This window comes from Mesorhizobium sp. CA13 (genome assembly GCF_020165235.1).
Classification (GTDB): domain Bacteria; phylum Pseudomonadota; class Alphaproteobacteria; order Rhizobiales; family Rhizobiaceae; genus Mesorhizobium.
In genome coordinates, this window is record NZ_JAIUHS010000008.1 from 170,327 (window position 1) to 226,010 (window position 55,684).

The 55,684-nt window shown below is 62.1% G+C and carries 61 protein-coding genes and 1 pseudogene (1 of these 62 only partly in view); 42 read left to right on the forward strand and 20 right to left on the reverse strand.

The features are described from left to right. Together LB566_RS19460 and LB566_RS19465 are read left to right on the forward strand one after the other, a co-directional pair. Positions 1-332, forward strand: the 3' portion of a protein-coding gene (locus LB566_RS19460) for an SDR family NAD(P)-dependent oxidoreductase (protein ID WP_140553395.1). The gene continues 454 nt to the left of window position 1, outside the view; only the last 332 of its 786 coding nucleotides appear in the window; the start codon falls outside the window, past its left edge; its stop codon occupies positions 330-332. A gap of 1 nt (position 333) precedes the next feature. Further along, positions 334-1,443 (forward strand): mannonate dehydratase, encoded by a 1,110-nt coding sequence (locus tag LB566_RS19465; RefSeq protein ID WP_224625562.1) that lies wholly within the window; start codon positions 334-336, stop codon positions 1,441-1,443. A gap of 93 nt (positions 1,444-1,536) precedes the next feature. Here LB566_RS19465 and LB566_RS19470 read toward each other — a convergent pair whose 3' ends face one another. After that, a complete protein-coding gene (locus LB566_RS19470; RefSeq protein ID WP_224625573.1) occupies positions 1,537-2,442 on the reverse strand; it encodes a DUF1236 domain-containing protein in 906 nt (301 codons plus the stop codon). Between the two features lie 182 nt (positions 2,443-2,624). Here LB566_RS19470 and LB566_RS19475 point away from each other — a divergent pair, with 182 nt between their 5' ends. Then, on the forward strand, positions 2,625-2,936 hold the full coding sequence (locus LB566_RS19475) for a DUF1236 domain-containing protein (RefSeq protein WP_181172634.1): 312 nt from the start codon (positions 2,625-2,627) through the stop codon (positions 2,934-2,936). A 136-nt stretch (positions 2,937-3,072) separates the two neighbouring features. Here the strand turns inward: LB566_RS19475 and LB566_RS19480 are convergent, their stop codons facing one another. Then, a complete protein-coding gene (locus LB566_RS19480; protein ID WP_140553400.1) occupies positions 3,073-3,294 on the reverse strand; it encodes a hypothetical protein in 222 nt (73 codons plus the stop codon). Positions 3,295-3,533: 239 nt separating this feature from the next. Here LB566_RS19480 and LB566_RS19485 point away from each other — a divergent pair, with 239 nt between their 5' ends. The 5 genes from LB566_RS19485 to LB566_RS19505 all read left to right on the forward strand — a co-directional run bounded on the left by LB566_RS19485 (position 3,534) and on the right by LB566_RS19505 (position 6,583). Then, positions 3,534-3,923: a response regulator gene (locus LB566_RS19485; RefSeq protein WP_224625585.1), complete on the forward strand. Its 390-nt coding sequence runs from the start codon at positions 3,534-3,536 to the stop codon at positions 3,921-3,923. Continuing rightward, positions 3,920-4,693, forward strand: coding sequence for a Crp/Fnr family transcriptional regulator (locus tag LB566_RS19490; RefSeq protein WP_224625597.1), 774 nt, complete (start codon positions 3,920-3,922; stop codon positions 4,691-4,693). The genes LB566_RS19485 and LB566_RS19490 overlap by 4 nt, the downstream gene beginning before the upstream one ends. Before the next feature lie 97 nt (positions 4,694-4,790). After that, complete coding sequence (locus tag LB566_RS19495) at positions 4,791-5,063, forward strand: hypothetical protein (protein ID WP_224625598.1); 273 nt, start codon at positions 4,791-4,793, stop codon at positions 5,061-5,063. An 11-nt stretch (positions 5,064-5,074) separates the two neighbouring features. Beyond that, positions 5,075-5,905 (forward strand): sensor histidine kinase, encoded by an 831-nt coding sequence (locus LB566_RS19500; protein ID WP_224625600.1) that lies wholly within the window; start codon positions 5,075-5,077, stop codon positions 5,903-5,905. Between the two features lie 249 nt (positions 5,906-6,154). Continuing rightward, positions 6,155-6,583 (forward strand): hypothetical protein, encoded by a 429-nt coding sequence (locus tag LB566_RS19505; protein WP_140515225.1) that lies wholly within the window; start codon positions 6,155-6,157, stop codon positions 6,581-6,583. Between the two features lie 81 nt (positions 6,584-6,664). On the opposite strand, the gene LB566_RS19510 is transcribed toward LB566_RS19505, so the two are convergent. Then, positions 6,665-6,856 (reverse strand): DUF2934 domain-containing protein, encoded by a 192-nt coding sequence (locus LB566_RS19510; RefSeq protein WP_224625612.1) that lies wholly within the window; start codon positions 6,854-6,856, stop codon positions 6,665-6,667. Between the two features lie 307 nt (positions 6,857-7,163). Between LB566_RS19510 and LB566_RS19515 the strand changes: the two genes are divergently transcribed. The 7 genes from LB566_RS19515 to LB566_RS19545 all read left to right on the forward strand — a co-directional run bounded on the left by LB566_RS19515 (position 7,164) and on the right by LB566_RS19545 (position 12,528). After that, positions 7,164-9,155: an erythromycin esterase family protein gene (locus LB566_RS19515; protein WP_224625614.1), complete on the forward strand. Its 1,992-nt coding sequence runs from the start codon at positions 7,164-7,166 to the stop codon at positions 9,153-9,155. A gap of 29 nt (positions 9,156-9,184) precedes the next feature. Continuing rightward, positions 9,185-9,850, forward strand: a complete 666-nt coding sequence (locus LB566_RS19520) for a dienelactone hydrolase family protein (RefSeq protein ID WP_224625617.1) — start codon at positions 9,185-9,187, stop codon at positions 9,848-9,850. A gap of 86 nt (positions 9,851-9,936) precedes the next feature. Beyond that, the gene (locus LB566_RS19525) at positions 9,937-10,395 is read left to right on the forward strand and encodes a DUF1772 domain-containing protein (protein ID WP_224625618.1); all 459 of its coding nucleotides are present in this window, start codon (positions 9,937-9,939) and stop codon (positions 10,393-10,395) included. A gap of 467 nt (positions 10,396-10,862) precedes the next feature. Continuing rightward, positions 10,863-11,381, forward strand: a complete 519-nt coding sequence (locus LB566_RS19530; protein ID WP_140553414.1) for a ferritin-like domain-containing protein — start codon at positions 10,863-10,865, stop codon at positions 11,379-11,381. 158 nt (positions 11,382-11,539) lie between these two features. Continuing rightward, positions 11,540-11,677 carry a hypothetical protein gene (locus LB566_RS19535; RefSeq protein ID WP_224625620.1) on the forward strand — a complete coding sequence of 46 codons (138 nt, stop codon included), beginning with the start codon at positions 11,540-11,542 and terminating at the stop codon, positions 11,675-11,677. A gap of 132 nt (positions 11,678-11,809) precedes the next feature. After that, positions 11,810-12,280, forward strand: coding sequence for a YbhB/YbcL family Raf kinase inhibitor-like protein (locus LB566_RS19540; protein WP_224625622.1), 471 nt, complete (start codon positions 11,810-11,812; stop codon positions 12,278-12,280). An 86-nt stretch (positions 12,281-12,366) separates the two neighbouring features. Continuing rightward, complete coding sequence (locus LB566_RS19545; protein ID WP_224625624.1) at positions 12,367-12,528, forward strand: hypothetical protein; 162 nt, start codon at positions 12,367-12,369, stop codon at positions 12,526-12,528. Positions 12,529-12,660: 132 nt separating this feature from the next. On the opposite strand, the gene LB566_RS19550 is transcribed toward LB566_RS19545, so the two are convergent. Continuing rightward, positions 12,661-13,254, reverse strand: coding sequence for a hypothetical protein (locus LB566_RS19550; protein WP_224625626.1), 594 nt, complete (start codon positions 13,252-13,254; stop codon positions 12,661-12,663). A 21-nt stretch (positions 13,255-13,275) separates the two neighbouring features. After that, positions 13,276-14,019, reverse strand: coding sequence for a DUF4142 domain-containing protein (locus tag LB566_RS19555; RefSeq protein WP_224625628.1), 744 nt, complete (start codon positions 14,017-14,019; stop codon positions 13,276-13,278). A gap of 198 nt (positions 14,020-14,217) precedes the next feature. Here LB566_RS19555 and LB566_RS19560 point away from each other — a divergent pair, with 198 nt between their 5' ends. After that, positions 14,218-14,547: a hypothetical protein gene (locus tag LB566_RS19560; protein ID WP_224625630.1), complete on the forward strand. Its 330-nt coding sequence runs from the start codon at positions 14,218-14,220 to the stop codon at positions 14,545-14,547. An 83-nt stretch (positions 14,548-14,630) separates the two neighbouring features. Here LB566_RS19560 and LB566_RS19565 read toward each other — a convergent pair whose 3' ends face one another. The 7 genes from LB566_RS19565 to LB566_RS19595 all read right to left on the reverse strand — a co-directional run bounded on the left by LB566_RS19565 (position 14,631) and on the right by LB566_RS19595 (position 18,742). Next, positions 14,631-14,981 (reverse strand): hypothetical protein, encoded by a 351-nt coding sequence (locus tag LB566_RS19565; RefSeq protein ID WP_224625632.1) that lies wholly within the window; start codon positions 14,979-14,981, stop codon positions 14,631-14,633. Positions 14,982-14,983: 2 nt separating this feature from the next. After that, a complete protein-coding gene (locus tag LB566_RS19570; RefSeq protein ID WP_224625643.1) occupies positions 14,984-15,343 on the reverse strand; it encodes a hypothetical protein in 360 nt (119 codons plus the stop codon). After that, entirely contained in the window at positions 15,343-16,563 is a 1,221-nt protein-coding gene (locus LB566_RS19575; RefSeq protein ID WP_140553427.1) for an Nramp family divalent metal transporter, read from the reverse strand. Before LB566_RS19575 ends, LB566_RS19570 begins: the two co-directional genes overlap by 1 nt. Beyond that, on the reverse strand, positions 16,560-17,093 hold the full coding sequence (locus LB566_RS19580; protein WP_224625645.1) for a hypothetical protein: 534 nt from the start codon (positions 17,091-17,093) through the stop codon (positions 16,560-16,562). The genes LB566_RS19575 and LB566_RS19580 overlap by 4 nt, the downstream gene beginning before the upstream one ends. Before the next feature lie 329 nt (positions 17,094-17,422). After that, positions 17,423-17,653 (reverse strand): hypothetical protein, encoded by a 231-nt coding sequence (locus tag LB566_RS19585; protein ID WP_224625648.1) that lies wholly within the window; start codon positions 17,651-17,653, stop codon positions 17,423-17,425. A gap of 137 nt (positions 17,654-17,790) precedes the next feature. After that, entirely contained in the window at positions 17,791-18,393 is a 603-nt protein-coding gene (locus tag LB566_RS19590) for a diguanylate cyclase (protein WP_224625650.1), read from the reverse strand. 34 nt (positions 18,394-18,427) lie between these two features. After that, positions 18,428-18,742 carry a hypothetical protein gene (locus LB566_RS19595; RefSeq protein WP_224625661.1) on the reverse strand — a complete coding sequence of 105 codons (315 nt, stop codon included), beginning with the start codon at positions 18,740-18,742 and terminating at the stop codon, positions 18,428-18,430. An 83-nt stretch (positions 18,743-18,825) separates the two neighbouring features. Here LB566_RS19595 and LB566_RS19600 point away from each other — a divergent pair, with 83 nt between their 5' ends. The 3 genes from LB566_RS19600 to LB566_RS19610 all read left to right on the forward strand — a co-directional run bounded on the left by LB566_RS19600 (position 18,826) and on the right by LB566_RS19610 (position 23,757). Beyond that, positions 18,826-20,664, forward strand: a complete 1,839-nt coding sequence (locus LB566_RS19600; RefSeq protein ID WP_411910492.1) for a molybdopterin-dependent oxidoreductase — start codon at positions 18,826-18,828, stop codon at positions 20,662-20,664. Positions 20,665-21,712: 1,048 nt separating this feature from the next. Next, positions 21,713-22,498: an SDR family NAD(P)-dependent oxidoreductase gene (locus tag LB566_RS19605; protein ID WP_140553435.1), complete on the forward strand. Its 786-nt coding sequence runs from the start codon at positions 21,713-21,715 to the stop codon at positions 22,496-22,498. Between the two features lie 80 nt (positions 22,499-22,578). Next, positions 22,579-23,757 (forward strand): zinc-dependent alcohol dehydrogenase, encoded by a 1,179-nt coding sequence (locus tag LB566_RS19610; protein ID WP_224625663.1) that lies wholly within the window; start codon positions 22,579-22,581, stop codon positions 23,755-23,757. A gap of 404 nt (positions 23,758-24,161) precedes the next feature. On the opposite strand, the gene LB566_RS19615 is transcribed toward LB566_RS19610, so the two are convergent. Together LB566_RS19615 and LB566_RS19620 are read right to left on the reverse strand one after the other, a co-directional pair. Continuing rightward, positions 24,162-24,533 carry a response regulator gene (locus LB566_RS19615; protein WP_140553438.1) on the reverse strand — a complete coding sequence of 124 codons (372 nt, stop codon included), beginning with the start codon at positions 24,531-24,533 and terminating at the stop codon, positions 24,162-24,164. Beyond that, complete coding sequence (locus tag LB566_RS19620) at positions 24,530-27,637, reverse strand: CheR family methyltransferase (protein WP_224625666.1); 3,108 nt, start codon at positions 27,635-27,637, stop codon at positions 24,530-24,532. Before LB566_RS19620 ends, LB566_RS19615 begins: the two co-directional genes overlap by 4 nt. A 185-nt stretch (positions 27,638-27,822) precedes the next feature. On the opposite strand from LB566_RS19620, the gene LB566_RS19625 reads away from it, so the two are divergent. Further along, positions 27,823-28,521: a response regulator gene (locus tag LB566_RS19625; RefSeq protein ID WP_224625668.1), complete on the forward strand. Its 699-nt coding sequence runs from the start codon at positions 27,823-27,825 to the stop codon at positions 28,519-28,521. A 40-nt stretch (positions 28,522-28,561) separates the two neighbouring features. Here LB566_RS19625 and LB566_RS19630 read toward each other — a convergent pair whose 3' ends face one another. Next, entirely contained in the window at positions 28,562-28,834 is a 273-nt protein-coding gene (locus LB566_RS19630) for a hypothetical protein (RefSeq protein WP_224625679.1), read from the reverse strand. 216 nt (positions 28,835-29,050) lie between these two features. On the opposite strand from LB566_RS19630, the gene LB566_RS19635 reads away from it, so the two are divergent. From LB566_RS19635 to LB566_RS19675, 9 genes are all read left to right on the forward strand, one after another. Further along, positions 29,051-30,157 (forward strand): NAD-dependent epimerase/dehydratase family protein, encoded by a 1,107-nt coding sequence (locus LB566_RS19635; RefSeq protein WP_224625692.1) that lies wholly within the window; start codon positions 29,051-29,053, stop codon positions 30,155-30,157. Then, positions 30,154-31,233 carry an NAD-dependent epimerase/dehydratase family protein gene (locus LB566_RS19640; RefSeq protein WP_224625694.1) on the forward strand — a complete coding sequence of 360 codons (1,080 nt, stop codon included), beginning with the start codon at positions 30,154-30,156 and terminating at the stop codon, positions 31,231-31,233. Before LB566_RS19635 ends, LB566_RS19640 begins: the two co-directional genes overlap by 4 nt. Further along, positions 31,230-32,522, forward strand: coding sequence for a TIGR04295 family B12-binding domain-containing radical SAM protein (locus LB566_RS19645; protein ID WP_224625696.1), 1,293 nt, complete (start codon positions 31,230-31,232; stop codon positions 32,520-32,522). Before LB566_RS19640 ends, LB566_RS19645 begins: the two co-directional genes overlap by 4 nt. 23 nt (positions 32,523-32,545) lie before the next feature. After that, positions 32,546-33,607, forward strand: coding sequence for a glycosyltransferase family 4 protein (locus LB566_RS19650; protein ID WP_224625699.1), 1,062 nt, complete (start codon positions 32,546-32,548; stop codon positions 33,605-33,607). A 2-nt stretch (positions 33,608-33,609) separates the two neighbouring features. Beyond that, positions 33,610-34,740, forward strand: coding sequence for a glycosyltransferase (locus tag LB566_RS19655; RefSeq protein ID WP_224625701.1), 1,131 nt, complete (start codon positions 33,610-33,612; stop codon positions 34,738-34,740). Beyond that, positions 34,737-35,828: a glycosyltransferase gene (locus tag LB566_RS19660; protein ID WP_224625704.1), complete on the forward strand. Its 1,092-nt coding sequence runs from the start codon at positions 34,737-34,739 to the stop codon at positions 35,826-35,828. The genes LB566_RS19655 and LB566_RS19660 overlap by 4 nt, the downstream gene beginning before the upstream one ends. Then, positions 35,828-36,931 (forward strand): glycosyltransferase, encoded by a 1,104-nt coding sequence (locus tag LB566_RS19665; RefSeq protein ID WP_224625706.1) that lies wholly within the window; start codon positions 35,828-35,830, stop codon positions 36,929-36,931. Before LB566_RS19660 ends, LB566_RS19665 begins: the two co-directional genes overlap by 1 nt. Positions 36,932-36,954: 23 nt before the next feature. Beyond that, complete coding sequence (locus LB566_RS19670; protein WP_224625708.1) at positions 36,955-37,995, forward strand: UDP-glucuronic acid decarboxylase family protein; 1,041 nt, start codon at positions 36,955-36,957, stop codon at positions 37,993-37,995. 140 nt (positions 37,996-38,135) lie between these two features. Then, on the forward strand, positions 38,136-38,321 hold the full coding sequence (locus tag LB566_RS19675; RefSeq protein ID WP_140497402.1) for a hypothetical protein: 186 nt from the start codon (positions 38,136-38,138) through the stop codon (positions 38,319-38,321). Positions 38,322-38,324: 3 nt separating this feature from the next. On the opposite strand, the gene LB566_RS19680 is transcribed toward LB566_RS19675, so the two are convergent. After that, positions 38,325-40,079, reverse strand: coding sequence for a hypothetical protein (locus LB566_RS19680; RefSeq protein WP_224625721.1), 1,755 nt, complete (start codon positions 40,077-40,079; stop codon positions 38,325-38,327). A gap of 152 nt (positions 40,080-40,231) precedes the next feature. Here LB566_RS19680 and LB566_RS19685 point away from each other — a divergent pair, with 152 nt between their 5' ends. From LB566_RS19685 to LB566_RS19740, 12 genes and pseudogenes are all read left to right on the forward strand, one after another. After that, positions 40,232-41,335, forward strand: a complete 1,104-nt coding sequence (locus tag LB566_RS19685; RefSeq protein ID WP_224625723.1) for an inositol-3-phosphate synthase — start codon at positions 40,232-40,234, stop codon at positions 41,333-41,335. Continuing rightward, positions 41,332-41,928 (forward strand): histidine phosphatase family protein, encoded by a 597-nt coding sequence (locus tag LB566_RS19690; RefSeq protein ID WP_224625725.1) that lies wholly within the window; start codon positions 41,332-41,334, stop codon positions 41,926-41,928. The genes LB566_RS19685 and LB566_RS19690 overlap by 4 nt, the downstream gene beginning before the upstream one ends. Positions 41,929-41,942: 14 nt before the next feature. After that, positions 41,943-43,043 (forward strand): glycosyltransferase, encoded by a 1,101-nt coding sequence (locus LB566_RS19695; protein WP_224625728.1) that lies wholly within the window; start codon positions 41,943-41,945, stop codon positions 43,041-43,043. Beyond that, complete coding sequence (locus LB566_RS19700) at positions 43,043-43,846, forward strand: sugar phosphate nucleotidyltransferase (RefSeq protein WP_224625729.1); 804 nt, start codon at positions 43,043-43,045, stop codon at positions 43,844-43,846. The genes LB566_RS19695 and LB566_RS19700 overlap by 1 nt, the downstream gene beginning before the upstream one ends. 2 nt (positions 43,847-43,848) lie before the next feature. Continuing rightward, positions 43,849-44,610, forward strand: coding sequence for a TIGR04290 family methyltransferase (locus LB566_RS19705; protein WP_224625731.1), 762 nt, complete (start codon positions 43,849-43,851; stop codon positions 44,608-44,610). Beyond that, positions 44,603-45,529, forward strand: a complete 927-nt coding sequence (locus LB566_RS19710) for a beta-xylosidase (RefSeq protein WP_224625750.1) — start codon at positions 44,603-44,605, stop codon at positions 45,527-45,529. Before LB566_RS19705 ends, LB566_RS19710 begins: the two co-directional genes overlap by 8 nt. 7 nt (positions 45,530-45,536) lie before the next feature. Next, positions 45,537-46,373 carry a PIG-L deacetylase family protein gene (locus LB566_RS19715; RefSeq protein WP_224625752.1) on the forward strand — a complete coding sequence of 279 codons (837 nt, stop codon included), beginning with the start codon at positions 45,537-45,539 and terminating at the stop codon, positions 46,371-46,373. Then, positions 46,370-47,434, forward strand: a complete 1,065-nt coding sequence (locus LB566_RS19720; RefSeq protein WP_224625755.1) for a glycosyltransferase family 4 protein — start codon at positions 46,370-46,372, stop codon at positions 47,432-47,434. The genes LB566_RS19715 and LB566_RS19720 overlap by 4 nt, the downstream gene beginning before the upstream one ends. An 8-nt stretch (positions 47,435-47,442) precedes the next feature. Beyond that, on the forward strand, positions 47,443-48,423 hold the full coding sequence (locus LB566_RS19725; RefSeq protein ID WP_224625757.1) for a GNAT family N-acetyltransferase: 981 nt from the start codon (positions 47,443-47,445) through the stop codon (positions 48,421-48,423). Positions 48,424-48,493: 70 nt separating this feature from the next. Further along, positions 48,494-49,222: pseudogene (locus LB566_RS19730) on the forward strand (class I SAM-dependent methyltransferase); the annotation flags it as partial. A gap of 201 nt (positions 49,223-49,423) precedes the next feature. Beyond that, on the forward strand, positions 49,424-49,642 hold the full coding sequence (locus LB566_RS19735; protein ID WP_140553530.1) for a hypothetical protein: 219 nt from the start codon (positions 49,424-49,426) through the stop codon (positions 49,640-49,642). A gap of 161 nt (positions 49,643-49,803) precedes the next feature. Continuing rightward, the gene (locus LB566_RS19740; RefSeq protein ID WP_140553474.1) at positions 49,804-49,980 is read left to right on the forward strand and encodes a hypothetical protein; all 177 of its coding nucleotides are present in this window, start codon (positions 49,804-49,806) and stop codon (positions 49,978-49,980) included. On the opposite strand, the gene LB566_RS19745 is transcribed toward LB566_RS19740, so the two are convergent. Continuing rightward, complete coding sequence (locus LB566_RS19745; RefSeq protein WP_140553532.1) at positions 49,981-50,544, reverse strand: sigma-70 family RNA polymerase sigma factor; 564 nt, start codon at positions 50,542-50,544, stop codon at positions 49,981-49,983. Positions 50,545-50,848: 304 nt separating this feature from the next. Here LB566_RS19745 and LB566_RS19750 point away from each other — a divergent pair, with 304 nt between their 5' ends. After that, a complete protein-coding gene (locus LB566_RS19750; RefSeq protein WP_224625758.1) occupies positions 50,849-52,960 on the forward strand; it encodes a catalase in 2,112 nt (703 codons plus the stop codon). A gap of 63 nt (positions 52,961-53,023) precedes the next feature. Here the strand turns inward: LB566_RS19750 and LB566_RS19755 are convergent, their stop codons facing one another. From LB566_RS19755 to LB566_RS19770, 3 genes are all read right to left on the reverse strand, one after another. After that, a complete protein-coding gene (locus tag LB566_RS19755) occupies positions 53,024-53,515 on the reverse strand; it encodes a hypothetical protein (RefSeq protein WP_224625760.1) in 492 nt (163 codons plus the stop codon). Between the two features lie 87 nt (positions 53,516-53,602). Continuing rightward, positions 53,603-54,898 (reverse strand): Nramp family divalent metal transporter, encoded by a 1,296-nt coding sequence (locus LB566_RS19760; protein ID WP_224625762.1) that lies wholly within the window; start codon positions 54,896-54,898, stop codon positions 53,603-53,605. A 461-nt stretch (positions 54,899-55,359) separates the two neighbouring features. Next, a complete protein-coding gene (locus LB566_RS19770; RefSeq protein ID WP_224625910.1) occupies positions 55,360-55,674 on the reverse strand; it encodes a hypothetical protein in 315 nt (104 codons plus the stop codon). Positions 55,675-55,684 lie beyond the last annotated feature (10 nt).

Consider the following 55,684-nt stretch of genomic DNA (forward strand, 5'->3'; position numbering starts at 1 on the left):
CCGCCTATGCCACGACCAAGGGCGCCATTCACACGCTGACGCGCTCGCTGGCGCTCGACTACGCCGCGGCCGGTATCCGGGTGAATTCGGTCAGCCCGGGCTCGATCCGCACGCCAATCCTCGAGAAGGCGGCGCGTGGCGACAATGGCAGCGACGCCGATGTCGAAGAAGCCTACAGGCGCTTCGGCGCCGCCCATCCACTCGGCCGTATCGGCGAGCCGGAGGAAGTGGCGGAGCTCATTGCTTTCCTGTGTTCATCGAAAGCCGGCTTCTGCACCGGCGCTGACTACAAGATCGATGGCGGCCTCACCGCCGGCATCGGCGTCAAGTAGGATGAAGATCGGACTTGGCCTCTATCGCGATTCGCTGACGCCGGAGAACTTCCGCTTTGCCCGGCAGGCCGGCGCGACGCATGTCGTTGCGCATCTGACCAACTATTTTCGCGGCCGCGATCCCTCGCTGTCAGCCGGCACCGACACGGATGGCTGGGGCGATTGTTCGACGGATCGATTGTGGAGCTACGAGGATTTCACCGGGCTGGTGAAGACCGTACGCGACAATGGCCTGGAGATCGCCGGCATTGAAAACCTGTCGCCGCGCTTCTGGTCCGACGTACTGCTCGGCGGCCCCGACAGGGGGAAGCAGCTCGAAGGCCTCAAGCGCCTGGTGCGTGACGCCGGCCGGGCGGGCATTCCCTGCATCGGCTACAACTTCTCGATCGCGGGCGTGTGGGGCTGGCAGCGCGGGCCATTCGCGCGCGGCGACGCTATATCCGTGGGGCTCGATTTGTCCAACATCAATCCCGACCTGCCGCTGCCCGACGGCGTGGTCTGGAATATGCGCTACCGGCCGGGCCGGGCTGGCGCCGCTCCCATCAGGGTCTCGCAAGAAGAACTGTGGGAGCGGCTTGGCGTCTTCCTGCGCGAAATCGTACCGGTGGCCGAAGAGGCCGGCGTCGTGATGGCTGCGCATCCGGACGATCCACCCGCCGAGGCGCTGCGCGGCACGGCGCGCCTCGTCAACCGGCCGCAGAAATATGATCGGCTGATGGATATCGTCGACTCGCCCGCCAACGGGCTGGAGCTCTGCCTCGGCTCGCTGCAGGAGATGCCGCAGACCGAGCAGATCTACAGCCATGTGCGCCGTTTCGCGCGGCGTGGCCGCATCGGTTATATCCATTTCCGCAATGTGCGGGGCAAAGTGCCGAAATATCACGAGACCTTCGTCGACGACGGAGACATCGACATGGCCGAGATCGTGCGCATTCTGCGCGACGAGAATTATCAAGGCGTCATGATACCCGACCACACGCCTGAGATGGCCTGCGACGCTCCATGGCACGCCGGTAAGGCTTTCGCATTGGGCTACATGCGCGCACTGGTGCAGAACGCCGACGCGCTAGGCCCGGTACGAAGCCGGGCACCCGACATGGCAGCGGAATGAGTTAGGGGACGCACGACTGACATTTCGCGCCCGAAGGCGCCACAAAAGCCCACTTTCGATCGAGAGCGGGCTTTTGTTAGTCGGCTTCAGCTCCTAGCTCAGGATAGCGACGATCTCATATGAGTTCGGATCGACAATAACAATCCTGCCATCGGCCAGAAGGAAATATTCATAGCTCTCATAGGCAGGAACGATTTCGACGATCCGGTGCGGAAGCCGATGCAGCCGCACCTTCTGCTTCGGCACTTTCACGCCGACCGAAATGTCCACGTCGAGGTTCGAGACCGGTTCCACCTTCGTCTCCCGGATGACGTTGGTGATTTCGGTCTTCTGCTCGACGGATATATTGTTGATTGAAGCGGTTGAACTCTGGTCGGTCGTCGTACCGGCCTTGCCTTGCGCCTGCTGGTCGGTCGTCGCGCCAGCCTTGCCCTGCGCTTGCTGATCAGTAGTCGTACCGGCCTTGCCTTGGGCTTGCTGATCGGTAGTCGCGCCGGTTTTGCCCTGCGCCTGCTCGTCGGTCTTCATACCGGGCTTGCCTTGCGCCTGCTCATCGGTCTTCACACCCGCCTTGCCCTGGGCTTGCTGATCGGTCTTCACGCCCGCCTTGCCCTGGGCTTGCTGATCGGTCTTCACGCCCGCCTTGCCTTGCGCCTGCTCATCGGTCTTCGCTCCGGCTTTGCCTTGCGCCTGCTCGTCGGTCTTCATGCCGGCCTTGCCTTGCGCCTGCTGATCGGTCTTCACACCCGCCTTGCCTTGCGCCTGCTCATCGGTCTTCACTCCGGCTTTGCCTTGCGCCTGCTCGTCGGTCTTCATGCCGGCCTTGCCTTGCGTCTGCTGCTCGGTGCTGCCGCCCTTCTGGCAATCGGCCGAGCCGGCTGCGCAAGTGTCTGCCCCACCCGATTGGGTCGCCTCGCCCGACTGCTGCTGGGTCTGCGCGATTGCCGCCCCACATCCGAGGGTAAGCGCTAACATGCTGGTGATCAAAGTGGTTCTCATGGGAGGTCTCCTAGGATGGCAGTCCCTTCGCGGCAAAACTTTGCCACCCCGCGATTGTTCCACCGAAGGCTAATATATTCCGGAGCGGATGGAACTGCCGGCATTTTGCGAAGTTCGGCGCATGGGGCGTACCTGCCGAAATGCCGGTGGCGTCGTCGGCTCGGCGCCCTGCGCAACATCTGATGGAGACAGAAGTGGAAAAATATCTACTGGGAACGGCAGTGGGCATCCTGTTTCTTGCGGGGGCCGGAGTGGCCGCGGCGCAAGATGTGGTCATCCAGCCGGAGCAAGAAACCGTTATCAAGGAATATGTGAAGAAGCAGCCGCTGGCCTCGGTCAAGCTGCCCGGCGTGGAGCTCAATATCGGATCCACCGTGCCCGACACGGTCGAACTTCATGAGGTTCCGGATGTGAAATACCGCTACGTCGTGGTCGACAATCGAACAGTTCTGGTCGACCCGGAAACCCGGAAAATCGTTCAGGTCCTTCAATGACCGCATCTTCCAAAGCGCCCGCCCCGGCATGCGTCGAGGCGGGCGACGTGCGTCAGGATTCTGTTTTCATGCTCTGTTTTTCATGCATGTCTTTGTTCCAAAACCAAGGCGTTTTGGACGACATGTATGGGCATGGCTACGACAGCAGGTCAAATGCGATGTTGCGGTGCTTTTGAATTGCTGAGCTGGCAACAATGTCCGCCAGTTCTTTGTCAGAGAGAGTGCATTCTGGCAGTTCGTAACGGATGGCTGACACCGCCTGCGCCGTGGAAATCGGCCATTCGAGATTTCTGCGGGAATTGATGTAGTGATCGACAGCCCGGATCAGTTCCTTCGAGGTCATATCGATCACAGGCATCGGTTCCTCCTCCTCGTTTTTTCCCCCGGTTTTCTCACTGTGTTAACGGACGCCGAAGGCCGCCATCACAATTGTTAAGATGGCGGGCGAAAAGCTGTCGACTCCGAAAAAATAATATACGGCAGGCGGTGGCCCGGGGTTCGCCTCCGGTTGCATCGGTGGAAATAGAACTGGGAGTGCAGCGGGTTGCGGTGTAGTGTCCCAAGTGACGGCCGCTGCAAAGGGAGAGTGCCTGCACCATGGACGGGGAAGCGGCGAAATCAGCCTTTCTGGGCGGGATTCGCGTTTTGATCGTGGAAGACGAATATTTTCTCGCCGATGACCTGCGTAAGGCTCTCGTCACACAAGGGGCGATAGTGCTCGGCCCGGTCGCCACGGCCGAGCCCGCAATCGAATTGCTGAACAGCGGTCAATGCGACTTTGCGATTCTCGATATCAACTTGCGCGGCGAGCAGACATTCGAGATTGCCCGAGAATCGTTGGCGAAAGGCGTTCCGATCGCCTTCGCCACCGGCTATGATCAGACGGCCATTCCAGCAGAGCTCGGCGGTATCAGGCGATTTGAAAAGCCCCTCGAATTCGGTAGCATTGTCGAGTTCGTTGCCGCGACGGCACACGATACGCGATGAACGAGAGAAGCGAGCCGGCGGTTGGCCTGAAAGCGAAGACCTTACGGCACCCGCTTATCCGCAAACTGTCCAATTTCACGGTCCTGTCCCTAGAAGAATGCGACGCCATAGAAAGCGCGACGACAAAGATCGCTGAATTCGCCGCCGGCGATGACGTCATCCAAAGGGGTGACAGGACAGGCGGGGTCAACCTGCTGCTCGAAGGATTTGCCTGCCGCTACAAGATCCTCGAGGACGGTCGACGACAGATCCTTGCCTATTTGGTGCCGGGCGACCTTTGCGATCTTCACGTGTTCCTGCTGCGGCGCATGGACCACTCGATCGGTGCTCTCAGCCGCTCCAAGGTTGCGACGATCCCGCAGAGCGCCATCCTCGGCTTCACCAACAGCTATCCCAATCTTACGCGTGCGCTCTGGTGGACCACGCTGCTCGACGAGGCGATCACCCGCGAATGGGTCGTCAACATCGGCCAGCGGACTGCTTATGAGCGGATGGCTCACCTTTTTTGCGAGCTGTTCCACAGGCTTCACGCAATTGGTGAAACGGCCGGCAAGAGCTATCCCCTACCGGTGACCCAGGCGACCCTGGGCGATACGCTCGGTCTTTCGAACGTGCACATCAACCGTACGCTTCAGGATCTCAGGCGCGACGGCCTCATTTCGTTCAACAACGGCACCGTAACGATCAAGAACTTGGCGAAACTGGAGGCGGCGGCCTTTTTCAGTCCCGATTACCTTCATCTTTTAGACGTCACGGAGCCTTTTGCATGACCAGGCACGGGCTCATCGAGTGGAGCGCAAAATGAAGCATCATAGGGAACCTGGCCGGCTTCTGCCGGTTCGGCGTGACCGGAAGCGGTATTGAGCGATGGCCAAGCGCGATTTGATCGGCGGTTCGGTAGGTACGATCGATCCGCTGGGGGCGATCCTCGATGACATCGCTGGGGAGTTGGCCGCTGCGACCGTCATCCATATTTCCGCCGACGCGGCGATGTTAATGCTGCTACCGGCTCGATGGTATCATTCCCGCCGGCTGAAAACCGCGCGCGACGGCACGAAAGCCAATCCTGGGCGCGTGAGCGCGAGCCAAAGGCCGATGAGACGATGCGCTTGGCACCGCGCATCATCGAGGAACGGTTGAAAGACTGACAGGTGGCTGGAAAAAGACCTCGCAAGAAAGACGTCACGGGTAAATTCTCCCGTCCGCACGGCCTGCCGGCCGAAGAACGCGATGCTTCCGGGTCGATGCGGCTCAGCCATGTCGATGAACAGATGGACGGACGTGACTATCATATCGCCCGGCTCGAAGCCGAACTCCAGGTCACACGCGACGATCTCCAGAAGACGAAGGCATTAGCCGCCGAATTGCAGCACCGCGTTCGCAACACGTTGAGCATCGTCCGTTCGATCGCCCGCCGGTCGGTTGAAAACAGCGACGATGTCGAGGACTATGCCTTTCACCTCGAGGGCCGCATCAATGCGCTTGCACGCACGCACAATGTGCTGATGCGATCGGCCTCGGCCACCGTGCAGCTTGACATGCTCGTCCTTGACGAGCTTGCGTCCCAAGGCGGCCGGACGGAAGATCAGTTCACTATAGATGGCCCGGATATTTCCTTGTCCGGAAAGGCGGCGGAGACCTTGGGCCTGGCGTTCCACGAACTCGCTACCAACTCGATGAAATATGGCGCGCTGTCGGCAGCCGACAAATCAATCAGCGTAAGCTGGAAAGTGGATGGCACGCCCGCCAGACAGGAGCTGAAGATCCGCTGGATCGAGGACCTGCATGGTCCGGCAGCAATACCTGCGCGACGCGGCTTCGGATCCGAGCTGATCGAAAAGGTGGTGCCCTACGAGATCGGCGGAGCTGGCTCGCTGCGCTTCACCGATGCCGAGGTGATCTGCACGATGGATATCCCCCTGTCTAACGAAATTCACCCCAGCAGGAGCCTGGAGGAGCCGCCCGACGATCTCCAGCATTGAAGACCGGCACTCCTGCGCCGAAAGGCGGCCGGGGCCAGGAGCGTGGAGTTGGAAGGGGCTGACCCAACACCGACCGAGGTGGCGCAACGGCCCCGGGTTGCCGAGCTGCCCCCGCACCGGGCTTCAAATTATCAAAATGATGGAACTTCAGCGACAACAAAGAGTTCGGAGCGCGGCGACGGCGAGCGCGCTGTCGTGATCTCGCGACTCACCTTGAAGCGGGAGGAACCTGGATCACAGGAGCTGACCATGAAGTCCCATACACTCGAACAACTACACGCAATCGCGGAAGTTGATACGGTGTGCCCGACAATGACGCGGAACCAACGCCTGGAGCGCTGGGCAAGTCTTCTCGAGCGTCATCCTGAACGGCGCCTCGGAGCGCTTCCGGGCACCGAATATATGAGCCCCGACATGCGCGAAAACGCCTACTGCGTGCAATCCCCCATCAGCGTCGCGTTCGAAGATCCGATACTGCGGGCGCAGGGGCTGGAAGGCGACACCTATGGCGAGGCAAAGCGCTTTTTCGAACTGTCCAACTGGCAGTTGCACAACATCGTCTGTGATTGCCACGTCGGTGCGACCATGAAAGCCGGGTGGGTCGCCGTTCGCGTGCGCGCCGCCATGGGCGAAGGTTTCAATATATTCGCCAGGCTCAGGGCGCTGCTCGGACGTTGACCGAGACGCTATCTCGAATGCGTCGACGGAATGAACAGTCGGTCGACGCATTTTTCCTCCTTGGCGGCAATTGACGTCGCTTCAGGAGCTTCGAGGCTCCGACCCGCTGCCGATGGTCGGATCGGGCGCTACCGGACCGCGCTCGGCTTCCGCTCCTTCCGCCTCTATTTCCTGCACGGCCTGATCCCAATGCTCCTGCTCTCGGCCCTGCGGGCGACCTTCGCGCTCCCAGATCTCGTAGGCTCGTCGCTTTATGAGTTCTTCCTTGTCCATTGGAAACTCCTCCTGCGTGCCCCAATCTCCGGCAGACCGCTTTGTTCCCTCCGGGAACAAGGCAACGCTTTGGAGCGCTCCGGACCAGCCGCCCCGGAGCGACACGGAACCCTTGGGGGATTAGGTCGTTTCCGAGCATCGGCGCGGTGGTGGATGACTTGGAAATGCCCGCCGCCCGAACTCTTGGCGACGAACACGCCAATGATGTGCCTGCGCCACGCATTGCCGCCCTGTGTGGCCTCGGCCAACCAAAGCCGTGCAGCGGGACCCCAAAAGGCGGAAGCGGCGCCAATATGGGCTTGAGATCATGACTATTGTCTTTGCGGATCGTCGCGAGGCCGGACGCGTTCTTGCTGGTAAGCTCGGCCACTTCGCAGCGCGCGATGATGTCACCGTGCTGGCGCTGCCACGCGGCGGCGTGCCTGTCGCCTACGAAGTCGCACAGGCATTGAAGGCACCGCTCGACGTTTTCGTCGTGCGCAAACTCGGCGTTCCCGGTTACGAAGAGTTGGCCATGGGCGCAATCGCGACCTCCGGTGTACGCGTCCTGAACGACGAGATCGTGGAAGGCCTCGCTGTGCCGGCCCACGTCATCGACGCGGTCACTGCCAGCGAGGAGAGGGAGCTTTTACGCCGCGAGCACCTCTATCGCGGCGAGCGGGTGCCGCTCCTTGTTGAGGATCGAATCGCCATTCTCGTGGACGATGGGCTCGCCACTGGGTCGACCATGCGCGCGGCGGTCAGGGCGCTGCGGGAAAAGCGGCCTGCCCGTATCGTTGCGGCCGTTCCGGTCGGCAGTCCCGACACCTGCGAGGCGATGGAGAGCGAGGCCGACGAGGTCGTCTGTGCGACGACGCCGCAGCCGCTCATCGGCGTCGGGCGCTGGTATGAAGACTTCTCCCAAACGAGCGACGACGAGGTCCGCGCCCTTCTCGCCAAGGCGGGGCGAGCAGCCGCACCGTCCAGCCATGATGCGCCGCGGAACACGGCAAGCCGATTGCACAAGCACGTCGTTCGGCTCTCCGGAGACGCGCGAGACTACGACGAGCTTTTGGCAGCGATCGGCGAGGCGCGCTTTGTACTGCTCGGTGAAGCTTCGCATGGCACGCACGAATTCTACGAGGAGCGCGCGCGCATCACGCGGCGGCTGATCGAGGAGAAGGGTTTTGCCGCCGTCGCGATTGAAGCCGACTGGCCCGACACATACCGGGTCAACCGCTATGTCCAGGGAGCAGGCGAGGATGTCGACGCCGAAGAGGCGCTCGCCGATTTCCGGCGCTTCCCAACATGGATGTGGCGGAACAGGGTCGTCGTCGATTTCGTCGAATGGCTGCGCCGGTACAACGAAGCGCCCGGCAGGGCCAATCCGAAAGCCGGGTTCTACGGGCTCGACCTCTATGCCCTGCATAGCGCGATGAAGGCGGTGCTGCGCTATCTCGAAAAGGCCGACCCGGCCGCGGCGGAGATCGCGCGTCGCCGCTATGCCTGTTTCGACCATTTCGGCCCTGACCCGCAGGCTTATGGCTTCATAGCCGGCAATGACGTCGACAAATCTTGCCAGGAGGCTGTGGTCGCACAGTTGGTCGAGATGCTGAAGCAGCGCCCGGCGAAAGCCGAGCCGCGCGAAGGCGCCATCGCGGACGAACTCTTCGCGGCGCAGCAAAACGCCCGCCTGGTGAAGAATGCGGAGGCCTATTATCGCGCCATGTTCCTGGCGCCCGAATCGACCTGGAACCTGCGCGACCGGCACATGGCCGAGACGTTCGAAGCTCTCACCGCTCATCTCGGTCGGCTCGGGCGATCGCCAAAGATCGTGGTTTGGGCGCATAACTCCCATCTCGGCGACGCCAGGGCAACGGACAGGAGCCTGCATGGCGAAATCAACCTAGGACAGCTCATTCGCGAAAAGCATCAGCGCGAGGCCTTCCTCGTCGGCTTCACCACGTATCAAGGAACGGTGACGGCGGCATCGAACTGGGACGGCCCGGCGGAGCGCAAGGCTGTCCGGCCTGCCTTGGCGCGCAGCTATGAGGCGCTGCTGCATGCGGTCCCGGCTGATCGCTTCCAGCTCGATCTGCGCGGCGACGGCGAAGCCCTGCCGCGACGGCTCCTGGAGCGCGCGATCGGCGTCATCTACCGGCCTGAGACCGAACGGGCCAGCCACTACCTCCATGCCGACCTTGCCGCGCAATTCGACATGCTGCTGCATTTCGACGAGACACGGGCGGTCGAGCCGCTGGAGCGCAGCTCCCAATGGGACGCCGGCGAGCTCGCGGAGACCTATCCGTTCGGGGTTTAGGGACCGATCCAATCGAGTTGGAGATCGCCATGGTCTCAGTCCTGAAGACAAACGAGAAGGCCGTGCAGGTCCCCGCCGGCGGCGCAATGCTCGCAGGCAACCTGTCGCTGCCGCGGGAAGCCCGTGGGCTCGTCCTCTTCGCTCACGGCAGCGGCAGTAGCCGGCACAGCCCGCGCAACCGCTATGTGGCCGGACGGTTGAACGAGGCGGAACTCGCCACGTTGCTCGTCGACCTGTTAACGATCGAAGAGGAGCGTATCGACCAGATTACCGCCGAGTTGCGGTTCGACATCCGCTTGCTCGCCGATCGACTGGTTCAGGTTACCGACTGGCTGCACATGTCCGAGGAAACGTCGGCGCTGCGCGTCGGTTATTTCGGCGCGAGCACAGGGGCTGCCGCTGCCCTGATGGCCGCGGCAGAGCGCCCGAAACGAGCGGCCGCCGTCGTCTCGCGCGGCGGGCGTCCGGATCTTGCGGCGCCTGCCCTGCCCCGCGTCCGGGCACCAACGCTGCTCGTGGTCGGTGGCGCAGACACGCAGGTGATCGCGCTCAACCGTTCCGCGTTCGCGGTGCTGCGGTGTGAAAAGGAGCTGGCCATCGTTCCGGCTGCGACGCATCTGTTCGAGGAGCCCGGCGCGCTGGAAGAAGTCGCGGACCTCGCGATCCAATGGTTCCTGCGCCAACTGCCCGCGTGACGCCGGCGCCAACGCCATCGCCTCATCAGAGAGCCAGATCGATTGGGGCGTCGGCGCGTTAAAAATCATTCCGCGGAGAAGGTTCCATGACAGTCAGGGTTCTGCAATTTCTCGCCATTGTCATTTCGGCCCTCGCTCTCATCCCGGCAGGGGCTCATCTCGCCGCTCTTCCCAACAAGATATCTCTGCCGCAACCGGAATATTTCACCGTCCAAGGCATCTATTACGGATGGGCGGTCCTCGGGTTGCTCTGGCCTTCCGCGCTGATCGTGAACGCATTGCTGGCGATCTCCGTGCGCTCACAGGCTTGGCCGTTTTGGCTCGCGCTGCTTGCGGCGCTCTGTTTCGCGATCATGCTTGCGATCTTCGGTGTCTGGACGCTCCCTGCCAACCAGGCGACGCAGAACTGGACGACAGTTCCTGCAAACTGGGAAGCGCTCAGGCGGCAATGGGAATATTCTCATGCGGCAAACACCGCGATTGTATTCGCAGCGCTCTGTCTCACGACGATGTCGGCGCTCTCGTGGCGTCCGGCCGGTCCGTAGACCCTTGCCGGAGCAAGTCTCTTTTCCTCCGGATCATTTGTGCCATCGAGACAGACCAAACAGGCGGGCGTCGCGCCGGACGGCCGAGGAGCGCTCGGCCGCAGCCAAGAAAGCCTCGGAGACGAAAGGCGCTGCCGGCCGGTCCGCCGCCGCACGGAAGGGGGTCCGCACCAAGGGTGCTGCCGGAAGAAGGAAAGCAGCGCAGAAGGCCGCCAGCACGCGTGCCGGCCGAAGCTAGAAGGTCGAAGACCCGCCACGCACTCTCTCCAGCCGGCTGGTGACAGGTAGTTGGACCGCAGCCAGCCTCCAGCGATGCGCACTATGGCGGCTGGGCACAATGCGATCGTGTGAGATACGGCCGTCCTTGTCTTTGTCTCGATCCGGCGGGAACAACGGCCCGTGTTCAAGGTTATGGAAAAGCTGCACCGGTGGTGGAGCTTTCACGACAACCTTAGGGAGACGAAAACATGGCGACTGCGAAGAAGGCGGCGACGAAAGGGCTGGAGGCCCTGTTCCTCGACGGGCTGAAGGACATCTATTACGCCGAAAAGAAAATACTCAAGGCGCTGCCCAAAATGGCCAAGGGCGCCGAGTCCGAGGAGGTCGCGGCGGCTTTCGAGAAACATCGCGTGGAAACCGAAGGCCAGGTCGACCGCCTCGAACAGGTGTTCGAGCTGATGGACAAGCCGGCCCGCGGCAAGACCTGTCCGGCGATCGACGGCATTCTCGAAGAGGGGTCGGAGATTCTCGACGACTATAAGGGCGACCCAGCATTGGATGCAGGACTGGTCGGAGCGGCACAGGCGGTCGAGCACTATGAAATCGCGCGCTACGGCACGTTGATCGCGTGGGCTGAACAGCTTGGCAAGAGCGATGCGGTCAAACTCCTCAACGAGACGCTCAAAGAGGAAATGGCAACCGATGAAGCGCTTACAGGCTTGGGCGAAGGCGGGGTCAATGAGCGCGCCCTTGAGAAAGCCGCTTAACCGCCGGGCAGCCCGGCGCTAAGCGCCTGGCAGCCTTCCTGTCCAGAGCGGGATGCGTTCGAGTTGAATTGCGCGTCTCGCTCTGGATTTGGCTGCCGGGAACCCGCCTCGACAAGACACGTTGCTAAATCATCGAACTTTACAGGAGGATCCGCGCAATGCCGGAAGACCTGTCTCGCGAGGAAGAGCAACGCGGTACCGGAAAGCTCGTCACCTGGGGCGTCGTGATCGCCGCCGTGATTTTTGTTGGCCTGTTGGCCATATTCGTCCTCAAGCCGCTTATGACGGGATCTTAGGATCCTTTCGGCCGCAGCGCTTGAGCCGCGCCGGAACGTGCTCGCTAGCAATTCGATGGTCACAAGCGATTCCGGCACGCTTTGCGGTGCGGGAGTGATGCGATCGAATGTGTCCCTAAAGGAGTGCGAACCATGCCCCTGACGCTCAGCAGTCCCGCCTTTGCCGACGGCGGAGAGATCCCCGAAACCTACACTCGTGGCGGAAAGAACGTATCTCCGCCGCTAAAGTGGTCCGGGGTACCGGACGGCACAAAGAGCCTCGTCCTTGTCGTCCAGGATCCCGACGCGCCGAACGGCACGTTCAGCCATTGGGGGGTGTTCAACGTTTCGCCGGAGGTTCAGGAGTTGCCCGAGGCGGAAAGCGGCAGACCGGGTCCACAGGCCCTCAGGCAAGCGCGGAACGATTTCGGCAACGCCTATTACGACGGCCCTGACCCGCCTGTCGGACACGGTATCCATCACTACCACTTCCGGCTGGCCGCGCTCGACACGCCGAACCTTGCCATCCCCGCGAGCACGGGCGTGGAGCGTATCTGGCAGGAGGCGCAGAAACATTTGATCGAGCAGGCAGAGCTCGTCGGAACCTACGAACGCGCCCGGTGATTGAAGGCAGACTGGTCCAGGTACCGTAGTCGACAAGCGGAACGGTTCTTCTCTCCACCGGTTTGTGACGGGAAAGGAGACGTCCCATGTTTGAAAGTGTCATGTGGCTGATCGTCGTCGCCGGCGGGCCATTGTTATTGGTCGCATTGCTAGCGTATGTCGTCGTCACTCGACGTCGCCGTGGCCCCGCAGAACGCAGAGAAAGCGACCGCGCCACCGATCGGCTTTATCGTCAGGACAAGAACTGACCGCGGCTACCATGGCCCGAAGCAAACTCCGTCAGCAGACCGAATACCCTTGCACATGTCACGGAGATTCGGGCAAGCCACCCGAAGCCAGATAGGACGGCAAGTGCCCCGCTGCCCTGGCGGGTTTGTCCTTCAGGGCCGGTTTGTTGCCCTGCCGCCATCGCGTTCAGGGACGTATTCACCCGCGGTGACGTCAAAACCGGTCCAGCCATCTGCCTCATAGGCTCTGCGGCGTTCCATCAGGTCGACGGCGCTTGACTGACCCAGAATGTCCTCGGCTTCCGGAACAAGCTCATCATCCACCTTGGCCGTCACCAGCGTACCGCCGCGGCGTACGCCCTCTGCATAGACATTTGCATCGTTTTCGGAAACGCCCGAGTCCGTCAGACCGCCAATTATGCCCCCGGCCGCGCCACCTGCTACTGCGCCGGCAACCGCGCCGGCGGCGGTAGCGGCAAGCCATCCGGCCGCGACCACTGGTCCAACGCCCGGAACGGCCATGACACCCAATCCTGTCAGCAAACCGCCGGCGCCGCCGACCACGGCTCCTATACCTGCGCCGCTCGCGGCGTCTTCAGCGGCTTCGGAAGGATTTTGCTCGTACCAGCCATCCGAGTTGTTGGCCATGATGCTGATATTGGAACGTGGCACTCCCGTCGCTTCCAGTTCGCCGACCGCGTCGGCTGCGTCGTCATAGTTGTCGAACAGTGCAGTTACGGTTTTCATTTCGATATCTCCTGATCGTGCTCACTTGCTGTCGGCGACGACGTTGCCCTGGTAGTCGAGCCCGACGGCGACACTTTGGCCCGACTTTGTCGCCTGGCCGCGCCAGATGCCTTGGTCGTCCTTGGCAAGCTTCGACACATTGGAATAGCCGGCATCCTCGATGCGGCTCTTTGCCTGGGTCTCGGTGAAACTATTTGCGCCGGGCACGAGGGCGGCGGCATTGGGTGCATTGGTGGTTTTCACCGCGGGTGTGGTCGCCCCCGTGATGGAGTCCTGGGCGGCGGCGATCTTCTCGATCATCTGCCGATGCATCTTCAAGGTACCGACCGTTTGTTGGGCGAAGGTCTTGAGGGCCGCGTTGTCGCCGTCGCGCGCGTAGCTTTCAAACAGCTTCACGGCATCGGCGTGCGCTTTGCGCTGCATGTCCACGTAGGCCGGATCGATTGGCGGCTGTGCGTTCTGGAGCTTGTCCAGGTCACCTTGATGCTGCGCATCGAGCGCCGTCGGCACTTTCAACTTCTGGTCGCCGGCAATGGTTTCCAGCTTGGCGTTGGCCGCGCCGTGGTCCCGGATCATTGTCTGCGCGAAATTCTTGATGCTTTGGTCCTGGGCTTTGTCCTGGGCGATCTTGCTCGAATCGACTTCGAACTTGCCGCCAATAGCGGCCTTGTCGACGAAATCCTGGGCGCTGTCGGCAGCCAAAGCAGGCATTGCGATAAGCATGGAAGCAGCGGCGAGCAAGGCAAGAAGGTGTCGCGGTTTCATAGGCTTTGTCCTTGTCGATGCGCGATATTACGATGCGTCCTAACAAGCCAAGATGTGCTTTGTTCCGGCGCCGGGCGATGCGCTGCCACCCCCGAGCGAAGGCCCCCACACGCACCCGGACCAACAAACTTTCAACATCAGCACCCACGGCGCGGAACAACAGCGAGCCTGCCGGATTTGATTTCGAGGAGAGAGATCATGGCCAAGATTTCAAATTCCACGCCTGCCGCAGCCAGGGGCGAAGTTCAGGCCGGAGTCACACGGGACAAAACGCCCGGATTCGATCCAGCCATTGCCCCATTCGAGACCGACGCCGAGGCGGCGGACACGCAGAACCCGGTCACTGAGGCAGGTCCGCAACGTTCTTCCCGGCCAAAATTCGAAAACGATGCCAGCTTCGCCAACGCGATGCGGCCGGTGGAGAACGAGCCCGAGTTGCAGCCCCGCAGCAACTGGCCGCTAATGGTGATTGCGGCCGTCGTGCTGATAGCGGCCGCGGTGTTCCTGGCAGCCAGCCTGCTGCGGTAAGGCGCATCATCCTGAGTGCAGACAGCGTCAGACAACCCATAGGCTGAGATCGACCACTTTTTGCGTGGCCGTCGGCCGGGTCATCATCGATCCTGCTTTCCGCGCCGATGAGGTTCGGGTGCGCCCTTCATGCCGGAAAGCTCGGTTGTCGAACATAGCAGCCGCGGCCGTGCGGGATCGGAGATGTCGAGCTTGTCCCAGGGAATACGGTACAGGCCGTCGCGACGGCGCAGCCGGAAGAGGTCCAGCACTGCCGCACCGATGGTCGAGGCCGAGAGACGCTCGAAAGCGGCGTAGATACCGACATGGAATTCGGTAACGACGAAGTCGTCGCCGGCCGGTTCGGCACGTATCTCCTCGATATAGCCGATACTTTTGCCCTGCTGCGAGAGAACGCGTCGGCCGGCCAGATGTTCGAGGTTGACGGTGGACATCATCAAGCTCCCGGAATGCGCCCGATGATATGGTCGCGCAGCCAGTCCTGCCAGGCGAAGATCGACGTCTCGCGCACATCGATATCGAACTGGATGTCGACGCCTATGTCCTGAACCTTGGTCCAGGCGATCCGGTGCGGCTTGCCACGGCGTTTACCGCCCCACGCTGCCGCAAGCTGCGTCATCCAACGCCCGGGCCGCTCCCCGAGGCGGCGCGCAAGGGTGACGGAGCCGAGCTCGACCGCGACGATCCTCGGCGGGTTGCCCCGCCGCAACTCGGCCACCAGCCCGTCGATCTTGCCGATCTTGACCTGCTCGCGGTCGACGATCTGCTTGTCCAGGATGTCGCGCAGCAAATCCATCACGTGCCTCCGAATATCTGCAGGGGAATGGTCACCACGGCGAGCACGAAACCGAGCGCGATGATAAAGATCACCGCGGCATTCGAGACGATACCGTTGCGGTGCTCGCCGACATAGCGTTTGTCGTTCAGCAGAAAAAGGAAAGGAACGACCGTCAACGGCAGGCTGGCCGCGGTCAGCGCCATGGAAAAAATAGTGAGCTTCAGCGGATCGAGGCCAAGCATGATAGGGATGGCGGCCAGAAACAGTGACACCGTGTAGACGGCGCTGAAGCCGGGATCGTCGCGCGGCTTGAGGTCTTCACCCCAATTCCATCCGAAAACTTGCGCCACCAGATAAGCCTGTTGCAGCCCAACCTCGAGAGCGGCACCGAAGCAGGCAATGCCGAGTGAGGCAACGAACAGGACGAACCCCCAGAAGCCGAATATCGGAATCAACATCAACGGCAATTGATGATAGTCGTCGACCTGATCGATGCCGTGCGTTGCAAGCACGAGCGCGGCCACTATCAACACGCCGATCGAAATGGCGCCGCCGAAGGTCATGCCCAGTCCGGCGATGGCCCGATTGGTTCCGAGATAGCTTCTGTCCCACTGGTCCTCGATCGCCCCCGAGGAATAGAACATGAACAGGTAAGGCGATATCGAAGCGCCGAGAATGCTCACCGCCATGAACCAGTAGTTCGCCGCGTCGTGGGCCGGCAGCGTGGGCACCGCACCGGACGCGACAGCTGTCCAATCGGGCTTCAGCATCACCGCTGCGACCACGAAGCACAGCGTCACAAGGCCGAGCATCGACACGCCTTTCTCGATCAGTCCGAACGTGCCTTTCCACAGCAACAACCATGCCATCAAAGCCACCGGTAAAGCCCACCATTGAAAGCCGATTCCGGTGGCGAGCTCGAGCGCGATGGCAACACCACCGATCTCGGCGGACAGCACCATGAAATTGACCAACAGGGCGGCAAGCAAAGGCCAGAGCGAAACGTTGAAGCCAAATCTTTCCCGGATCCCGTCGGAGATCGTGTGATGGCTCACGGCGGCAAACCGGCCGGCCATCTCGACCAGAAAGATGATGCAGATGGTGCCGAGAACGACCGCCCAGATCAACTGAAACCCGAAGGCCGCACCTGCCTGGGCCGCCGTCGCCATTGATCCGACTTCCAGGAAGCCGCCAACACTGGTGACGATGCCCAGCGATATTTCCAAGAGCTTCTTCATGGCTTCGGCGCGAAATATCGGGTGTACGCGTCGGCCAGAACGCGCGTGGCCGTCCGAATATCCTCTTGAGCCTCCTGCACCTGCGGGCGGCGGTCCGCTTGCAGTCCCGCACGGGCGCGGTCAACCGCAATCGACAAATCCTTGACCGCCGCCGCCAACGCAGCTTGCTCGGCAGGCTCAGCCGTTGTGGTCGATCGGATCTTGGCGTCGATGTCGGCCAGCGTGGTGCCGGCCGATTGCAGCGTGCCAGAAGCGTATGCGGTGGGGGCCGCTCCCGCAGACCAGGCATCAAGCGTCATCGATACGGTCCGCGCTGTGGAGGCGGCAGTTCGTGATTGCTGCTCGATCTGGTCGGACGACGAGCATGCGGTCGACATGGCCATGAGCAACAGCAGACACGCGCTGTCGCGGCCAAGGCGATAGCCGCTAAGGATTAGAGCCGGCGTTGGATCCGCCACACGAATGACCTCCCCCACCGACGAAACCATGTTCGGCGTAATTTGATCTAGCGCGCCCGCCCGGCCCGTCAACCGAGGCCACCGAACGAGCAACGGAGTGCAAGCCATGTCGGCCCTGACAGGTGCCAAGCGGCCGCGGCAGAACCGGCTCGAGCGGAACAAAGCCTCGATAGCCGGATTAACGAGGAGGCGGCTGGGCGGTTCGACTTCCGCCCTGATCGTTCGTGCCGCGAGAATGGTCAACTGGCAGGGAAAGGACCCCTCAATGCCCCGTCTCATTGCCTGGATAGCCATCGTGGTGATTGTGCTTGTTGCGGCTTGGATATGGTTCGGGCGCGATACATCGGGCAGCGGGGGCGGCAGCCAACCCGCGCCTCATGCGATAGACCAGAACGGGTAGTTCAGTCTGGATGATCCTGCTCGGCCCCGCTCCGCTCGACCTTGTACTCGTGAATCAGGCCTAGGATCTGAGCCTTGACCGTCTCGCGCGCCTCAGGTTGGACGAAAGGCATCAGCCGTTCGACAAGTTCGCCGACCGTCTGCGGGAGATCTGCGGCGGAATCGGTAAGCTGGCTGCCATGTTCATAGACATTGTCCGTCAATTTCTTGTCGAGGTCGGATAGAAATCCCATCGTCGCACTCCCCATAGCTGCTGCCCGCTTCCTCGTGCTCAATGGCCGGCCCGGCAGAAATGTTCCGCACAGGACGCTGGCGTTACGGACCGGCCGGATATTTGATGCCGGCGGGAAGGGGGTTGCCGGCAATCGCATCAACGCAATGTCGTCTGGCCCGGATCCCCTCGCTTGGCTTTGGACGGGATCAGCCTGCCGGCATTGGCCCGCAATCCCCTGACGAACTCCTCCAGATAGGGAAGCAGTTCGAAAAGCAGGATCACGGCCATCACACAGGCAATGTAGGTCACCGGCAGTTGCTGCGATTTCCAGACAAGTTCGAAGCGCGCGGTTTCCGTCCCTGCCCCGAACAGAGCAAGGAACTGTTCCCAGTGGAGGGAAATGACGCTGACCAGTCCCATCAGCGGGATCATCTCCAGGAAGCTGTGAACGTGCTGCTCGATCGGCGTGACGGTGCGGGCCGTGGTGGCGTAGCTGACGTCCCACATCGCCGTCGCCTCGTGGATGAGGAAAGTGACGATCATGATGAGGATGATCAGGGCATTAACGTCAAGAAACATGGCGGCCAGCAAAGGTATTCCGACCTCGGCGAACATCAGAAGGTGGATCAAGGATTCCTTGGCGCCCGTCGTCGATTCGATGTGAGAGGCGCGATGGCAGAGCCAATCGGCAAATCCGGCGGCCAACCAGACCGGCAGCAGGAAATACATCAAAATCAGCACGGTGGGGTCTGACAGCATGACATCCTTTCGCGAGTGGCCCCGTTCGAGGTGGCTATTGCTGCCCCGGCATTTCGGTGTTTTCCTGGGGATTTTTCCGGACGCCCGCGGCTGGGGAAGTATCCGTCGGCGCGTTACCGCCCTGGTTCTGTTCAGGCGCCCGCGTCAGCGGCGAAGTATTCCAGCCCATATCGGCGTAGAGAAAGCCTATGAGAAAGCCGATGATGATGATGGCGGCTATCACGAGCGAAAGCACTGCATTGCGTCGCACCATTGCCAGGCTCCCTTCCCAAGCCGAACAGCCGATCACGAAAATAGTTCCCAAAACCAGCCGCGATCGCACCTCGGTCGCGTCGGCTTCGACACGCAAGATTCGACGCCAACACTGCACGGAGCCGCGGGAACAATCGGTGACGGGCGAGGTTCGGTATTGGTTCTTCAAGGACGATCTCGATGAAACCTGCCGTAACCGACCGTATCGAAACAAAAAAATACAATCATCCCACGGGCGGATGGGGATCCCTGAGGTCATTGGTCCGCAAGGCATACGGCGAAGGCCTCCTGATGTCGGGCATATGGAGCACGCTGCTCAAGCAGAACAAGGCCGATGGCTACATGTGCATTTCCTGTTCATGGGCCAAGCCGGCCGATCCGCGGCCCTTCGAGTTCTGCGAAAATGGCGCCAAGGCGACCATGTGGGATCAGACGAAGCTGCGTTGCGGGCCGGATTTCTTCGCACGACATTCGGTCACCGAACTGCTCGACTGGCCGGATCGTGACCTCGAAAAACAGGGCAGGCTTACGGATCCCCTGCGCTACAATGCCGTCACCGACCGCTATGAACCGGTTTCCTGGGATGACGCATTCCTTGAGATCGGCATGGAGCTTCGGCGGCTCGATCCGAAATCGGTCGTCTTCTACACGTCCGGTCGGGCCTCGCTGGAGGCTTCGTTCATGTATCAGCTCTTTGCGCGTATCTACGGCTCATCGAACCTGCCCGATTCTTCCAACATGTGCCACGAATCGACCTCGGTCGGGCTGCCCGAATCGATCGGCTCGCCGGTTGGAACCGTGCAGCTCGAAGACTTCTCCCAGTGCGACATGATGTTCTTCTTCGGCCACAACACCGGGGTAACGGCGCCGCGGCTCCTGCATCCGCTGCAAGAGGCTCGCCAGCGTGGGGTGCCGGTATTCACCTTCAATCCCTTGCCGGAAAGGGGGCTGAAGCGCTTCAAGAATCCGCAAGATCCCCTTGAAATGCTGTCGCCGGGCCCCGGCACGAAGATGTCCAGCGACTTTTTTCAGGTCCGCAGCGGTGGCGATATCGCCGCTATGACCGGCATCGCCAAGGCGGTGCTGGCGCTAGACGACGCGGCACGGGAAAGCGGGGATCCGCGTGTCCTCGACGTCGATTTCATTGCCGAGCACACGGATGGTTTTGCCGAATTCGAAGCTTACCTGCGGGCCGCCAGGTGGGAGGACATCGTCAGGCGCTCGGGAATTGCGCAGGCGGATCTCGAACATGTTGCCGAGGTCTACAGCCGCTCTAAGGCGGTGATCGGCAATTACGGCATGGGTTTGACACAGCACCGGCACGGTACCGAGAACGTCCAGATGCTATGCAATCTGCTGCTGATGCGTGGCAACATGGGAAAGCCCGGTGCCGGCATTGGGCTGCATGTCGAAGTCGCCACCAAGCTCAACCGCAGCCATCTCCTGCCAGGGGCGGTGACCTATCTGCTGCCCTGCCTGTCGCGGCTGGAAAGGGACCAACAGGCGAGCGGCGACCAGACCGTTTCGATGGAGGACTCCACCGCCTGTATCCACGGCTCCTTCGGTTCGCGTCCCCCGGCTTCACCGCATCTGCTTTCCGAACCGAAGATCGTGGCGGAACTGGCCAAGGCCACCGTATCGGGGGTGAGTTCGATCCCGTGGGATAAATGGGTCGCCGATTATTCCCTTATCCGCGATGAGATCGAGCGTTGCTACCCGCAGCATTTTCGTGAGTTCAACAAGCGGTTCCTGACGCCGGGAGGCTTTCACCGCGATATCAAGGCGTCGAAACGGGTCTGGGAGACGCCGAACAAGAAAGCCAATTTCAAGCTGCCGACAACGCTTGAAACAGACCCGGACATCGATGTTTCGGGCCACAATGTGCTGACGCTGATAACGGTGCGCTCCAACGACCAGTTCAATACCACCGTCTATGGGTACAATGACAGACTGCGCGGCATACACGGCACACGCATGGTCCTGTTGATGAACGAGGCCGATATCCAGCGCTTCGGTTGAGCGCCGGGCAGGAAGTTGATCTGGAGGCCCATGCCGATGACGGCGTGGAGCGGCGGGTTCGAGGTTTGCGCATCACCCCCTACTCCGTGCCCGAAGGCAACTGCGCCGGTTATTATCCGGAACTCAATCCCCTGGTTCCTCTGTGGCACCGGGCCAAGAAGGCTCACGTCCCCGCCGTAAAGTCGGTTCCCGTCAGAATTGTTGCCAGGGAACCCAAAACGAGAAGCTCGGCGCGCCACTAAAGCAACCCAAGAAAAGTGTGTACGGCTTTCCCGGGAAAAGCGCGGTGCGCTTTCCCCTAGGAATTGCGCAAAAACAACAACATAGAGTGGTTAGCCGTTTCCGCAGACGATGAACTGCTCTATGGCGGTCCCAGTCTGGTGGGCCAGGCCGGTAGCTAGCCGCCAGCCGGCTTAGGGGATGCCGGCTGGGCCGGTTGGGTGCCTTGCTGATCTCCGCCGGTGGTGGTTTGTGGGGTGGGGTTCGTGTCGGTTGTGGGGTTTTTGTCAACCGGCTGACTGTTCGTATCCGCTTTGGATTTGTCGGGATCGGGATTGTTGCACCCGGCCAGACAGACCAGTGCCAGCATCAGCAACACGGCTCTCATATCGATACTCCTTCGGTGGGAGATGGCGAAGCAGCCTGCCAAGCTTCCATCCGGTCGAATCGCACCGAAAGCCCCTGCCTGGCCGCGCTTCTGGCCAACATGCGATCCAGTTCGGCATCTTCGATCGGGCTGCGCATCACCTCACGAATGGCCCTGCAAGCCAGCTCCGTCGACACGAAATCATATCGCCTGCTCCTGGTCAGCACATATTGCTCGACCAGCATTTTCACACGCCGGAGCGCGATCTTATCAGCATGTTGCATCATGTTCCTCCTGCACGCGCCGAACTGCGGGACCAACCGGTTGTTCCCGCCCGAATTCCGAAAATCCATCGCCCGGCCAGGAGCAGAAGTCAGACTCCCGGCAGGCGCCGACCGGACGATACCGATCCACGGAACAATCATCTCCTCTGCTGGTTCGGCCGGCACGACGGAGGAAATCATGGCGGACGCAAAACTCGCAGTGGTCACCGGCGCCTCGAGCGGCATAGGCAAGGAACTTGCGAAACTCTGCGCGAAGGACGGCTACGATCTCGTCGTTGCGGCTGATGAACCGGCAATCCAGCAGGCCGCCGAGGCACTCGGCTCACATAATATCGGAGTCGAAGCCGTCGAGGCCGATCTCGCGACCGTCGAAGGCGTGGATCGGCTGATCTCCCGAATTGGCGAGCGTGACATCGACCTGCTGTTTCTCAACGCTGGACGCGGGCTCGGCAATGGCTTCGTCGACCAGGACTGGAGGAAGATCCGGCGCATCATCGACACCAATATCACCGGAACGGTGTATCTGGCGCATGAACTCGGCGCCAAGATGGCTCGCCGCGGGCGCGGGCGCATTCTTTTCACCGGGTCGATCGCCGGTTTCATGCCCGGGACTTTCCAAGCCGTCTACAATGGCACCAAGGCATTCATCGATTCCTTCGCGATCGCCTTGCGTCACGAATTGCAGGACACCGGCGTCACGGTGACCGTGTTGATGCCCGGCGCCACGCAGACACGCTTCTTCGAACGCGCCGAGATGATGGACACCAAGGTCGGCACCGACGAGAAGGACAATCCGGCCGACGTTGCCAAGGCCGGCTACGAAGCAATGATGACTGGCGAAGAACAGGTGGTCAGCGGCTGGAAGAACAAGCTGCAGGTCGCCGCTGCGCATGTCACGCCAGCAGGTACGCTGGCCGAACAGCACCGCGAGATGGCGGCGCCGGGCTCGGCGTCCCAGGACTGATCGGCGGCATCTTCGGCGCCACGCACGAGAAACGCGCGTTTCACCGATGAAACGCGCCCTCGAAACTCAGGAGCAACATCGTGAAAGCCCTTACATGGCACGGCAAAGGCGACATACGCTGCGACCAAGTGGCCGATCCCGTCATCGAGGATGACCGCGACGTGATCATCAAGGTTACCTGCTGCGCCATATGCGGCTCCGACCTCCACCTGATGAACGGTTACATGCCGACGATGAAATCGGGCGACGTGCTTGGCCACGAGACGATGGGCGAAGTGGTGGAGGTTGGTCAGGGCCATTCGAAGTTCAAGAAGGGTGACCGGGTGGTGGTGCCGTTCAACATTTCCTGCGGCGAGTGCTGGTTTTGCCAGAACGGGCTGTTTTCGCTTTGCGACCGCTCGAATCCCAACGCAAAACAGGCCGCCGAAGCGATCGGGCAATCGCCGGCCGGCCTTTTCGGATATTCGCATCTTGTCGGCGGCTATTGGGGCGGACAAGCGGAATATCTGCGGGTTCCGTTCGCCGATGTCGGTCCGATCAAGGTGCCGGAGGGAATGGAAGATGAACAGGTGCTGTTTCTCTCCGACATCTTCCCGACCGGCTACATGGCGGCAGAGAACGCCGGCATCGAGCCGGGCGATACGGTCGCGATATGGGGTTGCGGCCCGGTTGGCCAATTCGCCATCCAGAGCGCGTGGATGCTCGGCGCCGGCCGTGTCATCGCCATCGACAAGGTGCCGGAGCGGCTGGCCATGGCGCGTGAACACGGCAAAGCCGAGACGCTCGACTTCAGCAATTCCAATATCTACGACGCACTGATGGCGATGACCGACGGCCGCGGCCCGGATCGCTGCATCGACTGCGTCGGCACTGAATCCGACCCCGGCGCGAGCGCCGACGCCATGCTCGACAAGGTGAAGGCCGCCGTCTATCTCGGCACCGATCGGCCGCATGTGCTGCGAGAGGCGATCTATTGCTGCCGCAAGGGCGGCACCATCTCGGTTCCCGGCGTCTACATCGGCCTGGTCGATCACATCCCGTTCGGCGCCGCGATGAACAAGGGGCTGACCTTTCGAATGGGCCAAACCCATACCCAGCGCTATCTCGAACCACTTCTGGCCAAGGTCCAGAATGGCGAGATCGACCCGTCCTTCGTCATCACCCACAGAGCCGAGCTCGAAGCCGGGCCGGACCTCTACAAGACCTTCCGCGACAAGCAGGATGGTTGCATCAAGGTGGTTATGCGGCCGCATGGTTGAGATGTCGCGGTTCCAGAGGCAAGAGCTATCTCATTCCCGGCATCCGTTGGACGCCCGCCCGATCGACATTGGCAGTTCGGAACCTTCTGCTGTGCCGGCGATTGACCCGCTGAGTTCGATTCAGAAGAAGGGCGCCACCATGGCCAACGAGAATTCTCGCTCGAAACCCGTCATTCGGTCTCCGAACACCGATGGTTTGCCACACCCGAGGCGAGACGCCGGTGATACGGACGCAGGGGCGAAATCGCCGACGCCGAAGACTGCCGGAGGATCTCACCCTTCAGCCCCTCCCCTGGACAATCCCACAGCCAATCGAAATGCCGGTCGTCCCCGTCAGCCCAGCATGACTCCGCGACCGACGGACAAGCCCTTGGACTGATCCTGCGGCGCCATTGGAGTAACCGTCAACGCGAAACGTCGGGCAGCGACCCCAGATCGGCCAGCGCAGCCAGGATGGTTGCTTCAGTCGCCGGCTTGGGCACGAATTTGCAGTCGCGAAAGGATGCCGGTAAGTCGCGCGCGCCAAATCCCGTCATGAGGGCGAAGGGAACACCCTGCGCCTGCAATATCTCCGCGAGGGGCAGGCTCGTTTCACCGTTCAACTGGATGTCCAGCAACGCCATGTCGATCTTGTCCGAGCCGACGAGACGAAGCGCCGCGGCGACCGAAGGCGCGGGACCGACCACCTGGTAACCGGCGCTACGCAGGACTAACGCGGTGTCTTCCGCGATCAGCCATTCGTCCTCGACGACCAGGACGCGCGGTCCGTCGTTCACGACTCCTCCTTCCCGTTAACGGGAAATGCGATCTGAACGTTGAGGCCTTCCTTGCGAAAAGCGGTTTCAACATGGCCGCCAAGCCTGTAGCCGATCTCTCCCTGCAGCAGCGTGAGGCCGAAGCCGCTGCCGACGGGTTCCTTGACAGGGGGACCATCCTTCTCGCGCCAGGCAAACGTGAACATGTCGTCAGCGATCGACCACATCACCACCACCTTGCCACGAGGTTTGGAAAGAGCGCCATATTTGGCCGCGTTGGTGGCCAGTTCGTGGACGGCCATGCTGAGGGAAAGACCCTGTTGCGGTCCAAGTTCTATCTCCTGGCCGTTCAGTTCGAACCGTTCAATGCCAAACGGTTCGAGTTCCTGGTGAAGCAGTTCGCTGACCGAAGCTTCCTTCCAGCTTTTCCGGCTCAACAATCCATACGCCCGCGACATCGCATGCAAGCGTCCGATCAAGGCCTCCGCGAATTCATCCTTCGACACGGATTTCTCCCGCGTGCGGCTCGCAATGCTGACGATCACCGCCAGCATGTTCTTGACCCGGTGGTTGAGTTCAGAGATGAGAACCTGCTGATGCTCTTCCGCCTGAGCCAAGGTGGTGACGTCGACCAGTGTCACCACCACGCCCCGAACCCGGTTGCCCTTGTCCCGATAGGGATTGATATGGACCATGTGAAACCGTCCGGCGCTGTCGCGCGCGAGGTGGTGGTTCAGGGTCTCGCCTGTCTCGAACACCTCGGCGATATGCTGCTTCAACTCGGGATAGTCGAGTTGGCTCGACAGGTCCGTCAGCGGCCGGCCGATGTCGGAGGGACGCAGACTGAAGAAGGACGAAGCCGCGGGCGTGAAGGTCCGCACCACCAGATTGCGATCGAGGAAAATGGTCGCGATTTCGGTGCTTTCGAACAGGTTGCGCAGATCGCTGTTGGCGTGATCGAGTTCCTCGATCTTGTTCGTCAACTCGGCATTGATGGTGTTCAGTTCCTCATTGAGCGACTGCATTTCCTCCTTCGAGGCCTCAAGTTCTTCATTGGTCGATTGCGCTTCCTCGTTGACGGAGACGAGTTCCTCATTGGACGACTTCACCTCTTCCAGTGCGGTCTCATATTCCTCGATCGTGGATTGCAGACGCTCCCTCGTATCGCGCAGTTCCCGCTCGAGATCGGCGGTGCTGTCGGTGTCATGGCTGCCGCCTTCGTCTGTGCGGATCTGCGTAGGGCCCGACGGTTCGAACAGGACGAGATAGAGCGGCTCGCCATTGTCGCGTTCCGCCAGCGGCTCAATGGTGAGCTTGATCGGCTGGATCCGCTCATCATCCTCCTCGACCGTGAGATTTTCCCGCACGACGGTCCGGCGCGTCGACGTCGCCTCCCGCAGTGCGGCGCGCAGGTCGAGCCGCAGCCCGCGGCGTGCCATTGTCAACAATTGCCGGCTGGGAATGCCTTGCGGCGCTTCAAGATATTTGCCGGTGCGAGCTGAGTAGTAGACGACATCGCCTTCGGCGTTGACCAGCACATGCGGGGGGGCGAAGCGCTCCAGCACCTGCGCCTCGACCGCCTGGCGCAGCGGATAACCGGCGGCTCCCTTCCTCAAGCCGGTGCTCTCGGACGGGAATGCGCCCGAACGGCTATCGCCGATCAGGGCGGGCAGCCTGACATGCGGCGAGGCATGCTCCCGCGCCTGGAAGATACGATGTTTCTTATCGACGGTGGCAAACAGATTGTCGTTCTGTCCGACGCTCTCCGAGGTGCCGAGAAAAAGGTAACCGCCGGGCTTCAGGGCGTAATGGAAAATAGGAATGACCCGGCTCTGAATGGCTGGGCCGAAATAGATCAGCAGGTTACGGCACGACACCAGGTCCATGCGGGAGAAAGGCGGGTCGCGAACGACGCTGTGCGGCGAAAAGATGCACAGCTCCCGTATCTCGTTGCTGATGACATAGGTGTCGCCGTCGCCATTGAAAAACCGCTGGCGGCGTTCGGGGGAAAGTCCCTGCAGCAGGGCTTCGGGATAGCGCCCTGCCCGCGCCACCGCCAGCGCCGGTTCGTCGATATCGGTCGCGAATATCTGGATTCGCGGAACGACCGGGAGCTTTTCCACATGTTCACGCAGCAGGATGCCGATGGAGAACACCTCTTCGCCTGTGGCGCAGCCGGGAATCCACACCCTGACGATGTCGTTGGCGGTCTTGCCTTCGAAGAGTTGCGGTACGATCTTTCGCTCGAGCAGTTCGAAGGCCTCGGGATCGCGAAAGAAGTTGGTGACGTTGATCAGCAGGTCGCGAAAAAGGTTCATCACCTCGCGAGGATCCTTTTGCAGCCATTCGACATATGCGCCAATGGATTGCATCTGCGCGATCTGCATGCGCCGCTTGATGCGTCGCAGAAACGTCTTGGTCTTGTAGCCCGAGAAATCATGGCCTGAGTGGCTGCGCAGGATGCCGTAGATCTGGGACAGAACCTTTTCCATACCTGCCGTTCGGACGCTATCCTCCTCCGCCAACCCATTCAACGCGTCGAAGCCGCGGGCGAAGGCTTCCAGCTTCCTGCCGATCTCCTCGGCGGGCGCGGCTATATCGATAAGTCCGCTGGTGATGGCGCTCTGCGGCATATCGGGGTTGCGCGGGCCGTAGCCGTCGGAGATCTGCGCGACGGTGAGCCCCCCACGCTCCTTGATCGCCTTGGCGCCCAAGGTTCCATCGGAATCTCCGCCCGACAGGATGACGCCGACGGCATGTTCGCCCTGGTCTTCGGCTAATGCGCTGAAGAAGATGTCTATGGGTTTGCGTTCCTGGCTGAACCCGTTGGGCCGGCGCAGGCGCAGCATTCCCTCCTCGATGGTCAGGGTCACGTTCTGCGGCATGACATAGACGTGGTTCGGTTGAACGATCATGCCATCCGCCGCGACTTCGACCGGCATTTCGGTGTAGCGGCGGACGACCTCATGCAACAGGCTCTCTCGCTTAGGGCTGAGATGAGTGATGACGACGAACGCCATGCCGGGCTGATCGGCCATACCCTTGAACAGCCCTTCCATCGCCGGAATTCCGCCGGCGGACGCGCCGACGCCAACGATGGGAAATCTTTTCGACTGGGCTGTCACTGGAAGTTCCCCTTTCGGCACCTGTGTGCGAAATCACTTATGAAGCAGGCTGGACAGCAGGTAAGCATAGGCGCGGCGGAGATACGGAACAAGTCGCGACGGATGGCGTTCAATTTGCAGTTCACGTGTTCAATGACCAAACGTCCATCTGAAACAAAGCTCCCGACGCACATGGAGTCAGCGGCGTGGAATTGCTTGACGATTTCGGCCGGGCTCGTGCCGAAACGCCAGCAGGCTCGGCGAAGGAGACTGTTTCCACCAGGTACTGGTCGAGAAAGGATGACGAGGTGCGCGATCTGCAAGGGGTGCATCTTCTGATCGTCGAAGACGAATGGATGGTAGCCGGAGATCTCGCCCGTTATTTCAGCAATATGGGTGCGATCATCCTGGGGCCGGTAGCGACGGTCGAACAAGCGTCATTGCACACTGAATCGGCCGAGGCTGCCATCCTCGACGTCAATCTCAACGGGCGACGGGTCTTTCCAATCGCGGACGAACTGATGCGCCGCGGCGTGCCGTTCGTGTTCTTCAGCGGCGACAGCGATATCGCCATTCCCGAACATCTCCGACATGCCAGCAACCTGCGAAAATCCTCGGGCAACGGGGCTGTATTCAATGCTCTTTTCCCGCCGCAAAACCCGGCTGCGGCGAGTGGCTTTGTGCCAAGTCCGCCGGACGACGTGTTTTCGCTCCTGCCCAAACTCAGGCTTGCGGCACGTCTGTTGCTGGGGGATGTGGAAGCCTCCGACCGGCTTGTCGAAAGGACGCTCGAGCGGGCGATCCGTGACATCGACCAAAGGCGGATCGGCCAGTCCACCGAAGACTGGCTTAACGCCATCATACGCGATTTGGCAAAGTCCAGCGGCGCAAGGCTTCTGAACTGAGCCGAACCAGGTTTCCGATTGATCGCCGGCCGGGCCTCGGTCAGCCCTTTGGGTCACGCTCGACGAACTTGTTGAAACGGCTGGTCTGCCCGCCGCCGGTGTTGGCCTGGTAAAGAAAAGCCAGACGGTTCTCATCGAATATCCGAAAGAACTCATCCCATTCGACTGGTTCGAATGCCTCCTCGGGCTCGCCGAAATCGATCCGCAGGATGCCGCCCTCGCCCTTGGTTCGCACCACTGCCGGCCGGCCGTTCCGCTCCTCGGCCCATTTGCGAATCTCCTCGTGATTGGTGGTCGTCTGCGATTGCGACATCGAAATCTCCTTTGGACCTGCTCTCTCGCCGCGCACGCACCGCGGCAACTGTTGAGCGTCCTAACAGCACACGGCAGGCAATGTTCCAGCACCCGTCGCGTGGTGCGATGCGCCTGCTGTCGAATGAAACCGCCAGGAGAACTTTGTTGATGCGCAGGGAACAAAGCTTTTGCCGAGAAGTTGGGGACGCCGAGGTCACCAGTCCGAGGAGTTGTCGTGAAACGTATACTGGTCACAGGGGGCTGTGGTTTCATTGGTCGCCACGTCGCACAAGAATTCGCCGATCACGGTTATTCGGTTTGCATCCTAGATGCATTGCTGGATCAGGTGCATGCAGGCGAAGCGGTCAACCTTCCCGCGGGAGCCGAACTGATCAAGGGCGATGTGCGCGATCGCGAGGCCGTCACCAAGGCACTGGACGGCATCGACGGGGTGGTTCACCTGGCCGCGGAAGTCGGCGTCGGCCAATCCATGTACGAGATCGCCCGCTATGTCGGCGCCAACGATCTCGGCACCGCCACGCTGCTGGAGGCGTTGATCAAGCACCCGGTCGAGCGGATCGTCGTCGCCTCCTCGATGAGCGTCTACGGCGAAGGCCTTTACGCCACGCCCGACGGCCGGCGCATCGGCAACGCCCGGCGCAAGGCCAACGATCTCAAAGGCGGACAGTGGAATCCCATGTCTGCGGACGGTGAACCTCTCTCGCCGTTGCCGACCGACGAAGAAAAGCCGGTCGATCTCGCCTCCATCTATGCATTGACGAAATATGCCCAGGAACGCGCCGTGCTGATCTTCGGCGAGGCCTATGGTGTCGACGCTGTGGCACTGCGCCTGTTCAACGTCTTCGGCGCCGGACAGGCGCTTTCAAACCCTTATACCGGCGTGCTGGCCAACTTCGCCTCGCGTCTCGCCAACGGCAAGCGGCCGATGATCTTCGAGGATGGCCAGCAGAAGCGCGACTTCGTTCATGTGCGTGACGTCGCCCGCGCCTTTCGCCTGGCGCTGGAGCAACGCCAGGCGAAAGGTCACGTCATCAACATCGGAAGCGGCCGGGCCTATGCGATCCGCGATGTCGCGCGCCTTTTGGCCGAGGCTATGGGAACGCCGGACCGCTCGCCCGAGCTGCTCGGCAAAGCGCGTTCCGGCGACATTCGCAACTGCTTCGCCGACATTTCCAAGGCGCGTGAACTGCTCGGCTTCGAGCCGGGGCGGCAATTGGAGAATTCGCTCGGCGACTTCGTTTCCTGGGTGCGCAACACGATTGCCATCGATCGCGGCGCCGACATGAAACGCGAGCTCGAAGAACGCGGGCTGGTGTCATGAAGCCGGGTAGACGCAACCGTCGCGAAGCACCTGTCGCCATCGTCGGCGGCAGCGGCTTCATCGGGTCCAATCTCGCCGACAGCCTGTTGTCGGACGGCGAGCCGGTGCTGGTGATCGACAATCTCAGTCGCGCCGGTGTCGAACAGAACCTTGAATGGTTGTCGCACAAGCATGGAAGCCGCCTCACCGTGGAAACCGTCGATGTGCGAGAGGCCAACGCCTTGGCTTCAGCCCTGAGGGGGTCGAAAGCGATATTCCATCTGGCCGCGCAGACCGCCGTCACCACCAGCCTGGTTCGGCCGGGCGAGGATTTCGACATCAACCTTCGGGGAACTTTCAACGTCCTGGAGGCGGCGCGACAAAGCGGCGAGCGCGTCCCGGTGATCTTCGCCAGCACCAACAAGGTCTACGGCAGCCTCCCCGACATCGCGGTTCGCCAGGAAGGCGAGCGGTGCGTGCCTTGCGACCCTGCAATCCGTGCTGAGGGCATCGGCGAGGGCCGCAGCCTGGACTTTTGCACGCCCTATGGCTGCTCCAAAGGCGCGGCGGACCAGTACGTGCTCGATTACGCCAAGTCCTATGGCTTGCCGACTGCGGTCCTGCGGATGAGCTGTATCTATGGCCCGCGCCAGTTTGGAACGGAGGACCAGGGCTGGGTTGCGCATTTCCTGATCTGCGCGCTTTCGGGGCGGCCGATAACCATTTACGGCAACGGCAGGCAGGTGCGCGACATCCTGCACGTCTCCGATGCGGTTGCGGCCTACAGGGCCGTGCTCGACCGGATCGAGACGATCGCGGGCCAGGCGTTCAATCTCGGCGGCGGACCGGAAAATGCGCTCAGCCTGCGCATGCTGTTGGATGAGATCGGCAGCCTGACGGATCGAGCACTGTCGGTCCGCTATGAGGCCGAGCGGACGGGCGACCAGCCCTTCTTCGTCGCCGATACCAGGAAGATGAAAACCACGCTTGGCTGGAGGGCGCGTGTTTCATGGCGCGAAGGCGTCCGCGACCTCGCCGATTGGTTGCACCGTCACCGGCTCGAACCCCAAGCCGAAGCCGTGAGGTACGTCGCATGAAAATCGCATTGGTCAACCCGTTCTGGGCCTATGACGACAGCATCTATTTCGGCTGCCGCCAACCGCATCTGCCCCTGGAGTTCGGCTACTCGAAAGCCTTGCTCGAACGGGCCGGACATGAGGTGCTGATGTTGGACGGACAGCTTCAGAAGCTTGACAATTCCAGCCTTTCCGAACGGGTTGCCGAGTTCGCCCCGGCAATGACGGTCGTCAGCACCGCGCCGACCTATCTGTTCTGGCGTTGCGCGCCGCCGGAGCTGCGCGTGCCGGCCGACTTTCTCAACCGCCTTGCCGGGCGAGGCGGGCGCACCGTAGCGGTCGGGCCGCATGGCTCGGCGACACCGGCGCCAACTCTGCGCAAGCTCGGCGTTGACATCGTCGTGCGCGGCGAATGCGAGGAGGTTGTCGCCGACCTTGCACGGTGCGACGATTGGAGCGTGGTGCCGTCCACGGCCCACATCAGCGGAGCAAGGCTGGTCTCTAACGGCGGCGTCCACGCCAGTTCGTTCGTCGACCATCCGCCGCTCGAATGGCCATCGGACTGGATAGCCGCGCACGCGCACCATCATCACAGGTTCGACGACCAGCAGGTGGGGTTCGGCGCGGAGGTCGAGGCGTCGCGCGGCTGCCCTTACAATTGCAGCTTCTGCGCCAAGATGGATTTCCGCGATGCCTATCGCCGCCGAAATCACGAGGCGGTCGTGACGGAAATAGACCGGCTGATCGCCCAAGGTGTCGGCTACATCTACTTCATCGACGAGATTTTCCTGCCGCAGAAAGCCTTGCTGGAGGCACTGATCGATCGCGAGGTGAAGTTCGGCGTACAGACCCGCATCGACCTGTGGAAGCCCGAGCTGCTGGAATTGCTCGGCGCGGCAGGCTGCGTGTCCATCGAAGCGGGCCTCGAAAGCCTGACGGTAGAGGGCCGGGCCATGCTGGCCAAGCGCTGCCGGCTGGGCACGGAGGAACTCGCCGCGCTGCTCGTCGACGCGAGACGCCATGTTCCCTTCGTCCAGGCCAACCTGATCGGCGTAGTCGAAGACGACCCTGCCCTGGTCGACCACTGGCGAAACCACCTGATAGACAACGGCGTATGGGCCAATGAGCCGGTACCGCTCTATCCCTATCCGAGTTCGCCCAGCTATCGCGAGCTTTGGGGCGAGCCCGACGACATCGCCTGGGAGCGCGCGCATGAGCACTATCTCGCATCGTTCCAAAAGTTCAGCGACATCCAGGAGAAGCGCCCGCGTCCGCTGGCGGAGCTGGAGGCGACATGTTGCGGACACTGACCCCGCGTTCGCGGCGCATCTTGATGACGGTCGATGCCGTGGGCGGCGTGTGGCGGTACACGCTTGATCTGGCCCGGGAATTCGTCGATGGCGGAGGCAGCGTTTTGCTCGCCGGTCTTGGTCCGGAGCCGTCCAGGCAACAGGTCGAAGAAGCGCAGTCTTTCGCGACGCTGACCTGGCTGACCACGCCACCGGATTGGATGATCCGCAATGCCAGCGACCTCGATGCGTTGCCGGGGGAGTTGCATGGGCCCATTCGTGACCACGCCATCGACCTTGTTCATCTCAATGCGCCGACGCAGGCAGTGGGGCTCGATGCGCCCTGCCCCGTCGTGGTGGTCTCCCACTCCTGCGTGGTCACATGGTTCCATGCCGTCAAGGGACAGGCGGTGGACAGCGCATGGGACTGGCAGAAGCAGCGCAACAGGCGCGGCTTCGACCGGGCCGACGCCGTCATCGCGCCGAGCCACAGCCACGCCGGCATGCTCGAAACCTGCTATGGGCCGATCGCGCGTCTCAACGTCGTCGCCAACGGCGCCCGCCCCATAGCGAAACCCGAAAAGCGTCAACCGCTCGTCTTCGCCGCCGCCCGCTGGTGGGATGAAGCCAAGAATGCCACGGTGATCGACCAGGCCGCGTCGATGACGCAATGGCCCGTCTTTGCAGCCGGTTCCACGCAAGGTCCGAACGGCCAGCGCGCCGGCTTTAGCCATGCCGTCGCTCTCGGAGCGCTACCGCATGATGAGATGCGCGCCCTGATGGCGCGCGCCGGCATCTTCGTGTCGTCATCGCTTTACGAGCCGTTCGGCCTGGCGGCGCTCGAAGCGGCCACGTCGGCGACGCCGCTCGTTCTATCCGACATAGCCACCCACCGTGAGTTATGGGACGGGGCCGCGTTATTCTACGCCCCGCGCGACCCGGATGATCTCGCCGCCTGCATAAACCGTCTCTCCGCCGATGCGCAGCACAGGCGGGAGCTCGGCCGGGCAGCCCTGCGCCGGAGCCGCAGGTTTTCGTTGGCGAGGCAGGCAGCGGCCATGCGCGACGTCTACGACAAAGCGGCCTTAGCGATGGCGGAGCGCTGATCATGCGCTTTCTGTTCTATACCCATTCGGTCGTTTCCGACTGGAACCATGGCAACGCACATTTCCTGCGCGGCATCATGCGGGAGCTGGTCGCGCGCCAGCATCAGGCGATCGCGCTGGAGCCGGCGGACGGCTGGAGCCGCTCGAATCTGCTGGCCGAGAAGGGCTCCTTCGCCATAGAGCGCTTCAGGAACGATTTCCCCGAACTGATGCCGGTGACTTACGATGCCGGCTTTGACCACGAGGCCTGGATCGCCGATGCGGACGTGGTGGTCGTCCATGAATGGACTGATCCGGATCTCATCGCGCGCATTGGCCGCGCCAGGGCGAGCGGCGGCAACTTCATCCTCCTGTTTCACGACACCCACCACCGCGCCGTGTCGGCGACCGAGGCGATCTCGGCGCTCCAGCTGGAGCATTACGACGGCGTCCTCGCCTTTGGCGAAGCCCTGCGCGAGAGCTACCTGCGCGCCGGGTGGGGCAAACGCGTCTTCACCTGGCACGAGGCGGCTGACGACCGCCTGTTCAGACCGCACCCGGAGATTCGCCCTGCGTCAGACCTGATCTGGATTGGAAACTGGGGCGACGACGAGCGTACCGCAGAACTCAAGGAATTTCTGATCGAGCCGGTGCACGAACTCCGCCTCGAGGCAACCGTCCATGGCGTGCGCTACCCCAGGCAGGCGCTCGCCGATCTCGCAGCGGCCGGCCTGCGCCATGAAGGTTGGATCGCCAATGCCGACGTGCCGAAGGCGTTCGCAGCGCATCGTGTCACGGTGCATGTTCCGCGCCGCCCCTATCGGGAAGGCCTGCCCGGCATTCCGACCATCCGCGTGTTCGAGGCACTCGCCTGCGGCATTCCGCTGATTTCGGCGCCGTGGTCCGACACCGAGCAACTGTTCAGACCAGGCGTCGATTTCCTGTTTGCGGACAATGGCTCCCAGATGCGGCGACACCTCCGGGCTGTACTCGGCGACGCGGATTTCGCTGCCTCCTTGGCGGCGTCTGGTCTTGAGACCATCCGCCTGCGGCACACATGCCGGCACCGCGTGGACGAGTTGTTCGGCGTGCTCGCCGAATGCGGACCTCAACACATCACCAATCCGACCGCCGCAAAGGAAGCTGCTGAATGAAGATCGCTTTTTATGGATCGAGTCTGTTGTCGTCCTACTGGAACGGCGCCGCGACTTATTACCGTGGGTTGCTCAAGGCGCTTTCCCAACTCGGCTACGAAATCACCTTCTATGAACCTGACGTCTATGACCGCCGGAGCAACCGCGACATCGAGGCGCCGGACTGGTGCGCCGTCGTCGTGTACGAGGCGACCCGGCACGCGCTGATGCAGGTGGCGGCGTGCGCCGCCGAGGCGGATATCGTCGTCAAGGCGAGCGGCGTCGGTTTCGAGGATGAGGCGCTGCTGCGCGCCGTGCTCGATCACGCGCGTCCTGACGCGCTCGTCGTGTTCTGGGACGTGGATGCTCCAGCGACGCTCGGCCAATTGCGCGACGAACCGGACCATCCGCTGCATGCCGCGCTGCGGCAAATCGATCTTGTGTTGACCTATGGCGGCGGCGACCCCGTGGTCTGGGCCTATCGTGCCATGGGAGCGAAGGAATGCGTGCCGATCTACAATGGGCTCGATCCTGAAACGCATCATCCAGTCGCCAGTCAGGCGCGTTTTGCTTGCGATCTCGCTTTCCTCGGAAACCGGCTGCCGGACCGTGAGGCGCGCGTCGAGGCGTTTTTCCTCGATCCGGCCAGCCGCTTGCAGGAGCAGCGTTTCCTGCTTGGCGGATCGGGCTGGGGCGACAAGCCGCTTCCCGCCAATGTCAGTTGGCTCGGCCACGTTGGCACCCGCGACCACAACGCCTTCAATGTCACGCCAAAGGCGGTGTTGAACATCAGCCGCGACAGCATGGCCGCAAACGGCTTTTCCCCCGCCACCCGCGTTTTCGAGGCGGCGGGCGCCGGTGCCTGCCTCATCACGGATGCGTGGCTGGGGGTCGAACTGTTCCTGAAACCCGGCGAGGAGATCCTGATCGCGCGCGACGGCGGCGATGTCGCCGAAATCATGCGCGCCTTGACCCCCAACCAGGCAAAGGCGATCGGCGCGTCCGCACTGCGCCGCGTCCGCGGTGAACATACCTACGCCATGAGAGCGGCCGTCACCGACGCGGTCCTGAGGCGGCACTTCGAACGCGGGACCGAGGAGGCGGCGTGATGACCAAGCGGCTCAATATCGTCTTTCTCGGCCTGTCCCTCTCCTCGTCCTGGGGCAACGGCCACGCCACGACCTTTAGAGGACTGCTGAAAGGCCTGCACGAACTCGGCCATCGCGTGACATTCCTTGAGCGTAACGTGCCGTGGTACGCCAATCATCGCGATTTGCGCGATCCCGATTTCTGCGCCTTGCGCTATTACGAAACCACCCGAGAGTTGCAACAGGGCTGCGCGCGATGCCTGCAACAGGCCGATGTCGTGGTCGTTGGGTCCTTCGTTCCGGAGGGGCGCGCGGTCATCGACATTGTCGCGGCGCTCTGCAAGGGGGCGCTCTGCTTTTATGACATCGACACGCCGGTCACCCTGGCAAAACTTTCGACGGATGAATGCGACTATCTTTGTCGGCGCCAGATTCCGTATTTCGATGTCTATTTCTCCTTCACCGGCGGGCCGACGCTTGGCCGACTGACGGAGGATTTCGGCGCGCGCCGCGCCGAGCCACTCTACTGTGCGGTCGACCCGGAACGGCATCATCGAACCGCCGACCCGGTCGGCTGGGATCTCGGTTATATCGGCACTTATAGCCCGGACCGGCAGGAAGCGCTGAGCTCGCTGTTGCTCGAGCCCGCACGGCGCATGCCGGACCGCCGTTTTGTCGTCGCCGGCTCGCAATATCCGCCCGACATTGTCTGGCCCGAAAATGTCGAACGCATCGAACATTTGCCGCCGGCCCATCATGCCGCTTTCTATAGCCGCCAGCGCTACACGCTCAACGTCACGCGCAGATCTATGATCACCGCCGGATGGTCGCCCAGCGTGAGGCTTTTCGAAGCGGCCGCTTGCGGTACGCCGATTATCAGCGATCGCTGGCCAGGTCTCGACAGCTTCTTTCCTGCTTCGGCGATCCACACGGCCGATAAGGGGGATGACATCGTCGATATCCTGCTCAGGGAATCCGAGCGCGCCCGGCTCGCCATGGCCGACCGGGCGCGCGAACTCGTCCTGGGAGCACATACCGGTGCGGCCAGGGCCCGCGAATTCGTGTCGCTGCTGACAGGACCGAGAGCAGCGATGGTCGATCTCGATATCGGAACCGCAGCATGACTGAAAGACAGGAGAAAACAGCGATGCGGCAAACAAGAAAAGCGCGAAGGGCGAAGACAGTGCTTGTCGCCGGCGGCGCGGGTTTCCTCGGCTCGCATCTTTGCGAAACGTTGTTCCGCAACGGCTGGCGTGTGATCTGCGTCGACAATTTCCTTACCGGCCGCATGGACAACATCGTCTCGATCATGGACCAGCCGCGCTTCCGGCTGATCGAGCAGGATATCTGCCGACCACTGAACCTCGGCGAGCCGGTCGATCGCATTTTCAACTTGGCATGCGCTGCTTCGCCGCCGCGCTACCAGGCCGATCCGATACACACCACGCGCACCTGCGTCATCGGAACCCTCAACCTGCTCGAGCTCGCCGCCCGCAACAATGCGCGATTCCTGCAGGCGTCGACGAGTGAAGTTTACGGCGACCCGGAAGAACATCCGCAACGGGAAGACTATGTCGGCCATGTGAATTTCACTGGCCCGCGCGCCTGCTACGATGAAGGCAAGCGCACCGCCGAAACGCTTTGCTTCGATTATCTGAGAGCGGCAAAAGCCGATATTCGCGTGGCCCGCATCTTCAATACCTACGGTCCCAGGATGGATCCTGCCGACGGCCGCATCGTCTCGAACCTGATCATGCAGGCGCTTGAGAAGCGCTCGATGACGATATTCGGCGATGGGTTGCAGACAAGGTCCTTCTGCTACGTCTCCGACCTGATCGACGGTATGATGCGCCTGATGGATCTCGATCCCAATCCCGGAAAACCCGTCAACCTGGGCAATCCCGGAGAATTCACCATCATGCGGTTGGCATCCATGGTGAGGGACATGACCGGAACCAAGTCGGATCTGAAATTCCTGCCCTTGCCGCAAGACGATCCGCGCCGCAGGCAGCCCGACATCTCGCGTGCAAAGGCGCTGCTCGGCTGGACGCCGAAAGTGCCGCTCAGGCAAGGGCTGATGCAGACGATCGGATACTTCTCCAATCTCGAAACCAGCGGGATCGACGGCCGGATGACAGCTATTGCGACAAACGCAAGATCGGGCAGGTTGCAAAACCTTCCGGCCTGAAGCCAGGCCGCCGCAGCCACGTGCTCCCGGCATGACCGCTCAAGCACGGTCATGCCTCCTGCCGCACTTTTGCGGATTGCTCGGAACATCCTGGCAAGCTCGGGGTTTGACGATGAGACCCCGCTATGGAGTATGGACCTGTGCAACCCAAACGATCCGCAAAGGATATCGAGCAGATTGCGGAAAGAGAGACGGCTGCCTTTCTGCGACGGGCCTCCATCACCTATCTCGAGTGCTGCGTCAGTCTGATGATGACGCATCTGCAGCGCGAGGAAGTGGCCACCATTCTCGAACGCGAAGCGGACATGCTGCGGAGACTGGACTGATCGTCACGGCCCGGACCTCTCCAGGAAGCGTAGCAGCCCATTCTTGTACCGCGTTGCCGCAGCTACCAGCCTTGGCTTCTCCGGGCCATGCTCGGATCGGGCAGCAACGTTCCAGAGTCCCAGTTGAAACGCCAAGTAGCAAGGTTCGAGATAGTCAATGAGGCCGGTATCGATATTGAGCCGCTCCCCGGCTTCCATGCGGTGGACCAATGTCGCTAGCTCGCTGTCGGAAAATCCATACTCGACGCGAGCGCCCGCAATGTCCCATTCTATGGGCTGGCAGCCGATCAAATCATGTCCCCGGCAGTGATCGACGGCATCCGTCTTGATCAACGTCCCGTCGGCACAAACGAGAAACTCCCACGGGTGAAGCCTTCCGTCGATCTCGACCCGTGGCAGCGCTTGCGCAGGGCCTTGCTTCGAGAACCAGTTCCGCAGCTCCGCCGCGCACTGCTCGCCAAGGGCTTCGGCGCCATTGTGGACGGCCATATCAACGAGTTCCGGCAATGGAGCACCGGGCTCCGGAGTTCCCAGATTGGCCGCACGCCAGGCGAGATAGCGTGCGAGCTCCGCGACAAGCCTGTCTTTCGACAGGCTTGCCTGATCCATTGTCTTGCCGTCGACCCACCGTTCCACCAGAAAGCCGTGGCAAAGCCCGGCAACTTGCGGTGCGAAACCGGCTTCGTGCAGCATCTTGGCGACTCGCATCTTGCGCTGCCCTGCTTCACCGAGGCCGGCGAATTTGACGAGCCATCGATCGCGGCCCGCAAACGCCAGGAACTTTCGCCGCTCGAAGCCGGGTTGACTAGGCGGCCAGAGCCTCTCCTCGGTGTAGTGGAGGTTTCGCCACCCTCCAGCGGATATTTCGGTCAAGGCCAATTGCGGGCTGCCGGCCGCCTCCGCCACCCAATCGCGCAGTGTCGGGATTTGCGCGCCGCTCGGGAAGGTGCTTTCGAAGGCTATCGCCACATGTTTGCGGCAACCCGACCATGTCTCACGAACCTCCTCTGAGGCTTCGGCACCCGGCCCGCCGGAATGGCTGGGGAACAGGTGGGTGCGGTCCCTATCGATGCCCAGCCGCCGCAACCATGCGACGACGGCGTGCATCGAACTGCCCGACAGGCCGGGGCCCTCGTCGACAACAGCGAAGGAAGCCGACGGCTTGTCCCTCCAGGCGCCGATCAGTTCCGGATCGGCGTTGACATGCCTGCGGAAAGGATGGCCGATCGGGCGCACGCTGATGGGTGCCGGCGCGTCGATCGCCGCGGCGACCAGGGCGGCAAGCCCGAGGCCGATGCTGCGGATGCCGATGACGCATGTGTTCGCCTCGAGGCCTGATGCCCGCGCCGCGCCGAGATAGCTTTCCGGATAAAGCGCATAATGGGCGTACCCCTCGGCCGTGCCGGTAAGAACCTTGCCCCGGCAGTCGAGCGCCGCCAGCATTTGCCCCAGCATGGGATCGACGGCGCCGCTTACCGCGAAGCCGCTTTGCCAGGACCTCGCCACTTCCGCCGCAAGGCCGACCAGCAGCTTGGCGCCTTGCCGTTGCCGCGGCGAAGGGGTGTCTCCGCCGCAGGCCTCGAACTCGATATCGGCCAGCGCCTGGACCAGTTCCGAGACCTTGACGAATAACCCTACCAGCGCAGCGTGGCGTTGGATGCCGCAGGGCCTGCAAGCGAGGCTTCCGGCCATTTCGATTGCAGCCTCGCGAAGCTGCCGCGCGTCTTCCGTTCGTTTGTGGTCGCCGTAGACGATCATCGATCGATTCCAAGCTTGCCGTGCGTCAACGCCGCTTGCGCGGCTTCGATCCATTCTGCCGCGCGCAATTTTTCCACATGCCAAGGAACATTCCGGCAAGCTGGCGGTTCGGCCCCAGGAACTTACCTTGGACAGCACAGGACGGCAGTTTCGTGGGATCGAAGAAAGTTCGTGTCGGTATCGTCGGCGTAGGCAATTGCGCATCCTCCCTGGTGCAAGGCCTTTCCTATTACCGAGACGCAAAAGGCAACGAGCCGATCCCCGGGCTGATGCATGCCGATCTCGGCGGCTACCACGTCGAGGATATCGAGGTCGTCTGTGCGTTCGACGTCGCCAAGGGCAAGGTCGGGCGCGACGTGGCCGAAGCGATCTACAGCGCCCCGAACAACACGTTCCGTTTTGCCGATGCGGTTGCAACCGGGGTTCGCGTCGAGCGTGGCCCCACGTTGGACGGCATCGGCAAATATCTGCGCACGGAAATCGAGGAAGCGCCGGAGCCGGTTGCCAATGTCAGCGAAATCCTGCGGGACAGCGGCGCCGATGTGCTGGTCTCGTACCTGCCGGTGGGGTCGGAGGAAGCGACGTGCTTCTATGCCGAATGTGCCCTCGAGGCCGGCTGTGCCTTCGTCAACTGCATACCGGTTTTCATCGCATCACGGCCCGAATGGCGCTTGCGTTTCGAGGAACGCGGGCTGCCGCTGGTCGGCGACGACATCAAGAGCCAGGTCGGCGCGACCATCGTGCACCGGTTGCTGGCCAATCTCTTCCGCGAGCGCGGCGTCCGCATCGACCGCACCTATCAGTTGAACTTCGGCGGCAACACCGATTTCCTCAACATGCTGGAACGCGAGCGGCTGGAATCGAAGAAGATCTCAAAGACGCAATCCGTGACCAGCCAGTTCGATGTTCCCTTGGAGCCTGGCAACATTCATGTCGGCCCCAGTGACCATGTGCCATGGCTCACCGATCGCAAATGGGCCTATATCCGGGTTGAAGGCACGACCTTCGGCGGAGTGCCGCTCAACGCCGAACTCAAGCTGGAAGTCTGGGATTCGCCCAACTCGGCCGGCGTGGTCATCGACGCCGTGCGCTGCGCCAAGCTGGCGCTTGACCGCGGCATCGCCGGCGCGCTGACCGGTCCGTGCAGCTATTTCATGAAGTCTCCGCCTGAGCAGTTCACCGATGCCGAAGCTCGGCAGCGCACGCTCGCCTTCATCACCGGCAGGGACGAGCCCATGCTCGATGCCGCGGAATGACGACGACCTTCTTCCTGATCCGGCACGCGGCACACGACAATGTCGGCTCCTATCTGGCCGGGCGGATGGGCGGAGTTCGCCTTGGCGAATCCGGTAGGGCCCAGGCGGCGCATCTTGGCCGCCGCATGGGCCGCGAGCCGATCGCCGCTATCTGGTGCAGCCCACGCGAGCGCACCCAGGAAACCGCGAAGCCGATCGCGACTGCCTGTAATGTCGGCGAAATCGCGATCTGCGCCGAACTCGACGAGATCGACTTCGGCATCTGGTCGGGAAAGACGTTCGAGGAGTTGAACGGCGATGCCGGCTGGCAGGCGTGGAACAGTCGGCGGCAGGAAGCAAGCACCCCAAGCGGCGAAACCATGCTGGACGTTCAACAGCGTATCGTCTCGCTCATGGACAAGGCTCGAGAGCGGCATCAGAACCAATGCGTCGCGCTGATCAGCCATGCCGACGTGATCAAGGCAGCCATCTGCAATGTGCTCGGCCTGCCTGTCGGCAACAGCTTTCGCTTCGATATCGACCCCGCCTCCGTCACGACGATCGTGTCTGGAGACTGGGGAGCAAAGCTCATCCGCCTGAACGAACTTGCCTGACGAGGACATGCCGGATGCAGATGGTCATTTTCGGTCTCACCGTCACGTCCTCATGGGGAAACGGCCACGCCACCTTGTGGCGCGGGCTGATCCGTGCGCTGGCCCGGCACGGCTGGTCCATCACCTTTTTCGAGCGCGACACCCCTTACTATGCCGGTACGAGGGACCTCGATCAGTTGGACGGCGGCAACATCGTGCTCTACCCGGACTGGGAGGATATCCGAAGGGTCGCGGAGCAGACGATCAAGCAATCGGACGTCGTCATCATTACCTCCTACTGCCCCGACGCCGTGGACGCTTCGCGCCTGGCGCAGCAGGCATGCCGCGGGCTGCGCGTTTTTTACGACTTGGACACTCCGGTCACGCTGGCTCGCGTCGATCAAGGTGAACGCCCACCCTATTTCGGGCCCGAGGGCCTTGCCGATTTCGATCTCGTCCTGAGTTACACGGGCGGCTCGGCGATCGACGCGCTCAAGACGGTCCTCGGGGCACGCCACGTGGTGCCGCTCTATGGCCATGTCGATCCCGACCAGCACCGGCCGGCAGTACCAAGGGCCGAATTTGCCGGCGATCTGTCCTATCTCGGCACCTATGCGGCGGATCGCCAGGCCGGCGTCGAAAAACTTTTGGTGCGTCCGGCCGCGCGCTTGCCTGACCACCGCTTCATCATCGGCGGTGCGCAATATCCGCAGGAATTCCCGTGGAGCGACAACATCTTCTTCGTCAGGCATCTTCCGCCGGCCGACCATCCGGCCTTCTTTTCATCGTCCCGCCTGACGCTGAATGTGACGCGCGAGGCGATGGCACAGAAGGGTTGGTGCCCCTCGGGCCGGCTGTTCGAAGCGGCGGCATGCGGCGTACCGATCATCACCGACACCTGGCCGGGCCTCGGCAGCTTCTTCGAACCCGGCAGCGAGATTCTGCTGGCGCATGACACGGACGACGTGGTCGCAGCGCTCAAACTGCCAGCGCACGAGCTCGATACAATCCGAAGCCGTGCGCGTGAACGGGTACTGGATGAACACACATCCGCACGGCGCGCGGCGGAGCTGGATCGCATCCTGAACGAAGCCTTGCAAAGGTCGGCCGGCGAACCGATGAAGGAAGCAGTCTGATGTTGGGCATCGTGCCCGCTGCCGGACGCGGCAGCCGCATTCAACCGCTCGGCTTCTCGAAGGAACTGCTGCCGGTCGGGAGCCGGATCGATGGACAGACGGAGCGCCCCTGCGCCGTGAGCGAATATCTGGTGCGGCGGATGGTGCGCGCCGGCGTCGACAAGATCTGTTTCATCATCGGATCGGGCAAATCCGATATCCTCGAATATTATGCCGCGGGCTACGGCGCGGCGACCGCTCTGTTCGTGGTACAGCCCACCCCTGTCGGCCTTTGCGACGCGATCTTCCGGGCGGCACCCCTCGTCGCACCGGACGAGACGGTATTGATCGGCCTTCCTGACACGATCTGGTTTCCCGAGGACGGCTTCTGCCGTCTGCCGGACGACCAGCTGTCATTCCTGCTCTTCCCGGTGGAGCGGCCGGAATTCTTCGATGCCGTGGTTCTCGAAGAGGGAGGCCGGGTGCGGGAAATCCAGGTCAAGCGAGAGGACGCCGCCACGAACTGGATATGGGGCGCCTTCAAGATGCCGGGCCATGTCCTGCACCGGCTAGCGGCACTCTGGCGCGAGCGGGATTGCCATGACGAATATATCGGCACGTTGATCAACGCCCATCTGGCAGCGGGCGGTCAAGCCTATGGTGTCAAGGCAGGGGCCGCCTATGTCGACGTCGGTACCTTCAACGGCTATCGCGCGGCCCTTCGGCTGCTCGACGAAGATGCTGCGTCCAAACAGCACCTGCCCACCATGATCGCGTCCAAGGCACATTCGCATGTGCCTGCCGTTCCGGGCGAAGGAGCCTAGCCATGCTGCATTCCCATGCTGAAATCCGACGCCGTATCGATGCCCTCGGCCCATGGTTCCACAACATGGAACTGGCCGGCGTCGAAACCGCTCCCGACCACTTTCTCGGCAATTACCCGCTGGTCAAGTGGCGCAAGTTCGCCGACGCCATCCCCGCCGACCTAGTCGGCAAGTCCGTGCTCGATATCGGCTGCAATGCCGGTTTCTACTCCATCGAAATGAAACGGCGCGGCGCCGGTCGTGTCCTCGGCATTGATTTCGACGAGGCCTACCTGGCGCAGGCGCACTTTGCCGCCGAGATCGCGGACTGCGACATCGAGTTCCAGAAGCTTTCAGTCTACGACGTCGGTGCCCTGCGCGAGACGTTCGACATCGTGCTTTTCATGGGTGTGCTCTACCACCTGCGCCATCCCCTGCTCGCGCTCGACCTGATCCGCGAGCATGTCGCGGGTGAGTTGATGATTTTTCAGTCGATGCAGCGCGGCAGCAAGGATTTGCCCGCGCTGGAGCAGGACTATCACTTCTGGACGCACGACCTGTTCGACGAGCCGGATTTTCCGAAACTTCATTTCATCGAACATCGCTACGCCGACGATCCGACCAATTGGTGGATCCCGAACCGCGCCTGCACCGAAGCGATGCTGCGCAGCGCCGGTTTCGAAATCTTTCTTCATCCCGAGCAGGAGGTCTATTTCTGCCGTCCCGCCGGCGATCCGGCCGGCGGCGGCGCCGTCTACCCATCGAAAGGACAGTTCCATGATTGAAGCCGCGATGATCTGGAACGAGCCCAACAACAAATCGCACTGGGACCCCGAGCTCGACCCCGATTGGAGCCGCTTCGCCGCCATGGCAATGTTGTCGGCAGATGCGATCGCGGCCGAGAACCCGGCCTTGACCAAGGTACTCGGCGGCATCTCGCCGATCGACCCCGGTTTCATAACGCGCATGAAGGAATTCGGATTGTTGGACCATGTCGACGCCGTCGCGGTGCATGGCTTCCCGCTCGACTGGAACCTGTGGCAGATCCAGGAATGGCCGCAGAAGATCGGTGAGATCGCGGCCGTCACCGATCTCCCGATCTGGGTCAGCGAAGTCGGCGTATCGACCTTCGGCGCTGACGAGATCCAGGTCTGGGGCCTCAGGCGCACCGCTGAATTGCTGCTCGGCAACGCTCCGCGCATCCAGTGGTACAGCCTTTATGATCTCCCGCGCGAATGGGAAGCAACGACGCGCCATCGCGAAGCGGAAGGCTCCTCCTACTATCGTCATTTCCACATGGGGCTGCTGCGCCAGGACGGCACGCCAAAACCGGCACTGGAGGAATTCCTGCGCCATACGCCCGAAATGGGGCTGGTGCAGTGGTTTCATTTCGAGGACCCGCGGCTGGATGACGCCGTCGCCTGGATGAAGCGGCTGGGGGTCACCAATATGCGGACCGGACTTTCCTGGGCCGACAGCTTCAGGCCGAATGCATTGGACTGGTTCGACCGGCAGATGGAAGCGCTCGCCGATTTCGACGTGACCGTCACCTTCTGCTTCACGCCGGAGCATCGCGGGATGATGCCTCACCATACTAGCCCGCCGCTGGTACCGGAGGAATTCGCCGAATTCTGTGCAGCCATGATCCGCCGCTACGCGCCCGCCGTGGCTTCCCCGTCGACGCGGCGGGCCTCGGCAGCGTGAGGCTCCCATGCATCAACAGTCGGCAACCCTGGGCGAATTCGCGGCCCTGTTGACGGGCAGTGATACGGCACACGGCTCCGCCATCATGGTCGTCGTCGCGCATCCGGACGACGAGACGATCGGCATCGGCGGACATCTTGCCGGACTGCGGTCATGCCGCATCGTCCATGTCACGGACGGAGCACCACGTGATCTTGCCGACGCCCAGGCGCATGGTTTCGAGACCTGGCAGGACTATGCCGATGCCCGCCGTGCGGAACTGACGGAAGCCTTGGCCGCGGCCGGGCTGTCGCCATCGGGCCTGACCACCCTTGGCTATCCCGACAAGGAGGCTGCGGCGAATCTGGTAGCGCTCGCGCAGGAGCTCGCCTGCCTTGTTTGCGAACCCGGCATCCGCTTCGTCTGCACACATCCTTTCGAGGGAGGCCATCCCGACCACGACGCGACCGCTTTCGCCGTTCACGCGGCCTGCCATCTTCTGCGCCGTGACCGCCGGCCCGTGCCCACCATCATCGAAATGGCCTTCTATTCGGCAGGCCCGGACGGCCCTGTATTTCAGGATTTCGCCAGCGGCACCGGCGATGGTTGCATAGAGGTCTGCCTGACTGAAGCAGCCTTCCAGCAAAAGCAGCGCATGCTGGCCAGCCATTTGACGCAGCAGCGAACGCTGGCGCCGTTCTCGACCCGGACCGAGCGTTTCCGGCTGGCGCCGACCTATGATTTCCTGAAGCTGCCCAACGATGGGAGGCTCTACTACGAATCGCTGCCGCTGGGCTTCGAGCCCGGCACCTGGCTGCATGCAAGCGCCCGTGCTCACGAGGCGCTCCGGCTCGACCAGCCATGACGCTCACAGTGCTCAATGTTGCCTATCCTCTCGCGCCGGTGGGACCGAACGCCGTTGGCGGCGCCGAGCAGGTGCTGTCAATGCTCGATCAGGCGCTGACCCGCGCCGGCCATCGGTCCATCGTCATTGGCTGCCAGGGCTCCAGTGCGAGCGGCATTCTGGTGGAAACGCCCGTCGAAGCCGGCGTGCTCGACCAGGCGGCAAAGAACCGGGCGCAGCAGTCGCATCGCGCCGCGATCGCCGCCGCCCGCGCCCAATGGGCAATCGACGTGGTTCACCTGCATGGCATCGACTTCGACGCCTACCTGCCTGCCGACGGCCCGACCCTGGTGACCCTTCACCTGCCGCTCGACTGGTACCCGGCCGGGGTGCTGCGCCAGGTGCGCGACGACCTCTGGCTTCACGCGGTGTCGTCGGCCCAGCAGCGAACCGCGCCGCCGGACGCAAGCTTGATTGCCCCGATCGCGAACGGCGTCGACATCGACGCACTCAACCGGCCGCGGACCAGGCGCGACTTCGCCCTCGTGCTCAGCCGCATCTGCCCCGAAAAGGGCATACACCTGGCATTGGATGCCGCCAAACGGGCTGATATGCCGCTGGTCATTGGCGGGCGGGTCTATTCGTACGAAACGCATATCCAATACTTTCGCGATGAAGTCGAACCTCGCCTGGACAGCCGGCGCCGCTTCCTCGGTCCGCTCGGCTTCACCACCAAGCGGCGCCTGCTCAATGCAGCACGCTGCCTGGTCGTTCCGAGCCTTGCCGCCGAGACCAGTTCTCTGGTCGCGATGGAAGCACTCGCCTGCGGCACGCCGGTGATCGCCTTTCCAAATGGTGCGCTTCCGGATGTGGTCGAGCACGGCAAGACCGGCTTTGTCGTCAACAATGTCGACGAGATGGCGCAAGCAATTGCCGCAGCGTCCAGCCTCGATGCCGAGACGTGCCGGAGCGAGGCGCGCCGGCGGTTTTCGCTCGAGCGCATGATCTCGTCCTACATGAGCGCCTATCTTGCGCTGGCCCGGCTCGGCGCCGACCGCAGGCACCTCGCCGCGGCGCAGTGAACGAGCCGATGCTGCGCAGCGAGATCATCGGCGATCCAGAGCGATTGCATGCGCTGGCGCCGCACTGGTGGAAGCTGTGGGAGCAAAGTTCGTCGGCGACACCTTTTCAATCTCCCGCCTGGCTGGTGCCGTGGTGGCGCACATTCGCCCCCGGGGAACTGGCGACGGTCGCCATCTGGAGCGGCGACGATCTGGTGGGCCTGGCGCCGCTCTACCTCGAACATGGGACGGCAGGTTCGAAACTGCTTCCGATCGGCATTTCGCTCAGCGACTATCTGGATGTGCTGTGTGTTCCCGGCAGGGAGGCCAAGGTCGGCGCTGCCCTTGCCGAGAAGATACTTTCGATCGAGTGGTCGCAGTGGATTCTGCCGGATCTGCCGCAGGGCAGTGCCGGCCTAGCGATCGAACATCCCGAATTGAAGGCCGATGGACCTGTCGGCCACGCCGTTTGTCCCGTGCTCACCACCGACGGCGACGACACGCTGGCGGGCTGCGTCCCCGCCCGGCGCAGACGCCAGTTGCGCCGGGCGCGGCGCGCCGCATTTAGACGCGGACGGGTCGAGTTGTCGCCGGCAAGGGATGATCCTCAGCTGTTCCTCGATCACCTGATAGGCCTGCACGGCGCGCGCTGGGCTGGAAACGGAGGCGGCGTGCTGGCCGACCCGGCGGTGGAGCGATTCCACAGGCGCTCACTTCCCCTGCTCGACGCCCGCGATCTGACCCGGTGCTGGTTGCTCGCCATCGACGGCAAGCCAATCGGCGCCTATTACGGATTTCACCATCGCGGCCGTGCCTATGCCTATCTTGGCGGCTTCCATCCCGCCTATGCCGAGGAAAGCCCAGGCGCGATCCTGGTCGGCCACGCTATCGCCGAATCGATCCGCGAAGGTGCGCGCGAATTCGACTTCCTGCGCGGCCAGGAGCCTTACAAATATGGCTGGGGCGCCGGCGACAGGTGGACGATGCGAAGGATTTGGACGCGGAAATGACACGATGGGTTCGATAGGACCGACATCCGTGCGCCGCCGGCTAGCGGTCAGGCTGGCGGTCGAGGACTGTATGGCGGACGCTGTCAGTGCCGAGGCCGTGATCGCCAGGCTGGCGCTGCATCTCCACGCAGGCATCGGGGCAGCCGAATTGGCGGAGATCGTGGCGGAGATCGATCCGGCCGATTCCCGAGACAGGGAAAGGCTGCGGCAGATAGCCGGGTTGCTTCGCCGCGGATCGGAGGTCTTTGCCACGTTGCAGAAAACGGGTTCTGCCGTTCGTCACGAACGCGACGACGACGAGACGGATGCCGACGTCGTCACGCGGCTGGCCTCGGGCTTCGACGCCGCGGCAGCGATTTCCCGGGTGGCGAGTGTCCAGCTGGCTTCTCTCGGCGATGAGGAAAGGCTAGCCGCCACGACCGACGAAATAGTCGCATGGCTGGAAGCGCAAGACTTCACCGGAGCTGGACGAAAGATTCTGGACATCGGTTGCGGCATCGGGCGTTTCGAGCGCGCCCTGTCGGCATCCTCTGGCCGGGTCGTCGGCATAGACATATCGTCGAGGATGATCTCCATCGCCCGTGAGCAATGCGCAGGACTTGGCAATGTAGAGTTGCGGCGGACCTCCGGGCTCGATCTGGCGGAGTTCGGCGACGCGAGTTTCGACTGCGTTCTGGCGGTCGACAGTTTCCCCTATCTGGTACTGGCCGGCGTGGCGGAGCGGCATTTCGGCGAAATCGCGCGCGTCCTCAAAAGGCCGGGCTGGCTGGCCTTGCTGAATTACTCATATCGCGAATCACTGTTTTTGGACCGCGCCGATATCCATCGCCTGGCGCAACGTCACGGATTGCGGATCGCCGTCGATGGCGAAAAGCCGTTTCGGCTGTGGGACGGCGACGCCTTCCTGCTTGCCGGCGTGACGGAACATTACCAGCCAATGCCAGTTCGGGCCTCGAACACAGAGACGCTGAAGAGCGCCGCCAATTCAATGGAGAACAGCATGGCATCCGGCAGCAAGAAACATGTCGGCAGCGGCAGCCACGGCAAAGGTGCCGGCTCCGGAGCAATGACCGAACTGGCCAAGGACAAGATCGAAGAAAACGCGGTTTTGTCGAACAGGGACAAGAAGCAGCACAGCGAGGAACGCGGCTTGGATGGCAATCAGATCAAGTCCGATCAATATCAGGATCACGCCGCAAATCGATTGCCGAAGGACTGAAAGGCGCCGCGCTGCATCCGCGACTCTCGGCAATCGAGAATAGAAGAAAAAACCTGTGCAAGGGCTACCTGGCAACGGTCTCTGCGCCGGCCATCTGCTTGTAATGCCCGGCGCTTGTCATCACAGTAGGATGAAGGACTGCCATCCATCCAGAGAATACGATGTCCCGTTCGAGCGATGATACCATGGACCCGCGCGCAGGCATGGCGATGGATCAGGAGATTGCCTCTCTGCTGATCGCCATCGAACAGGAAAAGGTTCCCGATCGCCTGACCAGACTGGCGATCGAACTGCAAAACGCGCTCGTCGCGAAACGCCGGCGCGACGTAAAGAACTGACTATCTGCGGCTGTCGGCATCGATATCGAACTGTCCATTCGACAGATGATTTCGTCTTTCCACCAGCGTCTGCAGCGAACTCTCCCCCAGGAACTCAAGGACGGCGGCGCGGGCACGATTGAGCCGGCTTTTGACCGTCCCCACCGCACAGCCACATATCTCGGCCGTTTCCTCATAGCTGACACCAAGAACGCCGATCAGCATCAGCACCTCGCGTTGGTGCTCAGGGAGCCTCTGGATGGCGCCGTGAACTTCCTTGCTCTGAACTGTCCATTCCTGGGTGGCTTCCGAAATCGGCCTTGAGGACGCGCAGTCGAGCAGGCCAGGCGCTTCCCTGGCAGCGACCTTGATGCGAGTGTAGTAGGTGTTGCGCATGATGGTGAAGAGCCACGACTTCATGCGCGTGCCGGGTTCGAACTTGTCGATGTTGGCGAGCCCCTTCGTCAGCGTCTCCTGCACCAGATCGTCGGCATCGTCGGGGATGCGGCAGAAGGTGCGCGCGAAAGCCCGCAGCGCGGGTATCAGGTCAACGATGGAAACTTCATGGGTTTCCTGGTCGGCCAAAACATAGCCTTCGCCTGACAATGGTCCAGCTCCCAGAAAGAAGTATGAATGCAGACCCCAGCTAAATGCATGGACGTTTGTATCGTTCCGGGCGTTGAAGACAACTCTCCAGAAAATTCTGCACCGCCGGGATACCGGTCGAACGATCCTGCTGCGCCTGCGCCCCCCTGGCGCGCGTGCACCAGCGTGTCCGCGCTGGCTTCGGGTAGAGGCGGCGCGCCGTTTGTGCGGGAACAAAGCCATGCGCCAGCAGTTCGGCGCCTTGAGCCAAGTCAGCCCGCGGGCGTCAATCGAGGAAAAATTCATGGCCAAATCCGCACACCGTTCAGCTCCCAAATCTGCGAGCGTGCACGATCAGAATGCCGCGCGAGGAAATGGCGGCGAATTGCACCAGATCGCGGGAGCCGAAACGCCTGCTCTTACGACCTCCCTGGGAACTCCTGTCTCCGACGACCAGAACACATTGCGGATCGGCGAGCGCGGACCGTCTTTGATCGAGGACTCCCACTTTCGCGACAAGATCTTCCACTTCGATCACGAACGCATCCCGGAAAGGGTGGTGCATGCCCGCGGTTACGGCGCTCACGGCTATTTCGAGACCTATGAATCGCTGGCCAAATACACGCGCGCAGACATTTTCCAGCGCGCCGGCGAAAAGACGCCAGCCTTCGTGCGGTTCTCGACCGTTGCCGGCAACAAGGGCTCGTTCGATCTCGCCCGAGACGTACGCGGCTTTGCCGTCAAGCTCTACACCAAGGAAGGCAATTGGGACCTCGTCGGCAACAACATTCCCGTCTTCTTCATCCAGGACGCCATCAAATTTCCGGACCTCGTCCATGCCGCCAAGCAGGAGCCCGACCGGGCTTTCCCGCAGGCCCAGACCGCACATGACAATTTCTGGGATTTCATCAGCCTGATGCCGGAATCGATGCACATGGTCATGTGGATCATGTCGGATCGAGCGATACCGCGCTCCTTCCGTTTCATGCAAGGCTTTGGCGTCCATACGTTCCGCCTCGTCAATGCCGACGATGAATCCACATTCGTCAAGTTCATCTGGAAGCCGAGACTCGGCATGCAGTCGGTGATCTGGAACGAAGCGGTCAAGATCAATGGTGCCGATCCCGACTTCCACCGCCGCGACCTGTGGGAAGCGATCCAATCAGGGAACTTCCCGGAATGGGAGCTGACGGTGCAATTGTTCGACCAGGATTTTGCCGACAGCTTCGACTTCGACATCTTGGACGCCACGAAGATCATCCCTGAAGAGATCATCGAGCCAATCCCGGTCGGGCGGCTGGTGCTCGACCGCATGCCGGACAATTTCTTCGCCGAGACCGAGCAGGTCGCATTCATGACCCAGAACGTGCCGCCCGGGATCGACTTCTCCAACGACCCGCTTCTGCAGGGCCGCAACTTCTCCTATCTCGACACCCAGTTGAAGCGGCTGGGCAGCCCGAACTTCACCCATATCCCGATCAACGCTCCGAAGTGCCCCTTCGCGCATTTTCAGCAGGACGGGCACATGGCCATGCACAATCCGGTCGGCCGCGCCAACTATGAGCCGAATTCGTGGGGATCGGGGCCCCGCGAGGATCCGCAACGCGGCTTCCGCTCTTTCGCCGACGCAGAACAAGGTCAGAAAGTGCGTCTGCGGGCTGAGAGCTTCGCGGACCACTACAGCCAGGCGCGGCAATTCTTCAACAGCCAGACACCGCCGGAGCAGCGCCATATCGCTATGGCGCTGACGTTCGAATTGAGCAAGGTGCAGGCACCGGCGATCCGCGAACGCATGGTGGCGCATCTGCTGAACATAGACGAAACGCTGGCGACTCAAGTCGCCGACAGGCTCGGTATTCGAAACATGCCCGACCCCGCCGAGGCCGCCGTCCCGCCGCGCGACGACCTGCCGCCGTCTCCGGCTCTCAGCATCATCGAGAACGGCCCCGACAGTTTCAAAGGCCGCAAGGTCGGCGTGTTGCTGAGCGACGGGGTCGACACTGCCCTTTTCGAACAACTCCGCTCGGCCATCGAAACGGAAGGCGCGGTCATGGAGGTGATCGCACCCAAGGTGGGCGGCGTCGAGGCCGCCGACGGCACCCACATCGAAGCCCGGCACATGATCGACGGGGGTCCATCGGTCCTGTTCGACGCGGTGGTACTGCTCCTGTCCGAGCCGGGCGCCGAGTTGCTGGTGAAGGAGGCAGCCGCGAAGGACTTCGTGTCGGATGCCTTCGCACATTGCAAGTTCATCGGCTTCACACCGGGAGCCGAGCCGCTGCTGGCCAAGGCAGGCGTCGCTGCCGATGCCGATGAGGGATTGATGCGGCTGGACTCCGCAGCCTCCGCCAAGGCATTCGTGCAGGCTTGCCGCAAGCTGCGGCTGTGGGCCCGGGAAGCGGCCGTCAAGCTGTGACGATCAGCGCCGTATGGATTCCCCTGTCCGTGAGCGGCGGTCCGGGTTCCAGCCGGAGGCAGGCTAGGGGCGGTCTTGCTCCTTGGCCTTTTCCCGCTGCTTTCTCAGCACCTCGTCGGTTCCGACCAGCTTCTTGGCTCCGCCCGGAATGGCGGTGGACACCACCGCGGGCGGGTCGCTTGCCGGAAAGGAATCTTCCAGACCCGCCTGCAGCTGATCCTCCAGCGTTTGCGACTCTTCAGAGCGGCCGGACGTTCTGCGATCGCCTATCTTTTCCAGCGGTTGTTTCTTCTTTGGCGACTCGTTCGCGTCCCTGATCCAGCCATAAAGCTGTTCGATCGCGAATTCCTTGATCGCCTCGAAATCAGCCCGATCGTCCTTGGTCGCCTCGATCTGATCGACCATGGCTTTCTCGAACCGGGCAAGGCTATCACCTCCGCAGGCCCGGGAGAGACGCAACAGCGCCTCGTGCAGCATCATCGGGGCGAAACGAGCCGAAGCCTCGAGTCTCAGTTGCTCTAAATGCTCTTGAGTGGCGGCTTGGAACTTTGACATGGACAGCCCTTTCTCTCACACGGACTTCAACGAGAGTTGACCGTGGATGTTCCACTGCGCCTGAACGTCCTTTCCGGGGCCTGCGAACTACATGAACCAGGTCGCCACCAGTCCCGCCGACGCCGCAAAGACCGCTACGGTCGTCACGCCACCCAGAATGTTGGTGGCCCGGCTGTTGACCTTGTCGCCCATGATCTTGCGATTGTTGGTCATGATGAGCATGAGAAGCAGCAGAGGTGGCGTTGAAAAACCCTGGACGATGCCGGACCAGACCAAGGCTTTCATCGGGTTGAAGCCAAGGAAATTGAGACCCACCGCCACCAGGGTGACCACTCCCGTCGCGATGTAGAATTTGGGGGCGTGCCGGGGCCTGGCGTTCAGGCCATTCTTCCACCCCATGGCCTGGGCGAAATCGAAAGCGGCGCCGGCCGTCATGACCGGCACCGCCAGGAAGCCGACGCCGATCACCCCGGCCGCAAAGAGAATTCCGGCCGCGTCGCCGGCAAGCGGCCGCAGCGCTTCGGCCGCCTGCGCCGCCGTTTCGATCTGGGTCTGCCCTGCCTCGTACAGCGTCGATCCGGTCGAAAGGATGATGAAATACATGATCAGATTGGAAAAAATCATGCCGATCAGGATATCGCGCCGGGACCGGCGGAGTTCACCCTCGGTGGCTCCCTTGCGCTCTTCGAGGCTCGTCCTGCCCTTGGCGATCTCCTCCTCCACCTCCTGATTGGACTGCCAGGTGTAGAGATATGCGGAGAGCGTCGTGCCGATGATGGCGACGATGATGGACAGATATTCGCGGCTGAACTCGATTTTCGGCAGCAAGGTGCCGCGCAGCACAGAGATCACGTCCGGCTTGGCGAGCACGGCGGAGACCACATAGGCAAGCAGGGCCAGCGCCAACCATCGGAATATGTTGCGGATCAGCTTGTAGGATCCGAACACCTGCAAGGCAAAAATGATCATCGCAACGACAATGACGACCAAGTTTGAAGGCAGCGGAACGAACAGCACGACAGCCGCCGACATCGCGCCAAGATCGGCGGCTGCCTCGATCGTGTTGCCGATCAGCACGCCCACCAGCACGGACCACAGCAGCCAACGCGGATAGAAATCGGAAATGACCTTGAAAAGACCGCGGCCCGAGACTTGGCCAAGTTTGGACGAGAGATAGACGACGATGTACATCATCGGGAGAGTGACGGGAGCCGTCCACAAAAGGTCGGGCCCGAACCGGGCTCCGGCACTCGCATAGGTGCCAATGGCCGAGCAGTCGTCGTCGGCCGCCCCGGTGATCAGTCCGAGCCCGAGCGCCCGGGTGATGCCGCCGTTTTTCCGCTGCCTCTCGCTTTGGTCGGCATTGTCAGATGATCCACTCATTGGAGATGCGTGTCCAACGAGGCCACACAGGAGAAAATCATGTCGATTGTTCCGACCGGATGCCGTTGCTGAGATTGAGGCTCGAACCCCCGGTCAGGCTTTTTGTTCCTGTGGAAGCCTGATGGAACGCAGCGGTCGCATTGGCCCTTGATGCCGCTGGAGCATATCGGCTTTGATCGACATGGATATGGACGGGCCGACGAGGAGAACGCAGCTCGATCATGCACCTCGCTGCATACCGGCCTGCTCGTTGCTGATGGTCCCGGCAAGGCTCTGGTATCCGGAAAATGGCGTCGGCTCGCGCTTGTGGGGTCTCAGCCCGCTGGAGGACCAACAACTTGCCCGGTGATGTGGGTTCCCACCGCCCCGATCCATGGCGGGGCCGCGCTGCTCGTGGCGGCTCTCTGGATCGGCCCAAGCGTAAGGCGGCGAGCCCGGCACGGGGCGATCTACAGGTGCTGTCAGGCCGAGCCTCGTCCCGGCAATTGCGTCTGTTCGCTGACCTGTTTCCGCAGTTCCTCCCGCGCGCGTTCCACCTGGCCCTCGCCGGCGGATTGCGAGGCACTGCGCCCCGACCGATCCAGCCTGTCCAACTCGTGCTCGACCGTTTGGCGAGACCCCTCCGCCGGATCCTCTTCCGGATGGCTGTCGTCCGCAGCCTGCTCCTGCCGCGTCTCTTCCCTGCCTCGGCGGTCGTTGCGCGTCGCGTTCTGGCTGCGATCGTCCTTGCCTGCGACGCTTTGATTTCCGCCGGCCGTTCTGTCTGTGTTGCTCATGGCTAGTTCC

Coding starts and splice junctions, on each gene's coding strand:
- LB566_RS19535 (WP_224625620.1), top strand. CDS start 11,540: ATGCCGGAAGACCTGTCTCGCGAGGAAGAGCAACGCGGTACCGGAAAG.
- LB566_RS19690 (WP_224625725.1), top strand. CDS start 41,332: ATGACGACGACCTTCTTCCTGATCCGGCACGCGGCACACGACAATGTC.
- LB566_RS19565 (WP_224625632.1), bottom strand. CDS start 14,981: ATGTCCACCGTCAACCTCGAACATCTGGCCGGCCGACGCGTTCTCTCG.
- LB566_RS19725 (WP_224625757.1), top strand. CDS start 47,443: ATGCTGCGCAGCGAGATCATCGGCGATCCAGAGCGATTGCATGCGCTG.
- LB566_RS19695 (WP_224625728.1), top strand. CDS start 41,943: ATGCAGATGGTCATTTTCGGTCTCACCGTCACGTCCTCATGGGGAAAC.
- LB566_RS19660 (WP_224625704.1), top strand. CDS start 34,737: ATGAAGATCGCTTTTTATGGATCGAGTCTGTTGTCGTCCTACTGGAAC.
- LB566_RS19465 (WP_224625562.1), top strand. CDS start 334: ATGAAGATCGGACTTGGCCTCTATCGCGATTCGCTGACGCCGGAGAAC.
- LB566_RS19520 (WP_224625617.1), top strand. CDS start 9,185: ATGGTCTCAGTCCTGAAGACAAACGAGAAGGCCGTGCAGGTCCCCGCC.
- LB566_RS19485 (WP_224625585.1), top strand. CDS start 3,534: ATGGACGGGGAAGCGGCGAAATCAGCCTTTCTGGGCGGGATTCGCGTT.
- LB566_RS19585 (WP_224625648.1), bottom strand. CDS start 17,653: ATGGGATTTCTATCCGACCTCGACAAGAAATTGACGGACAATGTCTAT.
- LB566_RS19530 (WP_140553414.1), top strand. CDS start 10,863: ATGGCGACTGCGAAGAAGGCGGCGACGAAAGGGCTGGAGGCCCTGTTC.
- LB566_RS19605 (WP_140553435.1), top strand. CDS start 21,713: ATGGCGGACGCAAAACTCGCAGTGGTCACCGGCGCCTCGAGCGGCATA.
- LB566_RS19770 (WP_224625910.1), bottom strand. CDS start 55,674: ATGAGCAACACAGACAGAACGGCCGGCGGAAATCAAAGCGTCGCAGGC.
- LB566_RS19600 (WP_411910492.1), top strand. CDS start 18,826: ATGAAACCTGCCGTAACCGACCGTATCGAAACAAAAAAATACAATCAT.
- LB566_RS19575 (WP_140553427.1), bottom strand. CDS start 16,563: ATGAAGAAGCTCTTGGAAATATCGCTGGGCATCGTCACCAGTGTTGGC.
- LB566_RS19505 (WP_140515225.1), top strand. CDS start 6,155: ATGAAGTCCCATACACTCGAACAACTACACGCAATCGCGGAAGTTGAT.
- LB566_RS19755 (WP_224625760.1), bottom strand. CDS start 53,515: ATGTCAAAGTTCCAAGCCGCCACTCAAGAGCATTTAGAGCAACTGAGA.
- LB566_RS19545 (WP_224625624.1), top strand. CDS start 12,367: ATGTTTGAAAGTGTCATGTGGCTGATCGTCGTCGCCGGCGGGCCATTG.
- LB566_RS19475 (WP_181172634.1), top strand. CDS start 2,625: ATGGAGACAGAAGTGGAAAAATATCTACTGGGAACGGCAGTGGGCATC.
- LB566_RS19650 (WP_224625699.1), top strand. CDS start 32,546: ATGACGGTCGATGCCGTGGGCGGCGTGTGGCGGTACACGCTTGATCTG.
- LB566_RS19760 (WP_224625762.1), bottom strand. CDS start 54,898: ATGAGTGGATCATCTGACAATGCCGACCAAAGCGAGAGGCAGCGGAAA.
- LB566_RS19480 (WP_140553400.1), bottom strand. CDS start 3,294: ATGCCTGTGATCGATATGACCTCGAAGGAACTGATCCGGGCTGTCGAT.
- LB566_RS19750 (WP_224625758.1), top strand. CDS start 50,849: ATGGCCAAATCCGCACACCGTTCAGCTCCCAAATCTGCGAGCGTGCAC.
- LB566_RS19735 (WP_140553530.1), top strand. CDS start 49,424: ATGGCATCCGGCAGCAAGAAACATGTCGGCAGCGGCAGCCACGGCAAA.
- LB566_RS19670 (WP_224625708.1), top strand. CDS start 36,955: ATGCGGCAAACAAGAAAAGCGCGAAGGGCGAAGACAGTGCTTGTCGCC.
- LB566_RS19570 (WP_224625643.1), bottom strand. CDS start 15,343: ATGGATTTGCTGCGCGACATCCTGGACAAGCAGATCGTCGACCGCGAG.
- LB566_RS19560 (WP_224625630.1), top strand. CDS start 14,218: ATGGCCAAGATTTCAAATTCCACGCCTGCCGCAGCCAGGGGCGAAGTT.
- LB566_RS19540 (WP_224625622.1), top strand. CDS start 11,810: ATGCCCCTGACGCTCAGCAGTCCCGCCTTTGCCGACGGCGGAGAGATC.
- LB566_RS19740 (WP_140553474.1), top strand. CDS start 49,804: ATGTCCCGTTCGAGCGATGATACCATGGACCCGCGCGCAGGCATGGCG.
- LB566_RS19645 (WP_224625696.1), top strand. CDS start 31,230: ATGAAAATCGCATTGGTCAACCCGTTCTGGGCCTATGACGACAGCATC.
- LB566_RS19665 (WP_224625706.1), top strand. CDS start 35,828: ATGACCAAGCGGCTCAATATCGTCTTTCTCGGCCTGTCCCTCTCCTCG.
- LB566_RS19655 (WP_224625701.1), top strand. CDS start 33,610: ATGCGCTTTCTGTTCTATACCCATTCGGTCGTTTCCGACTGGAACCAT.
- LB566_RS19705 (WP_224625731.1), top strand. CDS start 43,849: ATGCTGCATTCCCATGCTGAAATCCGACGCCGTATCGATGCCCTCGGC.
- LB566_RS19495 (WP_224625598.1), top strand. CDS start 4,791: ATGGCCAAGCGCGATTTGATCGGCGGTTCGGTAGGTACGATCGATCCG.
- LB566_RS19700 (WP_224625729.1), top strand. CDS start 43,043: ATGTTGGGCATCGTGCCCGCTGCCGGACGCGGCAGCCGCATTCAACCG.
- LB566_RS19590 (WP_224625650.1), bottom strand. CDS start 18,393: ATGCTGTCAGACCCCACCGTGCTGATTTTGATGTATTTCCTGCTGCCG.
- LB566_RS19720 (WP_224625755.1), top strand. CDS start 46,370: ATGACGCTCACAGTGCTCAATGTTGCCTATCCTCTCGCGCCGGTGGGA.
- LB566_RS19680 (WP_224625721.1), bottom strand. CDS start 40,079: ATGATCGTCTACGGCGACCACAAACGAACGGAAGACGCGCGGCAGCTT.
- LB566_RS19710 (WP_224625750.1), top strand. CDS start 44,603: ATGATTGAAGCCGCGATGATCTGGAACGAGCCCAACAACAAATCGCAC.
- LB566_RS19470 (WP_224625573.1), bottom strand. CDS start 2,442: ATGAGAACCACTTTGATCACCAGCATGTTAGCGCTTACCCTCGGATGT.
- LB566_RS19715 (WP_224625752.1), top strand. CDS start 45,537: ATGCATCAACAGTCGGCAACCCTGGGCGAATTCGCGGCCCTGTTGACG.
- LB566_RS19510 (WP_224625612.1), bottom strand. CDS start 6,856: ATGGACAAGGAAGAACTCATAAAGCGACGAGCCTACGAGATCTGGGAG.
- LB566_RS19515 (WP_224625614.1), top strand. CDS start 7,164: ATGACTATTGTCTTTGCGGATCGTCGCGAGGCCGGACGCGTTCTTGCT.
- LB566_RS19550 (WP_224625626.1), bottom strand. CDS start 13,254: ATGAAAACCGTAACTGCACTGTTCGACAACTATGACGACGCAGCCGAC.
- LB566_RS19630 (WP_224625679.1), bottom strand. CDS start 28,834: ATGTCGCAATCGCAGACGACCACCAATCACGAGGAGATTCGCAAATGG.
- LB566_RS19490 (WP_224625597.1), top strand. CDS start 3,920: ATGAACGAGAGAAGCGAGCCGGCGGTTGGCCTGAAAGCGAAGACCTTA.
- LB566_RS19525 (WP_224625618.1), top strand. CDS start 9,937: ATGACAGTCAGGGTTCTGCAATTTCTCGCCATTGTCATTTCGGCCCTC.
- LB566_RS19555 (WP_224625628.1), bottom strand. CDS start 14,019: ATGAAACCGCGACACCTTCTTGCCTTGCTCGCCGCTGCTTCCATGCTT.
- LB566_RS19640 (WP_224625694.1), top strand. CDS start 30,154: ATGAAGCCGGGTAGACGCAACCGTCGCGAAGCACCTGTCGCCATCGTC.